Raw genomic sequence first — 55,737 nt, forward strand, 5'->3', positions numbered from 1 at the left:
GCAAGGGGCAGGCCAATGTCGACAGGTGAGATCGCCGAGGCCTTGGGCTTATCGACGCCTCCTGTTCGCCGCGCTCTGCAAGCGATGCGAGGCAAGGGAATCATAGAGTGGCGTGGAAACAGCTCCCGCGATCCGCGCGCAGTGTGGTCGGTATTGGGCCCGCTAGGGTAGCTCGAAAGCTACTCGAAACGTACTCGAAACACGTTGTATCTAGTCTGACCTGCGCAGACTGGCCTACTTGAAACCTACTCGAAACGGTTTCAAGTAGATCGCATCCTGCTTGAGCTGGAGTCTGTTGGGCTATTTCGCCAGATAGAAAGCGTGTTCGACTTTTTCGATTGACGTTGGTTGTCCCGGCGAGCATAATCATCTTCGTGAGTGGAACAAGTGTTCGCAAGGTGGATGTGGAGGCGCTGGCCGGGTTGGCTGCCGCCTCCGGCTCCGCTGCGCCTGCTGGTCCCGCCAGTTCCGCTCGCACCGAGCAGATCGCGCAGCTGCGCGCCCGCATGGCGCAGATCGGCGGGGAGGTTCCGGACCAGCTCGGCGGGCCTCATGCTGGCCACATTGCAAGGGCTGATGTCCTGGAACTCGGTACGCAATTCGAGAATATTCTGCCCGGCGGCGGCCTGCCGCGCCACGCGGTGACGCACATGAGTGACACCCCGGCACTGGTGGTGGAGATGCTGCTGCAGATCACCGAAGTGGGCGGGTATGTCGGCGTGGTCGGCTGGCCGGAGCTGTCGTACGCGGCGCTTCCGCCAGAGTGTTTGAATCGTGTCATTGCGGTCCCGGACCCCGGGGTGGACCCGTTGGGGATCACCGGGGTGCTGGTGGAGGGGCTGGATCTGGTGGTCTTCCGCACCCGCGCGCGCGTCGAGCTATCCCCGGTGCGGGCGCGTCCGCTGCTGGGCAAGCTGCGCAAAGGCCGGGCCGCGCTCATGCTCGTCGGCGCGACGGTGCCGTCACCGGCGCTCACTGTCACTGGTGACGTGCAGGAGTTCCGGGGGATCGGCCGGGGCACAGGGCGCATCACGGGGCTGGATATCCGGGTGCGGGCGCAGCCGAAAAGCGCGCATCCGGCATCGGGCACGGTCACCGTCGGTCAGGCTCGGCAGGCGGCGGCAGTGCCGCCTGCTCCGGCGCTCAAGGTGGTGAAGTAGATGCGCGTCGCCGCCGTATGGTTCCCTGACTGGCCGGTGCAGGCCGCGTGCCTCGAGGACGACCTTGCGGAGCCGCTCGCCGTTGCCCGCCAGCACCGCATCAAGGTCGTCTCGCACGCCGCCCGCAAGCTGGGCATTCGCCGCGGTATGAAGGTGCGCCACGCGCAGTCGGTGTGTCCGGGGCTCACTGTCGTCGACGACAATCCGGACCGTGACGGCCGCATGTTCGCCGCGCTCGCCGCCAGTTTCGACGATGTGGCTTCATCGGTCGAGGTGCTGCGACCCGGGCTTGTCGTGGTGGACATCGCGGCCGCGGGAAAGTTCCACGGCAGCGAGGCCCGCGCCGCCGAGATGCTTATCGACGTTGCATCCCGCCCCGGCATCAACCCCCTTATCGGCATCGCGGACGAGATCGCCACCGCTGTCATCGCCGCACGCACTTGCGCGGTGGTCCCGCCGGGTGGGTCGGTGGACTTCCTTGCCGGTCAGTCGTTGCGCGTGCTTGCAGCGGAGACGGCGCTCGGCGCAGATGGGGAGACGGTGAAGTCGCTGGGGCAGCTGGGAATGAGCACGCTGGGGGATCTCGCCGCGGTGCCCGCCACCGCGATTTCGACGCGCTTCGGGCAGGCCGGGCTGCACTGCCACCGGATTGCGCAAGGTGCGCCGGACCGCCGCGTCGCTCCGGAACTGCCCACGTCTGATCTCGCGGTGTCCGTGACACCCGAGGATCCGATTGACCGCGTCGACGCCGCTGCTTTCGCCGCCCGCGCGCTGGCCGCCAGCTTGCACGAGCGGCTTGCTGACGCTGGGCAGAACTGTGTGCGGCTCAAAGTGAAGGCGGAGTTAAGTGACGGCACATCCCTCGAGCGCATTTGGCGCACCCGCGACGCCCTGACAGAGGAGGCCACTGCCGACCGCGTGCGGTGGCAGCTCGACGGGTGGCTCACCGGCGGGGGAGCGGGTGCGATCGCTTCGCTCATTCTGGAGCCGCTGGAGGTCGCCGCGCCGGGACCGGCCGGTCAGCTCTGGGGCGGTGCTGCGGCGGGGTCGGATGAGGCGGCCCGGGAGGCCCGTCGCGTCGCGGAGCGTATCCAGTCCTCGCTGGGCATTGATGCCGTTGTGCAGCCCCGCCCCGCCGGGGGCCGCGGTGTTGCTGAGCGCATCGCCCTCGTCCCCTTCGGCGAGCAGGACAGCGACACCGCCGGCGCCGCGGCAGCCGCATCGTGGCCGGGCGCGATCCCGGCCCCGCTGCCTGCCCGGATCGGCGGCGGGCTGGACCACCCGGCGTCGCGGGTGAAGCTGATCAGCGCGGATGCGAGGCAGATCGGTGTGACAGCGGAAGCGCTGCTGACGGGGGAGCCGTACGCGCTTGGGTGGGGCGAGCACCGCTACGTGGTCACGGGGTGGGCTGGGCCCTGGCCTGTCGACGACGGTTGGTGGGGCGACAACCCCCAGAAGGTCGCGCGCCTGCAGGTGGTGGGGGAGAAGCCTGCAGGCAACGAGCGTGCGGCGTGGTTGCTGCTGTGGTCGAAGCGGCAGTGGCGGATCGAGGCTTTATATACCTGAGGGATTTACCTGAGAGCGAGATAGGCTACCCTAAGAAGCATGTCCGCTCCCCGCCAGCCAATGTGTTCCGATGTCGAAGTCGAACCGCTGCCCGGCACCGCCAAAACGGCGGGGACCTACGTCCTTTTTGAGCACCCTGGCCCCTGGAGCCATGACGTTCTCGACGGCGGAACCTTAGGCGAGGAGCTCACCGCCAAGCTCAAGGCGCACCTGAAAAAGTTCGACGCGTCGCTGCAGCTGATCCGCCACCCCACGCGGGAAGGCCGCGACATTGACAAGCCGCACGTCTACATCGTCTTCTCCGATGTAGGCATCACGGAAGTGCTGCATGTCGACGGTGTGGAGGACCTGCTGAAGATGAATTTTTCCGCGCCGGGCCTCAACGGCGGGCAAACACGCATCGCGCCGCTGCTGCTCGTGTGCACGCACGCGAAACGCGACCGTTGCTGCGCGGTGAAGGGCCGCCCGCTCGTCCTGGAGTTGGAGCGGCGCTACCCGTTCCGCCGCACCGGCGACATCGTGTGGGAGACCTCGCATGTCAAGGGGCACCGTTTTGCGCCGGCGATGCTGCTTATGCCGTGGGGGTACAGCTTCGGCCGGATGAATCTAGAGGCCACGGAGGCGATGATCGGTGCTGCGATGCGCGCGCAATACTTCGTCCCCGGCAACCGCGGGCGCGGAACGTTGTCGGCGCCGGCGCAGGCTGCCGAGATCGCCGTGGCTGCCCACCTGCAGAACGAGGGCGAGGACGTCGCCTACGACCAGTTCACGCTCGTGGAGGAAACCGTCGGCGACGGCGCGGCCACTGTGGTGTTCGCCGATGACACGCACCGGGGGCCGCGCCAGTTCGTAGTCACCCTCACACAAAACGAAGCCGCAGGAGTGATTTCCTCCTGCGGCGACGAAGCGAAAACGGGTAAGTACTGGGGCGTCGACAAGCTCGAGCTTAGCGGCGCATAACCTTCCTCGACAGCACGTTACCCAGCAGCTGCGCGAGCTGGACGATGACCACAATGGTGATCACAGCCAGCCACGTCACCTGCGGCTCGAACGCGCGGTAGCCGTAGACGATGGCGAAGTCGCCCAGACCGCCGCCGCCGATGTAGCCGGCCATGGCCGACATGTCGATGACAGCGATGAAGATGAAGGTGAAGCCCAGGATCAGCGGTCCGAGGGCCTCCGGGACGATCACGGTGCGGATGATGCGCCACGGGCCGGCGCCCATCGCGCGGGCCGCCTCGATCACACCGGGGTCGATGGCCACGAGGTTCTGCTCCACGATGCGCGCCACGGTGAACGTCGCGGTCACGCACATGACGAAGGTGGCCGCTTCACGCCCGATCGTCGTGCCCACCACCGACAAGGTGACTGAGTAGAGCATCGCGATCATGATGATGAACGGGATGGGGCGGAAGAAGTTCACCAGGATGTTCAGCGTCCAGTAGACAAACCGGTTCTCCAGCACACCGCCAGCGCGGGTGGTGTAGAGGAACATGCCGATGATCAGGCCGAAGAACCCGCCGACGAGCATGGTGATGATCACCATGAACAGCGTGTCCTGGATGGCCTGGAAGTAGGTGGGGCCGAGACGGTCCCAGTCCATTTGGGCGAGGATCTGCTCAGTCATTTACTTCTCCTCCCCAATCTCAGCAGTGGTGTTGCCGGTGATTTCGTGAATGGTGGTGGTCTCCTGCATTCTGCGGTAGAACTCCTCGATGGCGCGGTTGTCGCCGGTCAGGCGCACCGTCATTTTGCCGAAGGACTGTTCCTGCAGGGTGGTCACGCTGCCGTGCACGACATCGAGCCCCACGCCCTGCTCCTGCAGCTTCGCGGCCGCGGAGAAGAACCCGGAGTTCGACGACAAGTCGACGGTGAACAGTCGGCCGTCGCCGCCCAAGAGTTCGCGCTCTTCGCTTTTCGACGGAGTGTTGCGCAACGACGTCGACACAAACCGCTGCGCCACGTGCGTTTTCGGATTAGAAAACACGTCGTAGACAGAGCCGTATTCGACGACCTTGCCGGCCTCCATGACAGCGACCTTGTCCGCGATGGCGCGGATGACGTCCATCTCGTGCGTGATCACGACGATGGTGATTCCGGTGCGCTGGTTGATCACCCGCAACAGTTCCAGGACTTCCTGGGTGGTTTCGGGGTCGAGGGCGGAGGTGGCTTCGTCGGCAAGCAAAAGCGAGGGATCCGTGGCAAGCGCACGGGCAATGCCGACGCGCTGCTTCTGGCCGCCGGACAGCTGCTCCGGGTAGTTCTTGCCACGGTCACCCAGGCCGACAAAGTCGAGCAGCTCCTGCACGCGGGCGGCGCGCTCGGACTTGCTCATGTCCGTCATCTTCAGCGGGTACTCGACATTGCCTGCCGCCGTGAGCGAGGTGAGCAGGTTGAACTGCTGGAAAATCATCCCGATGCTGCGGCGCACGTCGCGCAATTGCTTGCCCGGTATGCCGACAATGTTGGTGCCGTCCAGCAGAATCTCACCGGAAGTCGGGGTGTCCAGCCCGTTGATCATGCGCACGAGGGTGGACTTGCCGGCACCCGAATATCCGATGACGCCCAAGATCTCACCGGGTTCAACGGTGAGGTTGACGTTGTCGAGTGCGACGACATCCGCCCCGCCTTTCTTGGAGCGGAACGTCTTGTGGACGTTCCGGAACTCAATCCGGGTGCCGGTGGGTGCCATTACTTGAAGTCCTCTTCCAGGCGCTTGAGGATCTCGTCGAGCTCCTCCTTGGTCTTCTCCACCTGGACAGCGGTGCCGTTGGAGTCCTCGTTCAGAGCCTCGGTGACCTCGTCGGACTGCCAGATCTCCACGAGCTTGTCGTAGGTCGCGTTGTCGACGTCGTCTGCGCGGACAGCGAAGATGTTGATGTACGGCTCCGCCAGCTCAGAGTTCGGGTCGTCTGCGAAGACGGCCGTGGATGCGTCGATGCCGGCGCGGCCCAACCAGGTGTTGTTGATCACGGCCGGGTCGCCCTGGTTGTAGACGGTCGGGGTCTGGGACGCGTCGACCGGGGTGACCTCAACCTTGGAGGCATCCTTGTCGATGTCGGCCGGGGTCGGGTTCAGCGTGTCAGCACCGTCCTTGACCTTGACCAGGTCAGCCTGGACCAGCACGTTGATGGCGCGGCCCTGGTTGGACGGGTCGTTCGGGATGGCGACTTTCTGGCCCTCGATGTCGTCGAGGCTGTCGTGGTCCTTCCAGAACAGGCCCAGGGTGTTGATTTCGCCGGAGCCGACGATCTTCAGGCCGTCGCCGGAGGAGGCGTTGTACTCAGCCAGGTACAGGATGTGCTGGAACTTGTTGATGTCGATCTGGTCCTGAGCCAGCGCCGGGTTGACCGGCGGGTACTCGGTGAACGGGGTGAGCTCGAGGGTGATGCCCTCCTTCTCAGCCAGCTCCATGAAGACAGACCAAGCCTTCTGGTCGGAGTCGGTGGTGCCGATCCGGACAACCTGATCGTCGCCGCCGTTGTTCTTGCCGGCTGCGTTGTCTGCCGACTCGTCAGAGCATGCGACCAGGCCGGTTGCCGCCAGAACGGAGGCTGCGGCGGTCGCGATGATGCGGTTGAAGCGCATATCTTTTCCTGCACTTTCTTGCTAGGGGTGGTCAAGTATGACTTCGAAAATCTAACACCTAACGGACCGCTTAGTCTAGTTTGGGTTCACACCAACCATTGCTATGCCGGCACTGGATACAGCCCCGTGCCCGTTGCTGATTGGAACAAAGTTTCGACCGCGATTATTCTGGGGGCGTGCGTTTCCATGGCGGCGAGAGAATGTCCTGGTCGCGGCTGGAGAGAATCCTCTCCGGCCGCCCCGGGCCTACTCCTGTGCCCGTCAACCACACGGGCACGCCCGCCGGGGCGGTCTATGCGCCAGAGGGATCCGAAGCAGAAGGCGGCGCCGCGCCGGGGGATGGGTCGGCAGGCACCGCGCCCCGCCGCGCACCTGCCGTCCCGTTCGCCGAGCTGCACGCCGTGTCCACCTACAGTTTCCTCAGTGACACCGGCGGTGCGAGCGAGCCGGAAGAGATCGTGGCCCGGGCGCAAGAACTGGGCCTATCGGCAGTCGGCCTGCTGGACCGGGACGGTTTTTACGGCGCGGTCAAATTCGCTGAGGCAGCGGCAGAAGTGGGCATGCCCACAGTCTTCGGTGCGGAGCTGTCGCTCCCGCGCGACGATGGCGGCCCAGGCGATGACTCGGTGATTCCGCTGTCCGTCATCGCCCGCGGCCCCGAAGGCTACCGCCGCCTGTCGCACCTCATGGCCGCCGCCCACATGGCAACGGGGGAGAAAGACAAAGTCCTCTATCCGCCCCTGCCGGTGATTGCCGATGAGCTTGCCGGGACGTGCACCGTCCTGGCCAGCTGGCAGTGGGCGGACCGTATCGATGATTTGATCGAATACTTCGGCCCCGACCGGGTTGTGCGCGAATTCACTGCCACCATGCTCCCCGAAGACGCCGACCATAACGAGGCGTTGCGTGCATACCCGCACGTCCCCGCGATCATCAGTGCGGCACCCGGGGCGGCTACGCGCCAGGGGGCGCGGTTGGCGGGGGCGAAGAGGTCGCTGGCGCGTCGTCAAGCAATGGGCGTTGCGTACTGCGACCTGCACCCAATGGGCGCGAACTGGCTGCGCAGCGGCGAGCAGCTGCTCGCGATGGCACCGGGGTGCGCGGACATGCTCGCAGCCACCGTCGATCTGGCGGCCGAGTGCGCGTTCACACTCAACCTTGTCGCGCCGCAACTGCCGCTCTTTCCCACGCCCGACGGCCACGACGAAATGAGCTGGCTGCGCCATCTCGTGCGTGTCCGCGGCGAGGAGCGCTACGCCTCGCGTCCCGCTGACGTGCGTGAGCGGGCGTGCACACAGATCGAGCACGAACTGAACGTCATCGAGCAGCTGGGGTTTCCGGGCTACTTTCTCATCGTCAACGACATTGTGGACTTCTGCCGCGAGTCCGACATCCTGTGCCAGGGGCGCGGGTCGGCGGCGAACTCGGCGGTCTGCTTCGCCCTGGGGATCACTAATGTGGAGCCGATTTCGGCGCAGCTGCTGTTCGAGCGGTTCCTCTCGCCGGACCGCAACGGGCCGCCGGACATTGACATTGATATCGAATCCGGTCGCCGCGAGGAAGCAATCCAGTACGTCTACCGCACCTACGGCCGCGACAACGCCGCGCAGGTGGCCAACGTGATCACGTACCGGTCAAAGGGTGCGGTGCGCGACGCCGCCCGTGCGCTCGGATACCCGCAGGGTGCGGCAGATGCCTGGTCAAAGGGGCTCTCAGAACCGCCGAGTCTTGTCTCTTCGCTAGCCGAGCAATTGCGCGGCCAACCCCGCCACCTGGGCATCCACTCCGGCGGCATGGTCATTTGCGACCGCCCGATTGCCGATGTCGTGCCCGTCGAATGGGCCCGCATGGAGGACCGGTCGGTGGTGCAGTGGGACAAGGACGATTGCGCGTCGGCAGGCTTGGTCAAGTTCGACCTGCTCGGCCTGGGCATGCTCGAGGCGCTGCACCACATGATCGACCTCGTGCGCGAGACCACAGGCCGCGAGGTGCGCTTGTGGGAGCTTCCGCTTGACGACGCTTCCGTGTACGACATGCTCGCCCGCGCCGACGCCGTCGGAGTCTTCCAGGTGGAGTCCCGCGCCCAGATGAACACGCTGCCGCGGCTGAAACCGCGCGAGTTCTTCGACCTGGTGGTGGAGGTCGCCCTGATCCGCCCCGGCCCGATTCAGGGCGGATCGGTGCACCCCTACCTGCGCCGCCGCGATGGGTGCGAGCCAATCGAGTTCGACCACCCGGTGCTGGAGAAATCCCTCGGCCGCACGCTGGGCATTCCGCTGTTTCAGGAGCAACTCATGCAAATTGCTGTCGACGCCGCAGGCTTCACCGGTGCCGAAGCCGACTCCCTGCGCCGCGCCATGGGGTCGAAGCGGTCCCCGGCGAAGATGGAGGCGCTGCGGCAGCGCTTTTTCGACGGCTGCCGTGAGACGAATGACATTGACAGTGCCGTCGCCGACAGACTCTGGCAGAAGATCGTCGCGTTCGCCGCCTACGGGTTCCCGGAGTCCCACTCCCAATCGTTCGCGTCGCTGGTGTACTTCTCCGCCTGGTTCAAGCACTACTACCCGGCGCAGTTCTGCGTCGGTCTGCTGCGCGCGCAGCCGATGGGGTTCTACTCGCCGCAGTCGCTCATCCAGGACGCGCGCCGCCACGGCATTGACGTGCTGCCGGTCAGTGTGAACGACTCTGGGTGCGAAGCGCGCTGCGTTGTGGATGCTGTTTCCGGTGCGGATACTGCCATCCGGGTAGGCATGAACCTGATCAAGGGGCTGGGTGACAAGGCCGCTGAGCGGATCGAAGCTGCCCAGCCGTTCACCGGCATTCCTGACCTGTCGCGCCGGGCTGACTTGTCGGTCGAGCGCGTCGAAGCTTTAGCGCGAGCCGGCGCGCTGGACTGTTTCGGGGTGGACCGCAGGCAAGCACTGTGGCAGGCAGGTGTTGCCGCCACCGAGCGAGACGGGATGCTTCCTGGGCTTTCTGCGATCTCGGCACCGGCACTGCCCGGCATGAACGCTTTCGAGCTCATGGCTGCTGACGTTGCCGCGACCGGTGTCACTCCCGGCTTGATGCCGATGGAGATGCTGCGCGGGGCGCTAGGCGCCAACGGGGTCGTCGCCGCCGCGGACCTCATGAGTGTTGAGGACGGCACCCGCGTGCGCATCGCCGGCGTGATCACCCACAGGCAGCGCCCCGTCACCGCCGGTGGGGTGACCTTCATGGGTCTGGAGGACGAAACCGGACTGATGAACGTGGTCATCCCCGTCGGGCTGTGGAACCGCCAGAAAGTGCTTGCCCGCACCGCCAAAGCACTGATCATTCGCGGCATAGTGGAAAACGCCACCGGCGCGGTGAGCATCATCGCCGACAAATTCGAGCCGCTGGAGATGGGTGACTGGCTCGCCCGCGGGGCGCGTGACTTCCACTAGCGGGGGCAGGTGCCAGGTGGGCGCCGGGGGAGGCAGTCAGTCGGGGTAGAGCCAGACCGGAATACTGCTCGATTCTGGGGTGGAATACTGCTCGGCAATATCAACCGAAACGCATGCTTTTGACCTGCACGTTTGCGTGAGCAGTATTCCGGAAAACCGCCAACAGTATTCCAAGGCCGATCCTGCAAGAGGGGAGTGTGAATCTAAAGGCCACCCAGAGCGACTTAAATTCAGAGCACCCCTCGAGGTTGGATAGTCTGATTCTGTAATGACTGGAAACAACATCCCCAAAGCGGGCGACACTCCGAACGCCAACGTTCCTGCAGCGCCTAAACCCCCGGCCGCCCCAAGCGCGCCGGCTGCACCGGCTGCACCGGCTGCACCGGCTGCACCGGCTGCTCCCGCGGCACCCAAACCGCCGGCTGCTGCACCGAAACCGCCCGCTGCGCCTACAACACCTGCAGCTCCGAAACCTCCGGCAGCGGCACCAGCGGCTCCCGCAGCGCCGAAGCCCCCGGCGGTGCCAGCTGCACCAGCGGCACCTGTCGCGCCACAGCCTCCTGCTGCGGCGGTACCACCTGCTGCACCGAAACCGCCCGCTGCGCCTACAACACCCGCAGCACCTGCAGCGCCCAAACCTCCGGCAGCGGCACCAGCTGCTGCTGCACCGAAACCGCCGGCAGCCGCACCGGCTGCAGCCGCACCGGCTGCAGCCAAAACTGCTCCCACCACACCCGCCGGGGAGAAGAGTGGTGGGGGGATGACGGTGGCGCGGGGCGTCGATAAGCGGAGGCGCTGGGTGTGGATCGCTGCGGTGGTCGCACTGGTGTTGCTTGCACTGGGTGTCGGGGGCGCCCGAGCGTTCCTGGATACGGAGACGGGCCAGGAGTTCGTGGAGAAGTACCCCGGTTATGCACCGATGCCGGAGAGCGCGCCGGTGGGCATTCCCGCGTGGCTGAACTGGTCGCACTTTTTCAACATGTTCTTGATGGTGCTGATCATCCGGACGGGCATGCAGATCCGCACCGAGCGCCGCCCTGAAGCGTACTGGCGGCCGAAGAAGGGCGGGCGGAAGATCAGTTTGACGCTGTGGTTCCACCAGGTGCTCGATATCTTGTGGGTGGTCAACGGGCTGGTGTTCGGTGTGCTGCTGTTTGTAACGGGGCAGTGGATGCGGATTGTGCCGACCAGCTGGGGTGTTTTCCCGAATGCGGTCTCGGCCGGGCTGCAGTATCTGTCCTTGAACTGGCCCACGGAAAACGGCTGGGTCCACTACAACGGCCTGCAGCAGCTGGCGTACTTCATCACAGTGTTCGTGGCGGCACCGCTGGCGATCCTGTCGGGTGTGCGCATGAGTAGCTTCTGGCCGGCCGACTCGGCCCGATGGAACAAGGTCTTCCCTGCGCAAGCGGCGCGGGCGATGCACTTCCCGGTGATGATCTACTTCGTGGTGTTCATCGTGATTCACGTCGGGCTGGTCTTGGCTACTGGCGCGCTGCGCAACCTCAACCACATGTACGCGGCGCAAGGCTCGACGGACCCGACGGAGTACGCGGGGAACTGGACGGGCTTGATCATCTTCCTGGTGTCGCTGGCGGTGGTCGCGGCGGCGTGGGTGGCGGCTCGTCCGGCGACGCTCGCACCGCTTGCCCGGCGCTTCGGTGAGGTCACCGCACGCTAGGCTGAACCGCATGCAGGGCGCCCACGAAGCAGAATCGCCGGATCGCCGCCGTTCGCACCTGAACCAGCCAGCACAGATGCCTACTGATGTCAGTGGCATGAATCCGGTGAGCCGAAAGCTCATCACCGCGCGCTATATCTCGCAGACGATCTGGGCTGCGGTCCTAGCTGGCAGCTTCGGCCTTGCCCAGTTTCAGCTTGGCGGCGTGTGGTGGTGGGGTGCTGCCGCCATCGGCCTCTGGTATGTCTTTCAGCTGATCATGATTCCGTTGCGGGTGCGCAATACCGGCTGGTTGGAGACAGACAATGAGCTGCTGATCACCAAAGGCAAGATCACCCAGAATTTCACAGTGGTGCCGTACGGCCGGATCCAGTACGTCGATGTCAGCACCGGCCCATTCACGCGTCCGCTGGGGCTTAAAGAGTTGGCACTGCACACGGCCTCCGCGACCACGGACGCGACCATTCCGGGGCTACCCGCCGAGGAAGCGGATGCGCTGCGTGAGCGTCTCGCGGTCCAAGCACGTGAACGAATGAGCGGGCTGTGAATACTGTCCCGCGGTACCGCCGCGTCCACCGTCTGACTCCGCTGCTGCGTGTGTGGGGTGGCGTCGCGGCGATTGTCACGCTGATCGTGTTCAATTTCTTCACGTTCGTGGCTGATGCGTTGCGTGAGCGGGACCTGACATGGGCCACCGTCGGGCAGGTCGCCGGCGGGGCAGGGGTGGCTCTGTTTCTGGTTTTCCTCGGTTCGCAGGTGTGGTGGTACCGCACGACTTTCCGCCTCGGCACGGATGAGGTGGAGCTAACACGGGGCGTCATCTCCACCAAGGTGCGCGCGGCGCGGTACGACCGTATCCAAGCTGTCGACGTTGTCGAGCCGCTCGCCCCACGCCTTATCGGCCTTGCGGCTGTGCGCGTCGAGGCAGCCGGAGGGTCCAACTCTGCCATCGAGATCGGCTACCTACCCCGCACGGAAGCAGAGAATGTCCGCACGGAACTACTGCGAAAGATCGCGCAGCAGGGCACCGACGAGCAGCTGGACACGCTCACACAAACTGCGGGTGCCTATCTCGTTGAACCGATTCCGGTTGCCCGCTCGCTCGCCGGCGCGGCACTGCGTCTGACCACGGTGTTCACGGTCGCATGGTCGTTCATTCCGATCTTCACGGAGCTCACCCTGGCGGTCATCCTCCCGGTCCTGGCCGGGTTCATCCCGCAGATCTGGCGGCAGATCGACCAGTCATGGCGCTACACCGCGACGCTGGACGGCGACGTTGTGAACTTGAGCTACGGTCTGGCCAACCGCCGCCGCCAAGCAGTGCCGCTGGATCGGATCCACGCGATCGGGTTGTCCCAACCGGTGCTGTGGCGCATCTTCGGGTGGTGGTCGGTCACCGTGAACATCGCCGGGTACGGCCGCGAGTCCAATAAACAGTCCGGCACCTCGCGGCTGCTTCCCGTGGGCTCGTACAAGCAAGCGGTCGCGCTCATCGAAGCGATTAGCCCGCTCACCCGCACGCACATCACAGAACCCGACTGGGATCTCCGCTCACCGAAGCGCGCACGGATCCCATCGCCAATTGACGCGTCCCACCAAGCCGTCTCCCTCGACCTCATGGGCGGCATCCCCATGGCGACCACGAGCCACGGCCTGCTGAGCCGCCGCTACGCATTCATCGAAGTGCCGCACATCCAAGAAATCACGTTCCGCCAGGGCCCGATTCAGCGCCGTCTCAACCTGGCGCACGTGCGCTTCGAGCTAGTCCCCGGCACCGTGAAGATGTGCGCGCGCGACCTCGCTACGCCCGACGCCTGGGCGCTTATCGACGAGCTCCGCACCCGCAAACTTCCCCCTCACACCCCGCCGGGGAACCCCAACTGCCGCCACGCCTCGTAGGAGGCCACAGCAGCCGAGTTGGCCAGGTTCATCGAGCGGCGTCCGGGCAGCATCGGGATGCGCAACTGGTCCGTCACGCGCGGGTGGTGAGAGTGCTGCTCGGGCAGCCCCGTCGGCTCCGTACCGAATAGAAGCGCATCTGTGTCCCGGTACTCCACGTCTGTGTAGTGGCGGGTGGCGTGGGTGGTGAAGGCGAAGATGCGTGCGTCGATAAGCGACGCGAAGCAGGACTCGATGTCCTCATGAATCTGCACGTCGGCGAGGTCATGGTAGTCCAGGCCGGAGCGTTTCAGATGCTTGTCATCCAGCAGGAAGCCCAACGGTTTGACCAGGTGGAGCGTGAACCCGGTGCCCGCGCAGAGGCGGATCGTGTTGCCAGTGTTGCCGGGGATGACGGGGTTGTCGAAGATCACGTGCACGCCGCTTAGTCTAAAGCTCGGTCTAAGATGACGGGTGTGACTGCGATCAAACTGGACGGAAAACTCTACCGCGAAGAAATCTTCGCCGACCTTCAAGCTCGTGTAACTCGCTTGAAGGAGAAGCATGGTGTGACGCCGGGCCTGGCCACGGTGCTTGTCGGTGAGGATCCCGCCAGCCAGAACTACGTGCGCATGAAGCACAAGGACTGCGAGGAGCTGGGCATCGCGTCCATCATGAAGGAGCTGCCGGGGGATTGCACCCAGGAAGAGCTCGACGCGGTCATCGAGGAGCTCAACAACGACGACGCGGTCACCGGCTACATCGTGCAGCTGCCGCTGCCGAAGCACCTCGACGAGAACCGTGTGCTGGGCCTGATCGACCCGGATAAGGACGCTGACGGCCTGCACCCGGTCAACCTTGGCCGCCTCGTGCTCAACGAGCCCGCCCCGCTGCCGTGCACCCCCAACGGGTCGCTGGCTCTTCTGGAGCGTTTCGGCGTTGACCTCAACGGTGCCATCGTGTGCGTTATTGGTCGCGGTGTGACCGTTGGCCGCCCGATCTCGCTCATGCTGACTAAGCGCGACGTCAACGCGACCGCCGTGCTCTGCCACACCGGCACCAAGGATCTCGCCGCGGAGACCCGCCGCGCCGATGTCATTATCGCCGCCGCGGGCAAACCCCACATGATCACCGCCGACATGATCAAAGACGGTGCCGCAGTGCTCGACGTGGGCGTGTCGCGTCTCGACGGCAAAACCACCGGAGACGTCCACCCCGACGTGTGGGACAAAGCCGGCTGGGTGTCGCCCAACCCCGGTGGTGTTGGCCCGATGACGCGCACCTTCCTGGTGCGCAACATCGTGGAGAGGGCAGAGCGGATTGCCCACGCCGAGTAGCTCACGCCCAGCAAGACGCCCCCCAAGGTGCCCTAACGTAGACCCGGCGGGGCGGGCCGCAACCGCGCCAGCGTCAGCGGCCGCTCCAGCGCAGGTGTCTACGGCTCCGCCGCCGAGCTTGGATAATCCGCACGACATTGGCACCCCGCTGTCCCGGCTGCCCGTGCGCGTCCAGCAGATAATGATCGTGCTGTTCGTCCTCGGTTTCGTCGCGGCCTCGCTGTTCTCGGTGACAGAGCACTGGCGCCGGGCGGCATTCACTCTCGGCGTATCTATGCTGTGGCTCACCGTGTGCCGCTTGACGTGCGACTCGCAAGTGATGGGGTTGTTGGCGGTGCGGTCGCGACGTTTCGACGCGCTATTCTCGGCGTCGACAGGCGCACTGCTGCTCTGGTTGGCGCTGTCGGTGGATGCGTTGGGGAGCTAGAGCGCAATGGATATGACGTCTCGCGAAACGCAGGAAGCTTACTCGGACGTGGCGGGCAGGTACATCGATCAATTGGGGAGCATCGATTCTGTCGACGAGGCGGATCGTCTGTTCATCGCGGAAGGTTTCAAAGGCGTCACCAACAGCATTCTCGATGTGGGTTGCGGTCCTGGTCACCTCACGGCGTACCTCAACAGTCTGGGGCATCAAGCTGCTGGAATAGACCTAGTTCCTCAGTTCGTGAATCATGCGCGGAGGGCATATCCAGGCATTGAGTACTCGGTGATCGACATTGAGAGTTTCGAAGGGGACGTCGAGAGCGCGGGTGGGGTGCTGGCGTGGTACTCGCTCATCCACATGACGCCGGAGGACATGCTGACGACCCTCGAAACGCTCTCGAGGATTCTCGTTCCTGAAGGCGTGCTCGTTTATGGCGGGTTCCTTGCCGATTCCCGAAAGCTCTTCGCTCACAAAGTTTTCCCGGCGACGGCGTACTCGGAAGACGACATCACATCCCTTATTGAATACGCAGGCTTTCGGGTTAGCAGAGTGGAAACTCGTCCTGCCACCGCACAGAAGCGTGCACATATTGCTGTGACTGCAGTGCGAGCCTAGCAGTGGGTTCTAGTCATCAACAGGCGTTGGCTGGGGCTGTTGGCGGACGCACTGAGGTCTAACTGGAGGGTTTCAGATATTTCATAATCTGTTCACTGCGAATCCATAGTTTATTTCATTGGCCACCCCTAGTGTAGGACCGTTAGTTCTTAACGCTGGAGCAGGTATGGATAGTTCGCACGTCTCATTGCGCGGAGTGCGCCGCGAGTTCGCTGACGGAACGGGGTTGCACAAAACCTCGCTGGACATCGCGAAAGGTGAATTTGTCTCAATACTCGGCCCGTCTGGATGTGGAAAGTCGACGCTATTGAGGTGCATCGGTGGACTTGAGACACCGGACGACGGAGTTATTGAGTTTGCAGGCAACGAAGTGTTCGGTCCCAACACCAATGTCCCAGTAAACAAACGCAAACTGTCGATGGTGTTCCAAGATCTCGCGCTATGGCCGCATATGACGGTGGCCAAGAACGTGGAATTCCCGCTGACCACTGGAAATCAGAAAGTGGCAAAAGCGGAGCGCGAAGAACGCGTTGCGCGGGCAATGGACATGGTGGGAATCGGCGCCAAAGCCGAGCAACGCCCGAACGAATTGTCCGGTGGTCAACAGCAGCGCGTTGCTATTGCACGTGCATTGGTGTCCGATCCAGAGCTGTTGCTCATGGACGAGCCGCTGTCTGCCTTGGATGCGGCCCTGCGCACACAGATTCGTTCGGAGCTGACCCGCTTGGCGTACGAGCTGAACCTGACCGTCATTTACGTCACGCACGACCAGTCCGAGGCGTTGGCCATGTCGGACCGCGTCGCCGTGATGAATGCTGGCAACGTCCGCCAATTCGCCGACCCGGTCGAGCTGTACGACCACCCGGCAGATGACTTTGTCGCCGGTTTCGTCGGTGTGACCAACACCCACGAAACGCTTCCGACGAACCGCCCCGAGGACCTCGAGGTCACTCCCCTCGATGGAAAGCGACCGGACACGCAACCGGCGAACTCCATCATCGGCGAGGTGGTGGAGAGCCAATACACCGGTGGACGCTACGAGGTCCGCTGTGTGGTGCCCGGTGCCGCCGATCCATGGCTGGCTTACTCGCGGCACCGCCTCGGCCGAGGTGACAAGGTCCTGCTGACGGTCACCTCGCATTCCTAAATTTTCCCGTTTTTCAACAAGGAGTTTGCTTTCATGAAGAAGTTTGCTGCTGCACTCGTCGGCATTGGTACCGCTCTCGGCTTGGTCGCCTGCGGATCTGTTGAATCGAACGATGATGCTGGATCCACCGGCAACGATGACACCGCCTCCACTGCTGAACAGTGGCAGGCACCGGACGGGTTGTCCGGTTCCATCGACTACTACTCGGCAAACCCGCAGGGTCTTACCGATGCTCTGGTGGAAGCGTTCCAGGAACGCACTGACGTGACCGTCAACGTCTTCGCTGGTACGACCGGTGAAGTCACTGCGAAGATCAAGGCAGAAGAGGCTAACCCTCAGGCTGATGTCGTTTACCTCGCTTCCTGGAGCGCAGCGGACAAGCAGTCTGAAGGTGGCGCACTAGAGGAGTACAAGCCGGAGAATATCGACTCCGCGAACGCTGATTGGAACGCATCCGACGACACGTTCCATGGTCGTGACGGCTCTGCCTTGGCTCTAGTTGCCAACACCGATGTAGTCACTGACATGCCCAAGGACTGGGAGGATCTCGCTGACGAGAAGTACAAGGACCAGGTGATCATGCCGGATCCTCGCGAGTCTGGCACCGCGGCTGACCTGATTGCCGCCATGGTGTCCCAGTGGGGCGAAGACAAAACCTGGGAACTCTTTGACAATCTCTTTGACAACGGCATGATCGTTCAAGGCGCCAACGGCCCGGCTCTTGACCAGGTCACCTCTGGTTCCAAGGGCATTGTCCTCGGCGGCGTGGACTACTCGGCTTACTCCGCTAAAGACAAGGGTGAGCCGATTGAGGTCATCATCCCGTCCTCCGGTACCACGGTGACCCCTCGCCCGGTCATGATCATGAAGTCTTCCGACAACATGGACGCAGCAAAGGCGTTTGTCGACTTCATGTTCTCCGAAGAAGCACAGCAGATTTCTGCTTCCAAGAACATGATTCCCGCTAACAAGAACGTGGATCCGAAGAACGGCCCGAAGCTCGACGAGATTGATCAAATCTCCGACGATTGGTCTGCAATTTCCTCTGAATCGAAGGATCTCCGTGACAAATTCGCTGAGCGCTACCTCTCCTAGGCCGCCAGAGAGTAAGGACAAGTTCTAAGGCGATGAGAACGAGAGCTAAAACTAACGCCGGTGTGTACCCGGTGCTGCTGATCTTGCTAGTGCTGGTTGCGGCGCCGCTCGTGTCAGTCCTGGTCACCGCAGTGACGGGCTACCGGGACGAGGATTCTGCACTGCACACCCTCTTCCGTCCCGAAATGCTTCGGGTCATCTGGAACACAGTTTGGCTTTCGTTCCTCGTCGTCATGTTCTCCACCCTCTTCGCTGCTCCGCTAGCCTTCCTTCGCGCTTGGACACCCATGCGGAAGGCAGAATGGGTAGAGGTCATGATCATGATCCCGTTCATGACGCCGCCTTTTGCCGCAGCTCTGGCGTGGATGGACTTCACACGCCTGCGCGGCGTTGCGGACATGCTCCTCGGCCCCGCGCTCGGTGACGCGGTCCGTTCCGCGATCAACTCGGTGTGGGGTATGGGCTTCATCATGGCGGCGGAACTCTTCCCGTTCCTGTATCTCATCCTCAGAAATGCCTTCGCCTCTATTCCGGCTTCGCAGCTGGAAATGGCGCAAGTGGCAGGGGCGAGTCGCTGGCAGCAATTCAGCCGTGTGGTCGCTCCCATTGTGCTCGGGCCGTACTCGCTAGGAGCACTCATTGTCTTCATTAAGGCCGCGGGTGAGTTCGGTACTCCGGTCACGCTCGGTAACGCGATCGGGTACCCGGTTCTCGTTTCCTCTATCTACCAAGATGTGACCATCGATCCGCTGAACTTCTCAAAGGCTGCTGCATCCTCGAGTGTTCTGTTCACACTGGGCGTGCTCGCTTGGGGTACTCAGCAGTGGGTTGCACGTACTGACTTGGTGAGCGGTGGCCGGGTCTCCCGGGCTGTGCACCTGAACCCCTCGCGCCCCGCGATGGTTGTGGCTTGGATCTACGCTGCGGTGGTGTTCATCCTGTGTGTGGTGATTCCCTACATCTCTATCATCCTCGCGTCGATGACGATCCTGCGTTCAAAGCCGCCGACACTCAACAACCTGACTTTCGATTACTTCAAGATTGTCCTCCAGATGCCGTCCGGGCAGGAGGCGCTAACGCGTTCCATTGCGCTTGGTGCAATTGGTGCAACGACAGCGGTTGTGCTTGCTCTTGCAGTAACGATCTTCACATTGCGTAACCGCACGCTGTCTTCCCGCTTGAGCGACTTCCTTGCAGTGGCTCCCGATACTGTTCCCGGAATCGTGCTCGCGATCGGTTTCATCTTGCTGTGGAACTCTCCGCGTTTGCCGTTTACCCCTTACGGCTCGCAAATCATCCTTGTGATGGCATTCACTGTGCTGTTTGTCCCCATGGCGGTGCAAAACATCAAGACTTCAGCGGTGTCCATGTCGCCGACACTCAGCGAGGCATCCGCCGTTTCGGGTGCTACGCGATGGCAAACGTTCACACGCATCACACTCCCCATGCTTGCCCCAGGAATTTTCGCAGGCTGGCTGCTGGCGTTCTTCGTGGGCATCCGCGAGCTGGTCATGTCGTCTCTGATTAGGCCGTCGAACATCAACCTGCTCGCACCCTGGATCATGAACCAGTTCGAGCAGGGACACAGAGCCGAAGCAATGGCGATGACCCTGATCGGTGTGGGTACATCGACTGCGGTCCTGGTGCTCATCCGATGGTGGCAGGGGCGTGCAAGCCACCAAGCCCGCTAGAGGAACCCTACAGTTTTCGGTTACGGTTCATCTTGTGAGTACTGTAGCAGTCCTTGCTGACGTACACCTTGGCCGCAAACAGACCGGAGACAAGAAGACTGGGCCCGGAATTGAATGGGCCCTAGAGACCCTTGATCATGCGGCCGCTGCCGGGGCGAGCCACCTTGTCGTGGTCGGTGACATCATCGACCGCAAGCGCTACACCGAAGCCACGTACTCTGAGGTCGCTGCATTCTTCAGCCGTGGGCTCGAACTGTTCGAAACGGTGGTTTTCACCGCGGGCAACCACGACGTCTACCACGATCTGAGCGCTGTCATTCCGCGGGGAGTCATTGTCTCCGGCACACAGCCACACACCATCGAGGTGGGTGAGTGGGCATTGCATTCCGCTTCTGTTGAGGTAGATAGGGACCCGCGCTCACTCGTGAGCGACTTTCCGCACCCTTTACCTTATGCCGTGAACCTTGGGTTGCTTCACACTTCGGTTACCGGCGAGTACTCCAAACACGATTGCCTTCCATGCACGACAGAGGAACTCCTCGCATGCGGGTACGACGCGTGGATCTTGGGTCATGTCCACTCGCAAATCACATTGAACCCTGAGCCTTTTATCGGCTGGGTAGGTATGGGGCGGGCGTATCTCATTGACGTGAACGACGGAGACGTCCGTGTGCAGAACCTGGTGGTGTGAACACAATTGTCACAACAGGTGGGTTAGGGAATTGGTCGCGTCGATTAGCGCGACGTACCCGAGTTTGAGGCGCACGTATAAGGAGCATCCATCACTGCCTGACATCTACAACCGCAATGACCTCGCGGTGCTGCGGGAGGAACTGCTCCTCCACGATGATCCGGTGCTCATCCCCGCCGCGATGGAGGCCATCGCCCGGAGGGTCAACTCTCCAGCAGAGGACGAAGACCTGTGCACGATTCTCGGTCTCGACCGGTTTCACGCTGAGCTTTCCGTTTCAATGGGAAGATACCGGTAGCCTGGTCCCATGGAAGCAACGCTTGATTCAGGCGGCCGTGTTCTGTTGCCGAAAGCCCTGCGTGAAGCGCTTGGATTGGAACTGGGATCCGCAGTTGACATCTCTGCCTATGGAGGTGGCATAACCATCATTCCCGGGGGCCGCACGGCGGAGATCGTCGAAACGGACGATGGGCGATTGGTTGGCCGTGGGTCGAGCCTGATTAGCAACGATGCTGTTTTAGCCCTTATTGACACACGGCGTAGGTAACCCCTAGATGTCGTAGTTGCCTTGCTCCTTCGCTAAGTCGCTCGCGGACGGGGTTTGGTCCGCCATGGCGATGAAGTTGCGCAGGATGTGGCCCATTTGGCGGGTTTCCACTAGGAAGGCGTCGTGGCCGACGGGGGAGACGATCTTGTTCATCGCCAGCAGGTTGCCGATGTTGCGCGAGATGTGCTCTTGCTGGTGGAACGGGTAGAGGATGTCGGTGTCCACGCCGACGACCATCGTGGGCACGGTGATTTGTGCGAGTGCCCGGTTCAGTCCGCCGCGTCCGCGGCCGATGTCGTGGCGGGAGAGGGACTCGGTGATGGCGACGTAGGAGCCGGCGTCGAAACGCTCCACGAGTCGCTGGCCCTGGTAGTCGAGGTAGCTCTGCACGGCGAAGCGCTGCTGCCTGTCGCGGAAGGCGCCGAGGGGGTTTTCGCCTGGCTGGGCCATGGTGCCAAAACGCTCGTCAATCTCCAGCTCACCGCGGTAGGTCAGGTGCGCCAGCCTGCGTGCGGCGGATAGACCTGCATCGGGGGAGCGGCCGGTGCCGTAGTAGTCGCCGCCCTGCCAGTCCGGGTCGCGTTCGATGGCGGAGATTTGCGCGGACTGGATGCCGATCTGCCAGGCGCTCGCGCGCGCAGACATGGCGATGACGCAGGCGTAGTTCGCCCAGTCCGGGTACATCAGCGTCCACTCGAGGGTGCGTGCGCCGCCCATGGAGCCGCCGATCACGGCGTGCATCGAGGTGATGCCGAGCGCCTCTAAGAAGTGGGCTTCGGTGCGCACATGATCGCGTATCGACGTCGCCGGGAACCGCGAGCCCCACTTACCGCCGTCCGGGTGGTCGCTCGACGGGCCGGTCGTGCCAGAGCAGCCGCCGAGGACGTTCGTGCAGATGACGCAGAAGCGGTCCGTGTCGATCGGCGCGCCGGGGCCGATCAGCCCGTCCCACCACACGACGGCGTTGGAATCGCCGGTCAGGGCATGTTCCACAAGGATGAGGTTGTTGCGGCCATGGGGATCCCCGTGGAACTCACCCCACCGCTGGTAGGCGACAGTCACGTCGCGGATGACGGCACCAGCCTCCGTCTGGAAGTCACCGATCGGTTGGAAGGTCAGTTCGCCTTCGGGCGGAAGCGGGATCATGCGATGGCCGCGAATCCGTGCTCGAGATCGGCGATGATGTCGCGGACATCTTCAATACCGACGGACAGGCGGATCGTCGCCTGCGTGATGCCCGCGCGCGCCAGGCCCGCTTCGTTGGACTGCGAGTGCGTCGTCGACGCCGGGTGCACGACCAGCGAGCGCACATCGCCGACGTTGGCCAGGTTGGAGTGGAGCTTTAGTGCATCGATGAACGCCCAGGCAGACTCGCGGGACGCGTCCGCGATATCAAAGGACAGCACGGACCCGGTGTACTTCAGCCCGAGCTTCTCCTTCGTGGTGTAGTGCGGGGAGCTAGGCAGGCCAGCGAAGTTCACGGTGGCAACTTGCGGATTCGCATCCAGGAATTGTGCGACTTCCAGAGCGTTCGCGTTGTGCTTTTCGACGCGGAGGCCCAACGTATCCATCCCCTGCAGCGCCAACCACGCGTTGAAGGGGGAGATCGCCGCACCTGTGTCACGCAGGATGCCTGCGCGCGCCTTCACGGCATAGGCCGGCGCACCCAGACCCGCGTAGACGAGACCGTGGTACGCCGGGTCGGGGTTGGTGAAATAAGGGAAAACGTCTGCTCCGTCGCGTTGGACGGTCCAGTCGAAAGATCCGCCGTCGATAATCGCTCCGCCGAGCGCCGAGCCGTTGCCGGTGTAGAACTTCGTCGTGGAGACGACAACGATGTCCGCTCCGAGCTCAAGCGGCTTGACCAGCGCGGCTGTGGCCATCGTGTTATCCACGATGAGCGGGACACGGTTAGCGTGGGCGACGTCCGCGATGGCAGGAATGTCCAAGATGTCCGCGATCGGGTTGCCGAAGGTCTCGCCGTAGAAGGCCTTCGTGTTGGGCTTGACCGCAGCCTCCCAAGAGGCCGGGTCATCCGGATTGTCCACGAACGTGAACTCGATGCCGAGGCGGGGGAGGGTGACCTCAAACAGCGTCTCAGTGCCGCCGTAAAGGCGCGGGGAGGTGACAATGTGGTCCCCGGCGCTGGCCAGGTTCGTGATCGCCGCAGTCTCCGCCGCCATGCCGGAGGCGAACGCCACTGCCGCGACACCGCCCTCCAGGGAGGCCAGACGGTTCTCGAACGCGTCCTGCGTCGGGTTGGTGATGCGGGTGTAAATCGGCCCCGGGTCAGCCAGCGCGAACCTCGCCTGCGCGTGCTCCGTATCGTTGAAGACGTAGGAGGTGGTCATGTAGATCGGCTGGTTGCGTGCACCGAAGTCAGAGTCGACATTCTGGCCGGCGTGGACGGCACGGGTATCAAAACCCCACTCGCCTGCAGCGCTGTTGTCGTATTGAGGCATGTCACCAAAGCTACGAGCGTAAGCGCGGAGTGGCAAACAGAGTTTGGCTTTCGGGCGAGAAATCGAGAGCGGCGAATAAAAAAGTCAAACTAAGCTGTCTGTTAGGGCCTGTTCGCGACTGTTAAGAAGTGAATATATTTCCCGTAAAAATATGCATCAAGGTGCGGTGAACGGAAACTAGCGAGTCGGCCTGTTGTGGGTACCTCTAATTAGCAAGTACTGAAGATTATGCTATTCGCATGACTACCCCTAGAAACCCCTACAACGGTTCTGCCTCTATGTCGGATGGCGGATTCGATATCAAATTCTTTGCCCGTGAAGCAGCGGAACGGGTTGCCCATAGGCACGATCACACTACCGAGCCGGGATTGATCTGGAGTGCGGTTGGCAAGCCAGTTTCACGCGTTGGGGCGGGGCGTTATTCCTTGACAGAGGATTTCCTCGTCGTCGAGCGGGGCGTTCTTTCCACCGACCGCCAGCAGATCCGAACGCATGAGATTTTCGATGTCGATGGGCATCAAACAATGACACAGAAAGCTAGAGCGGTAGGTACCGTCACTCTGCGTGCAAAGCGCCCGAGCGGCGAGCTTGACTCTGTTGAGCTGGTCGACATCCCTGAATTCAGACAAGCGGTTCAAGTGATCAATACCACCGCAGAACAGGCTCGCATTCGTATGCAGGAGCGTGCCAACTCACAGACTTTGAGGCACGAAGGGCCACAGCCAAGCAGTTCTGGCGGGGCTGTTGAACGCAGCTTGAATTCTGAATTGCAGAAGCTTGCGGATCTGAAACTGGCTGGTCTACTGACAGACGAGGAGTTTGCAGCGGCAAAACGCAAACTCCTCGGCCTTTAAGCGGGATGATATCCGGGTCCGGGAAGTCGCAGCTCCTGTGAGGCTGCCCCTTTCGTGGTTTAAACCTACGCTCTAGTCGTCTTCGGTTTTGTCGACGATCTTGTTGAAGGTTTCCGACGGACGCATGACTTTCGTGGTCTTTTCGTTGTCCGGCCAGTAGTAGCCGCCGAGGTCGGCGGGCTCGCCTTGGACGTCGAGTAGCTCTTGTAGGATCTGCTCCTCGTTGCCGGCAAGATCCTTCGCGATGGTTTCGAAGCCGGATGCCAGCTCCGTGTCGTCCTCCTGGGAGGCGAGCTCCTCCGCCCAGTAGCGGGCGATCCAGTAGTGCGAGCCGCGGTCGTCGATCTCGTTCACCTTGCGCGACGGGGAGCGGCCCTCGTCGAGGAAGGTCTCAATCGCGCGGTCGAGGGTGTGGCCCAGAATGCCGGCGCGGGCGTTGTCGTTCTTCTCCTCTTCGTGGAAGAAGGATTCGGTCAAAGCGAGGTACTCACCGAGGGAATCCCAGCGCAGGTGGTTTTCCTCCTGGACCTGCTGGACGTGCTTCGGAGCGGAGCCGCCGGCACCGGTCTCGAACAGGCCGCCGCCTGCCATGAGCGGGACGACAGAGAGCATCTTCGCCGACGTACCCAACTCGAGGATGGGGAACAGGTCGGTGTTGTAGTCGCGCAGGACGTTACCAGTGACGGAGATGGTGTCCTCACCGCGGCGGATGCGGTCGACCGTGGTCTGGGTGGCTTCCTCTGGGGACTGGGAGGAAATGTCCACGCCCTCGAGATCGTGCTCTTCGAGGTGCTTGTTCACCAGCGTGCGGATGTTGTTGTCGTGGTCGCGGGCCGGGTCGAGCCAGAAAATGGTCTTCATGCCGGACTTGCGTGCGCGGTCGACGGCCAGCTTGACCCAGTCCTTGATGGCGGGGCCGCGGGTGTGGCAGGCGCGCCAGATGTCGCCCTCTTCCACCTCGTGCTCCATGAGCACGTCGCCGCTCGAGGAGACGACCTGCATGGTGCCGTCGAAAGGCATCTTGAAGGTCTTGTTGTGGGAGCCGTACTCCTCTGCCTTCTGTGCCATGAGGCCGACATTGGGGGAGGTGCCCATGGTGGTCGGGTCGTAGGCGCCGTTGGCGCGGCAGTCGTCGATGACCGCCTGGTAGATGCCGGCGTAGGAGGAGTCCGGGATGACAGCCAGGGTGTCCTGCGGCTTATCGTCGGCGTTCCACATCTGGCCGGAGTTGCGGATCATGGCGGGCATGGAGGCATCCACGATGACATCAGACGGCACGTGCAGGTTGGTGATGCCCTTGTGGGAGTTGACCTGCGCCAGGTCTGGCCCCTCAGCCATGGCCTTGTCGAAGGCCTCGCGGATCTCCGCGCCGTTCTCGAGGTTCTCTAGCCCGGAGTAGATAGCACCCAGGCCGGACTCGCCGTCTAAACCAGCCTCCATGAGCTGCTCACCGTACTGGTCGTAGACGTCCTTGAAGAAGGCGCGTACTACGTGGCCGAACATGATCGGGTCCGAAACCTTCATCATGGTGGCCTTCAGGTGGATGGAGAACAAAACGCCTTCATCCTTTGCGCGCTGAACCGCGTTCAACAGGAAAGCATCCAGTGCCTTGGCGGACATGAACGTCGCGTCCACAACGTCACCGCTATCGACCTTCATGTCGTCGCGGAAGACCTCTTCGCGCCCGTCTGCACCCACGAGCTTCATGGTCAGGGTGTCGTCGTTATTTAGGATGACGGACTTCTCGTTGTGGCGGAAGTCGTTGTCCTCCATCGTGGCCACGTTGGTCTTGGAATCGGAGGACCACTCACCCATGGAGTGGGGGTTCTTGCGCGCGAAGTTCTTCACCGAGCGCGGCGCACGACGGTCGGAGTTGCCCTGGCGGAGAACCGGGTTCACAGCGGAGCCCTTCACAGCGTCATAGCGGGACTTGATGTCCTTCTCCTCGTCGCTGGACGGGTTAGCTGGGTAATCCGGAATCTTGAATCCGGCGTCCTGCAACTCCTTGATGGCGTTCTTCAGCTGGACCAGGGAAGCAGAGATGTTCGGCAGCTTCACAATGTTGGCTTCCGGCGTCTCCGCCAACTCACCGAGCTTTGCTAAGTCGTCGTTGACGCGCTGGTCCTCGTCGAGGTAATCCGGGAACTGCGCAAGGATGCGGCCTGCCAGCGAAATGTCGCACGTTTCCACGTCCACGCCAGCGTTCGACGCGAAGGCTTCGACAATCGGTTTGAGGGAGTAAGTTGCCAGCAGGGGGGCTTCATCCGTCTGCGTCCAAATGATCTTGGCCATGGTTCACCTCAATTAATAGGAGCTATTCGTTTCGCTCCCACACTACCTATTTGGTCAAACCTGCGCCGAGTACCCTGGCTTCCTATGAGTCTCACTATCGCCTCCGTGAACGTTAACGGCATCCGCGCCGCCACCAAGGTCCGCAACGAGTCCAACCCGGGCATGCTCGCCTGGTTGACCGACACCACCGCCGACGTGGTGCTCATGCAAGAAGTTCGCGCAACTGAGGAGCAAGCCCAGGCAGCACTCGCGCCCGCCATCGAGGAGGGGTGGCACGTCTACACAGCTCCCGCAGCCGCGAAGGGTCGTGCCGGGGTGGCCATCGCCTCGCGCACGCCGCTTATCGACGTCTCCTACGGCATCCCCGGATTCGAAGACTCCGGCCGGTTCATTGCCGGAACGACCGCCGGTGGGGAACGCGTCGCATCCCTGTACCTGCCGTCTGGGTCCACCGGCACCGAGAAGCAGGACGAGAAGTGGCAGTTCCTCGACCAGTTCGAGCCGCTGCTAGCCACCTGGCCCGACGTGTACCCCGACATGGTCATCGGCGGCGACTGGAACATCTGCCACCGACGTGAAGACTTGAAGAACTGGAAGACGAACCAGAAGTCCTCCGGCTTTCTGCCGGGCGAGCGCGCCTTCATGGACTCCGTCTTCGGTTGCTTCCCCGATGACGGGGCCCAGGACCTCGACGTCAAGGATGAGGCCGGTTTCTTCGGTGCTGTCGACTATGTCAGCGATGCGCGCCGTTCCGCCTGCGACGAGCCGCGCTGGTTCGATGTCGCCCGCCGCCTCCACCCGGAAGATGCTCCCTACACGTGGTGGACCTACCGCGGCCAGGCTTTCAACAACGATGCTGGGTGGCGCATTGACTACCACGCCGCCACCGCGAGCATGCTCGAGCGCGCCGAGCGCACCTGGGTGGAAAAGGCGCCGACGGTTGAGCAGCGGTGGTCGGATCACTCACCGCTGCTTGTGGAGTACCGCTAACTAGCGGCGCTGTCCTTTCATCACTGTCCTGTATCTACCGCGAAGTTCTACCAGTCGTCTGGGCTTTACCGTCGCAGGCGCGGGGTGCGGGCGATCATGTATGCCGAAGCGGACAGCATGATTAAACCGGCGATGGATGCGGCGGCGATGGGAACAGACCTTGGTTCGGCCAGCGGAACGATCATGTGCGCGGGATCAACTGGGTCTACCTGCCCGCTGGTGTACGGGAAGGCGAGCACGGTGTAGGTGATGGCGTACGCCACGATCGCGATGACCACGGCCGCCGGGAAGAGTAAACCGCCCCGGCGCTTCATGGTCAGACCGAGCGCGAGGCCCCCGACGCAGCACAGCGCGAAGAAGGTGAACGTGAGCAGGGCCGTCAAGGCGACGGTGAGGATGCTCTGGCCAGCGTTTTCCACCAAATACGGTTCAGGAACGAAGCTGGAATCGGCAAAGGGGCCCGGGGAAGTCGCCCACTCGACCGGTTTGTCGGTGGTGAACAGGAAAAAGTCGTAGCCCTTGTAATAAGGATTGAGCTTTTGGTTGATCACCGAGGAAGCTGCCGTCACAAGTGCGAGCACTCCGGAGCCGGTGATCATCGTGAAAGCGGCGGAGTTCATCCACTTGGTGAAGCTCGCTCCGAGTTGGTCCACGGCCTCCCAGTTCCTCCCTGCAATTGCGAAGAGGGCGAACATGCCCGCACCGCCCAGGAGTGTCCACACGGTGCCGTCCCCGGCGAGGAATCGGCCAAGGGGCACAATCACGCACAACACGGCGAACGGCGCGAGGTATTTAACGGGCTTGTGCGGGCTGAGGAAGAGTTTCATAGTTAGGCCTTTCCTGCTCGTGCCGGGGTGGCGGAGGAATGTTTTGACACGGGACGAGTATTTCTTTGGTTTATAGGTTCACCACTCATGTGGGTAACCATATAACTGGTTGGCTCAGTAGCGCAAGCGGCAGGAGGATGCGAAAGGTTTGCTGCGCGCAGAAAAAGGCCCAGCCTGCGCCGATAGTCGGCGAGGCTGGGCCTTGAGGGGACTAGTGGAGGGGCACTGGAGGGGTGCCAGGCATTAATGGCATCCAGGGATAGCCAAATTAGTAGCGCGCGAAGTTCTGGGTCGCGTAGCGCTTTCCATCGGGGTGATCGGCGACACCGACACCAATGCGGTTGATCTCCGGGTCGAGCATGTTCTTGCGGTGGCCCGGGGACTTGGCCCACTGTTCCACGAGGTCATCAGCGTCAGCATCGGTCATGTTCTGCAGCACGTTCTCTGACGCGTTCTTCCATCCCTCCGGGTAGCTCTCGGCAAAGTCGGGGCGGTGCGAGATGTCGCCCCCGGTGCGGGCGAGCTGCTCAGACCAGTCTTGGGCGAGGTCGTTGAGCTCGGGCATCGGTTCGAGCTCTGGGAGTTCGTTTTGGACGCGGAAGCGGTTGGCCGCATCGATCAGCGCCTCCTGTAGATCGCTCAGCTCCTCATCGGAAACCTGTGCGGCATCGTCTGCAGGGACTTCTGCGGAGTCGTTCGCGGCCGGCACGGGGGCACCGCCCTCGACGAGCGGCTCATCGGCTTCCTCGCTCAGCTTCGCAGGGGCAGCTTGTACTTGCTCTGCGGTGCCGGTGTCGGGCTTGTGGTCCTTAGCCAGTTCACCAAATGGGAGCCCGAAGATGGGCAGGATGGAGGCAATCAGGCTAATGAACGATTGCAAGATGAGGTTCGTCATCGGGTCACTTTCTCAGTAGGCGCTGCTCCGGTAGGAGCGGTGTCTAGGCGGTAAATCGCGCTACCGTCAAACTGACCGTACCGTCTCCAAATTGTTATGAAAACGTGTCTTATTGAATTCGTAAATATTTCTCAGCCAGGATGCTCGGCTGTGGCCGGTTCCAACTCGCCAGGGTGCTTCTTGAACAGTGTTCAATCATTGCTCTAAGCTGGCATTGAATACGGACCGATTGGAGACAGATACATGCACGACATTCTCGCAGTGGCACGGGAGAAAGCTCTCGAGAACGGGGAGGGACTGGGCGAGCAAGAGGTGCTTGCTGTCCTGAACGCTGAAGACGATCACCTTACTGAGCTGCTGGGCATTGCTCACCAGACACGCATCAAGCACTGCGGTGTGGATGTCTCGCTCGAGGGCATCATTTCGCTGAAGACCGGTGGTTGCCCAGAAGACTGTCATTTCTGTTCCCAGTCGGGCTTGTTTGAGTCCCCGGTGCGTGCGGTCACTCTCGACATCGCGGAGTTGGTGGAGGCCGCGAAACAATCGGAGAAAATGGGTGCGTCCGAGTTCTGCATTGTCGCGGCGGTGAAAGGGCCGACGCAGAAACTCTTGGATCAGGTCGCCGAAGCGATCGTGGCTATCACGGACGAGGTGGACATTTCCATATCAGCGTCATTGGGCATCCTCACCCGCGACCAAGCGCGCCAGCTGCGGGAAATGGGCGTGAGCCGCTACAACCACAACCTTGAAACGGCCCGCTCCTTCTTCACCAACGTGGTGACCACCCACACCTGGCAAGAGCGCAAGGACACGCTTGAGCATGTGCGCGCAGAAGGGATGGAGACCTGCTGCGGCGGCATCATCGGCATGGGCGAAACCCTCGAGCAGCGCGCGGAGTTCGCAGTTCAGCTCGCCTCCGTCGAGCCGGAGGAAGTCCCGTTGAACTTCCTCGACCCGCGCCCCGGCACGCCATTTTCAGACCGCCCGCTCGTTCCGCAGGGAGAAGCATTGCGCATGGTCGCAGCAATGCGGCTTGCGATGCCGCGCACACAGTTGCGGTTTGCAGGCGGCACTGAGCTTGCGCTTGGCGACGACGGAACCGAAGCCGGTCTCCTCGGCGGCGCCAACGCCATCATCGGAGGGAACTACCTGACCACCTTCGGCCGCCCGATGGAGCGCGACCGCGATGCCGTCGACCAGGCCATGGAGGCCGGTGCGAAACCTGGAATGAAACCGGGTATGAACATAGGCATCACACCGGTCGGGCAGAAGCGGAACTCCGGCAACGGCGCCTTCTACGACACCCTGACGGCGTTGTAGATGAAAATTCCCGACAACGACGAGCTTGCTAGGGCAGTGCTCTCTGGCGAGGTCGCGCTGCCAGCTGACCCTGCCCGGCCGTACGACGCGCCGCGGATCTGCCCCTTATGCCAACGGCGCATGGTGGTGAAGATCAGCCCGATGGGGTGGGCGGCAGCCTGTTCGCGCCACGGGGAGCTGCGCTCGGAGTGGTTAGAGCGTTGAACGCCGAAAAAGCCCGCCACTGCATGGGAGCGATTCCCTCGTGGCGGGCTTTTCGGTGGGTTAGCGGATGAAGCGCGGCGCGCGAGCAATCGAGAAGGCCGAAGCTGCTGCCGCAATGAGTGTTGCGACCGTGATAGTGAGCAATCCTGTGTAGGTGGGAGGAAGCGACACGAATTCTCCCCCGATCTCCCTCGTGCTGTAGGCCATGATGGCCACGTTGCAGAACACTGCGGCGGCAACGGCGGCTATCGCGGCGACGATTGGAAGCCAGCGGTACTCGGTTTTCGCTGCGAGACCCGCCCCAACGCCAATCAGGCACGTGAAGAAAAGGAATGTGAAGGTGACAGCGAACGTGGCCATGATCGTCCCGGCGTTCTGGGCGGCGGCGTCGAGCAGATATGCCTCCCCGTTCCTGGTTCTCCATTCGACGGGGTCGTTGCTCACCACGAGGAATGCGTCATAGGCCTTGTAGTAGGGGTTCTGGTCCTGGTTGACGACCGATGAAGCGGTGGTGACCACGGCGAGCACTCCGGACGCTGCCGCTGCGGTGGCTGCGGCAGATTTCAGCCACGTGCGGAAGCTCGTGCCCAGTTGGTTCACCGCTGGCCACTGCATTGCCCCGATGGTGAACAGGGCCACTAAGCCGAGTCCGCCGAAGATGGTCCACACAGTCCCGTCGCCCGCGTAGAAGCGTCCGAGGGGTACTGCAGCGACAAGCGCGGCCACAGCGAGGAGATAGGTGTAGCTAGAGAAGGGGCTCAAAAATAGTTTCATGGCTGGGCCTTTCGGGTCGTTGCTTCGGAGGTTGCGGCGGGAGCGGGAGTCGTCGCCAGGATGTCGAGGAGCTGTGCATCGTCGGGATACTCGACGCTTAGCCCTGGCATGGAGTCCAGGTCTAAGGGTGCTTCCGCGAGCGTGACCCGCGCGGTGGGGCCGAGGGTCGACCGTGTCAGTTCACCGTAGCGTTCAGCGAGCGCGTTCACGTCCTTGATGGGGCCGGTGACGGTGGGGAAGGAGGTGCGGAGATCGTCGATAAGCATTGGCTCGCTGATCTCATGCTCGAACGCTTGAATGACGTGCGTGGCCAGGCCAGCGAAGTCTTCAGTGCGGTGAGAGGCCATGATGATCGTGCGGTCGGTGTTCTCTGCGAGGTAGGCGATGAGGTTCTCCCGGGCGGTGCGGCGCGAGGTGACGTCGAGGCCGTCGAAAGGTTCGTCAAGAAGCAGAAGTGGCGCGTCGACGGCGAACGCGAGATTGATCGTGAGCAGGCGGCGTTGGCCGACGGAAAGGTCGCTGAAGCGGGAGGACTCCTGTACCTTGTCCGGGAGCGATACCGAACTCAGCTTCCTGATCGTGGTGGCGGCGCGAAGATGATCCGCCACGGTGCGGCCAGCGAAGTGGATGTCTGAACCGGCGGGAACGAACGCCGCATCCGGGCCAATGAGGCTGTGGAGGAAGTGGGTCTTGCCCGCGGCGTTGGGGCCCACGAGGGCGTAGAAGCCGGGGGAGAGGGGAAGTGTCGGTGTCATGATCGGCGCTCCTTAGCAATCAAATCAGTCAGCTCATCAGCGGAAATGCCTAGTTGGTCCGCTTCCCGCAGGAGCGGGTGGATGAAGGTAGCGGCAAAGGCGTCGCGCCGGGTGCGCAAGACCTGGTCACGCGCAGAATCCTTGACGAACATGCCAAGACCCCTGCGTTTTTCCACCAAGCCGTCGTTGAACAGCTCGGTTAGGGCTTTTGCGGAGGTGGTCGGGTTGACGGAATAGAACTGCGATAGCTCGTTGGTGGATGGGACTCTTTCGCCCGGCCGATAGGTTCGGGATGCTATGTGATCACGGAGTTCGTCCGCGATCTCTTGGTATAAGGGTTTGCCACTCATGTGGGTAACCATATAACCCAGGGGCCTAAAGGTCAAGGAAAAATCCCCACCAGCCGCATGGGCGTGAGGTGGGGAGTGCGGAACGAGCAGGTCAGCCTGGAGGTGACTACCTCTTCGGGGCGAGGAAACCGATGTGGCGGTAAACGCTGTCAAGCAGCGGCGCTGCGACCTCGCGTGCGCGCTGTGCGCCCTGAGCCAAGATCTCCTCGAGCTGAGCGCGGTCGGCCATGAGCTCGTCGTAACGCGCGCGCAGCGGGGTGGTGAACGCTTCGAGCACGTCGGCGGTGTCGACCTTGAGAGCGCCGTAACCCTGGCCGTCGTACTTGGCCACGAGCGTGTCGATCGACTCACCCGTTAGGGCAGACTGAATGGCCAGCAGGTTGGACACGCCCGGCTTCGTCTCCCGGTCGAAGGCGATAACGCCGTCGTCATCGGTGACCGCGGAACGAATGCGCTTGGCGGAGGTCTTCGGCGCATCCAGCAGGTTGATGATGCCCTTCGGGTTCGAGCCCGACTTGCTCATCTTCGCCGTCGGTTCCTGCAGGTCGTAGATCTTCGCCGAGCCTTCCGGAATGAAGCCCTCCGGGACAACGAAAGTCTCTCCGAAGCGGGAGTTGAAGCGCTCCGCTAGCGTGCGGGTGAGCTCGAGGTGCTGGCGCTGGTCCTCGCCGACGGGCACGAGGTGCGGGGAGTAGAGCAAAATGTCTGCCGCCATGAGCATCGGGTAGGTGAACAAGCCGACGGACGTGCGGTCCTGGCCCTGCTTTGCCGACTTGTCCTTGAACTGCGTCATGCGGCTTGCCTCACCGAAACCGGTCAAGCACTGCAGCACCCACGTCAGCTCCGCGTGCTCCGGCACATGCGACTGCACAAACAGCGTGGACTTCTCCGGGTCAATGCCCAGCGCAATGAGCTGCGCACAGCCAGCGATGGTGCGGGTGCGCAGCTCCTCAGGGTTCTGGTCCACCGTAATGGCGTGCAGGTCCGGAATGAAATAGAACGCGTCGTAGGAGTCCTGCAGGTCGATCCACTGCTTGAGCGCACCAAGGTAGTTGCCCAAGTGGTAGGAGTCCGCAGTGGGTTGAATGCCGGACAGGACGCGCTGCTTTTCATCGTGAGTGCTGGAGCCAGTCATGTGGCCTAATCCTACTCAGCGCATGAAAACCGGGTGATCTCGCGTGCGCCGGAATACCCTATGGGAGACATTTGCACGCTACTGTGGGAGACCGATGTCATCACACCCTGTCGTGTACCCCTGAAAGGAACAATGACGCATGGCCACCTCCACTTCGCCCCGCACGGGCTTCACGGATGAGCAAGGGATCGAGCGCGCCCACCCGACCCAGCAGGACGAAGGGTTGATGGGGGATGTCAAAGATAAAGCCCCCGTCGTCGCCCACGCGATGCGGATGAACGAGCGGTTCGCGGCCAATGGCGGCAACCAATTCGCTGCGGGCATCACCTACTTCTCTGTTCTGTCCCTTTTCCCGCTCGCCATGCTGCTCTTCGCCGGTCTTGGTTTCTTCCTGGCAGCGCGCCCCGACCTGATGGCGCAGATCACCGAGCAGATCACCAACTCAGTCGAGGGTGAGACTGGCGAGATGATCAACAGTGTCGTTGAGTCAGCCATCGATCAGCGCGGAGCTGTCGCCGGCATTGGTTTGCTGACCACCCTGTGGTCCGGCCTGGGCTGGATGAACCACCTGCGTTCGGGCATCAGCGCGATGTGGAACCTCGATGCCAACGAGGGCGGCAACTTCGTGATGAAGAAGTTCTGGGACCTGATCGCCCTGATCGGGCTGCTCGTGCTGTTCATTGTTGCGTTTGCGGTCACCGCCATCGGTGCGTCCAGCTTCACGTCCACGCTCATGGAGCGCCTGGGCATCGGCGACTTCCCGGGTGCACGCTTCCTGGTCTGGCTGGTCGGTTTGGCCGTCGGTGTCCTGGCGAACTTCCTGGTGTTCTGGTGGATGATCGTGTTCATGCCGCGCACCAAGGTGCCGATGCGCGCGGGCCTGAAGGGCGCGCTAATCGGCGCGATCATTTTCGAGCTGCTCAAGCAGTTCTCCACCGTGGTCATCGGTTCCGCCACCGGCAACCCGGCCGGCGCCATTTTCGGCCCGATCATCTCGCTCATGGTCGTGCTGTACCTGGTCTGGCGCATCGTCTTGTACGTCTCCGCCTGGACGGCCACGTACCAGGAATCCCTGGCGCTTGAGGAGCCGAACGTTCCGGAACCCGCCGTGATCAACATCCGCGCCGGCGTCAGCGACGAGGACAACACTGGGCGCAACATCGGCATCGGTGCCGCGATCGGTGCGATTGGTGTGGCAGCGGTTTCACTGCTCACGCGCTAGCTGCTTATCGACGGCGCGACCGTACCGACAACCACGTCCCCACGGCCGCCAGTACGAGCCCTCCGACGAACACAGCCGCGGCCTGCCACGGAATTCCAGTAGCGGCGAAGCGCCCAGTACGTGAGTCGGTGCCGGTTTCGTCTGTGATGGGGGTGCCGGTTTCTGTGGGGTTGGCGGTGGCGTCGTCAAGCGATGCGACAGCCTCGGACGAGGTGAACCTGTAGCTTTCGTGCAGCAGCCGCTGTGCCTGCTCCCACGCGCGCGCCTCGTCCGCGGTGGTGTCTAGGACGACCGCCATGAGCCTGCGCCCGTCGCGGTCAAGTGCGCCGACGAAGGTGTGGTGTGCGTCATCGGTGTAGCCGGTCTTGCCGCCGATGCCGTCCGGGTCGTTCAAGTAGAGATGGTTGTCGTTGTAGACGTCGAACGGTTCGAAGACGGTGCCGTCTGCTGCGGTGTAGCCGGGGAAGGGGTACATCTCCGTTTTGATGATGTTCGCGAACGTGTCGTTCTCGTACGCGACCCGGTACGCCAGACCCATGTCCCACGCGGAAGTGGACATGCCGGGCGCGTCGAGGCCCGAATAACTCGCGGCGTAGGTGTCCTTCAGATTGAGCTCGCGGGCCTTCGCGTTGATCTTCTCCAAGGTGGCTTGATCCCCGCCGAGCTCTTGGGCGAGGGCGTGGGAGGCATCGTTGCCGGACACCATGAGCAGGCCGTGCAGCAGGTCATTGATAGTGTACGCGCCGCCGGCGCCGATGCCGACGGCGGAGCCCTCCTGACCGGCGGATTCTTCGCTGACCGTGACCTTCTTGTCCAAGGGAAGCTCGTCGATAGCAACGAGCGCAAGCAGCACCTTGATGATGGAGGCCGGCCGGTAGCGGCCATGCGGGTCCTTCATCGCAATGACATCGCCCGTATCGACGTCCGCCACCATCCACGCCGCGGACACCACCGCTTCATCGACCGTGAAGCCGTCCGGCGTGATGTACCCGCACGGGCCGTCGTAGGTCACCGGCAGCGGCGTCGGCGACGCACTGCCCGGCGCCACGCGTTCCGACGTGCTCACAGGCTCCGGCGGCACCGTCGCCTGGGGGCAGTTGTCCGTGTCCGGGGCTTTCTCGCGCGAGGGAGGGGTGTACTCGGTTTCCGTGACCGTTTCGGTGACGGTGGCGTCGTTCACGGCCTGCCCGTCGTAGCCGAACAGCCCGTCCTGAGCGGCGGCGAACGGGACTGTCAGGGGTGCTGCCGCAATGGACGCTGCGGCAAGAGCAGCTGCTGTGCGGGGTGCGGCATGTGAGTGCGTCTTCATCGTCAGCCAAGTGTAGGCCGTGAGCTGATGGTCCTGGCGGTCGCCCGCACCGAAGCCGAGCCTTACCTCAAAAATGCTGCCTGACCTGCAGTTAGTTAGTGCTTACTTGCTTGCGCCCCAAGTTGGCAGCGGGGTAGACCTTGAAGCATGAAGACAACCGAAAGCACGAACGCCGATCACTCCGCGGACGAATTCCCGGAAGTCGAGGTGAAAACCCACGGCATGGGCGAGAAACTGAACCGCCTGCGCGCAGCCGTCCTGGGCGCCAACGACGGCATTGTCTCCGTCGCAGCCGTGGTCGTCGGCGTTGCCGGAGCGACGTCGAGCATCCGTGAGATCTCCACTGCCGGTATTGCGGCGCTCGTCGGTGGCGCGATCTCCATGGCGCTAGGGGAGTACGTCTCCGTCTCCTCCCAGCGCGACGCCGAAAGGGCCGCGATTGAGACCGAGCGGAAACTGCAAGAAGCTGACCCGGATGCAGAACTCACCCATCTGGTGCAGGCCTACAAGAATTCCGGCCTGTCCGAGGAAACAGCTATCGCAGTGGCACGGGAGCGTACCGCCCTCAACCCGCTGGCCGCCCACTTGGAGATCCACTACGGCATCGACGAGGAAGACATTGTCAGCCCTTGGTCGGCCGCGATCGCATCGTTCTTGGCGTTCTTCGTCGGCGCGGTTGTGCCGCTCATCGCCATCGTGCTCGCGCCGGCATCAGTGCGCGTTGCGGTCTGTGTGGCCGTGACCTTGGTGGCTCTGGCGATTACGGGTGCGATCTCCGCGAAGCTCGGTGGCGCAAAGGCCAGCCGGGCAGTGGTCAGGCTCGTCGTCGGCGGCGGGTTGGCACTGGCTGCGACCTTCTTGGTGGGCATGCTCTTTGGCACCACGGTTGGCTAAGCGCAGACCCGTTGGGTTCGGGGCGCAGACCCGCGTTAGAACGCCTTAGAACTTGGAGAACCTCTTGACCAGCATCTCCTCGAGCTCCTTCCACGCTTCCGCCTTGTCGGTGAACGGGGCGGATGGCACGTAGCCGGCGGCCTCGGTGGAGCCCATCATGTAGGCGAGGTAGTCCTGCATGCGCGGGTTGGACAGCAGGAAGGAGTTCAGGGAGTCGTCCTTAGCCCAGTCGGCAGCGTCAGCCATGAGCTCGTAGGCCTTGGTCATCTGCTGGGTGTCCACAGCATCGACACCCTTTTCAATGTCGGTGGCGATGCCGTTGAGGGAGTAGGAGTTGTCGGCGTGGACATCGACCTCGAGTTCGCCAGCGTTGGCAAGCGTCATGATGTCTTCCCAGGTGGACACGCCTGCCAGGTCGTGGTCGTCATTGTCGACGATCCAGCGCAGCAGGTGCTTAGCAGTGGGGAAGGTGAAGATCTCCCCGTACTTGCCCAGGAAGACCGGCGCGCCACCCACGTACGTGCGCAGCGTGTACACGCCCTTGCCCTGGACGGTCATCTTCACTGGGTCGATACCGGCATCGGCCCAGGGAGAAACGTCGTACGGGTCGGCGGCGGCGCGGGCTTCCTCGGCTTCCTTTTCCGCCTTGGCGCGTGCTTCTTCACGGGCGGCGGTGGCGGCGGCGATGCTCTCGCCCGCCTTCTCCACGCGTGTGGAGTCCAGTTCCTCGTCCTCCACCACGCGCACAGCGCCGTCGAGGGATTCGACGACGTCTTTCCAGTTGGTCAGCACTGCACGGCCAACGCCGGTCCACTCGTCCATGCCGTTGGGGCCCGAGTAGTGCTCGTGCCCGCGGTGAATGTTGTTCAGGATCGAGTGGGACGCGAAGAAGATGGATGCGGTCTCTGCGCCCGCGACGTCGGCAAGCGAACGCGAAATCTGGAACACGCGCGAGGCGGCGGAGACGTTTTCGTGGCTGGGGCGGCCGGCCAGGAAGTGGGGCAGGCCGATGATGTCGTACTCGTTCTTCTCCGCGGGCACGACGCGGTCGTCGCCGCGCGCCTGGAATGCGTCCCACTGTGGGTGGTCTGCCAGGTCGTGCTCGGCGTGGTCCTCGAGGTACACCAGCAGCGCTTCGGGGCTGGTGAACGCCAGAATGTCATCCTTGTCGCCGAAGAAGGCCTGCCACTCGGAGCCACCCTGGCGCCATGTGGGAGCCCAGAGGGTGTAGAAGTCGCCGTCGGTCAAGGAGATTTTCACCGGCAGAATTGCACGCGTCGTCATGGGCAATCACTTTACCTAGGGTCATGCCGTCGGTCGCCAGAACCCCTTGAACGGCATGCCGATGTTTTCTGTGCGGACCGGGTTCATTTGTACCGGATCGCCAGCTTCAACCATCATGCCGTCGCCGGCGTACATAGCCACATGCCCGGACCACACCACGAGGTCGCCGGGTTGCAGCTCCTCATAACTGACTTGTTGTCCCACCGCCTGGTTTTCCGCGGTGCGCGGGATCTCAACCCCGGCCTGCTTGTACGCCCACGACGTCAATCCCGAGCAGTCGAATCCGCCCGGTTGCGATCCGCCCCACACGTAGGGCGTTCCCATCTGCGATTTCGCTGCCTCCACGGCTGCGCGCCCGGCGGCGCTACCTCCTTCGCTCTCCCCATCGGGAGGTGCCGTGTCGCCAGCCGGAGGTGGAGGAACTTCGGCGGATGCTGCGGCCGGCGCAGTCTCCGGGGCGTCTGCGAGTTCGCGGAGTTCCTGTTCCGCCGCCTGCGCTTCCGGCGGTGCGACAAGCGGCGGGCGTTCCAACGCGCGCGCCACCACCGTGTTCAGGCTCTCAGTGAGCGGAGCGAGGTCTTGCTCGAGTTGCTCCAGACGCTTGACGACGTCCACCAGCGCCCCTCCCACCAACCCCGCCATCCGCCCTATCGCCATAGGGGCGGTGAGCGGAAACATGGCTCCGAGCGCGAACGGGGCGGCGTCAGTGAGCAAGCGTTGCCCGATCATGACGATGTCCGTGGAGGCCGTAGCGACATGCGGTACTGCCTCGCGCACAGCGGCGTCGATTGTTTCACGGTCGGCGGTGAGCGCTGTCGCGGCGTTGTTGATCGTGCTCGGGTCCGCCCCGACAATCTCCGCCAGTGGTGTTACCGAGGTGAAGTCGGGTGTTGCGGGAAACGACATATGCGGCAGCGGCTCTGGAACGGCCTGCATGATCGCGTGGATGCCCTGTTCAATCTGCGAGGCCCAGGGTGCCGTGCGCGTCGGGGACAGAAGTTCGTTCAAAAGTTGCGTCATTGCTGGATTCTCCCGAACGCGTCGCCGGTGGCCCAGTCGGTTCGCTCAGCTGCCGTGACCAGCGTATCCATAGTGCCTGCGGTGCGGCGGGCTTCGGCGGCGAGGAGTTCGGCCTGATGGTTCGCGGCATCAACGGCGGCAGATAAGGCCGCCGCGAATCCGGCGACGGGGCCGGTCGTGGGTAACGGCGGGAGGGTGGTGGGGGTGGTCGAAGAAGCGTCGTTAAGCAAGCGCTCGATGTGGCTGCGTGCGGTGGGCGGATCCAAGATGAAAGTGTGCATGCCATGTTGGACTGCTTTTGACCCGCTTTCGGTTCCCTGCGGCGCGAAATTTCTGGTTAGCATGTCGAATATGCAGATCACAGTGATCGATCACCCGCTGGCCACCGCGCGTTTGACTAAGCTGCGCGACGCGCGCACCAACAACTCCGGTTTCCGCGCCGCGTTGTCGGACTTGGGCGCAATGCTCATCTACGAGGCGTCCCGCGCGCTGGAGGCCGAGACCTTCGACTGCGTCACCCCTGTTGGCACCGCCGTAGGTACGCGGTTGAAGAACCCGCCGATCATCGTTCCCGTCATCCGCGCCGGGCTGGGGTTGGTGGATCCGGCGCTGTCGATGATCCCGGACGCGCAAGTCGGCTTCATCGGGCTGGCGCGCAACGAAGAAACGCATGAGCCCGTGCCGTACCTCGAAGCGCTTCCCGACGACGTAGCGGGCCAACCCGTCTTCCTCGTCGACCCCATGCTGGCCACCGGCGGATCGCTCGTGCACGCGATCAACCTGCTCACCGACCGCGGCGCCGACGACATCACCGTGATCACTGTCGTTTCCGCGCAGCCCGGCGTGGACCGCATTGCGGAGCTGGACGCCCCGATTCGACTGGTCACCACAGCGATCGACCCGGGGTTGAACGAGGACGCGTACATCGTGCCGGGCCTGGGCGACGCCGGTGATCGGTTGTACGGCCCGCGCAACATCGATCTGTAGTAGTCTCAGAGCGGAAACAATCGATGGGGGATCGGTAAAGGGGGGGCACCACCGTGAGCGATGCCAGCGCAGCTAGCGGGGCCAGCGAGAACAGCGAAATCTTGCCGGACGCCAAATGGGCGAGCTACGGGTACAGCCTGTCCGCGCGGCTGAAGTCGGTGCGCACCATGCGCGGCGTGAGCCAACAGCGCCTGGCTGACCTGTCCGGACTTTCGCGCAGCCAGGTGTCCAACTTAGAGCGCAACCACAACAACAGCCGCCGGTCCAACGACCCGAACTTGAGCACGATCTACCGCCTGGCGTACGCGCTGCGCGTGCCGCCCGTGCTGCTTCTGCCAGGCGCTGGGGAAGAAGTGGGGGAGATCTGCTGGGACAGTTTCGGCCCGCAGGATGTCAGCGCGCTCAACCTGGAAATTCTCTGGCCAGCCCGCCCCGAGGACACCCGGCCGTTCGCGCTGTAGAAGCCGGCCAACCCCAACTGTCTGTACAGCTTGGTCTAGTACTACACTTCCACAGGTACCTGTCGCACTGTCGTGCATTGTTCGGGAGGGTTGTTCCGTGGAAAAAGTGGGGTTGTCGGCCCAGATTGACTCGTGGTTTGTCGCGCACCGCGACGAAGTCATTCAGTGGCGCAGGCACCTGCACTCCCACCCGGAGGTCTCCCACCATGAGATTGACACCACCCAGTTCATCGCTGAGCGTCTCCGCGAGCGCGGGCTCGAGCCGCACCTGTTCCCGGAGACCGGACTGTACGTCGATATCGGGCCGCAGAGCGACGAAAAGCTCGCCTTCCGCGCCGACATTGATGCCCTGCGCGTTGAGGAAACCACAGGCTTGCCGTTCGCGTCGCGTACCCCGGGGGCCTCCCACTCGTGCGGCCACGACGTGCACACTGCGATCTCCCTGGCACTGGCGTGCGCGCTGGCGGAGATTGACGTGCCCTTTGGCGTGCGCGTCATCTTCCAGCCGGCGGAGGAAGTCATGGACGGCGGCGCGCCCGACGTGATCAAGTGGGGTGGTCTCGATGGCGTGGCCTGCATTTATGCCGTCCACGCGGAGCCGAAGCTGCGCGTCGGCCAAATCGGCGTGCGCACCGGTGCGATCACCTCGGCCGCCGACGTGCTGCGCATCAACGTCACCGGCCCCGGCGGCCACAGCTCGCGCCCGCACCTGACTAACGACATCGTCTACGCCCTGGGCAGCCTGGTCACCCAACTGCCGGCGCTGCTGACCCGCCGGATCGACCCGCGCACCGGCACCGTGCTGGTCTTCGGGCAGATCGAAGCCGGTTTTGCCCCCAACGCCGTGCCGAAAACAGGTCGCGTGTCCGGCACGATCCGCACCCAGGACATTGCGACGTGGCGCACGCTTGAGCCGCTCATGAGCGAGCTTATCGACGCGATCATCGCCCCGACCGGCTGCTCCCACGAGCTCGCCTACACCCGCGGTGTGCCGCCCGTGATGAACGACGACGTGGCTACTGCCGCTCTCGTCGAAGCGGTGCGCAGCGTCGACCCCCATGCCATCGTCCAGGCCCCGCAGTCCAGCGGCGGCGAAGACTTCTCCTGGTATCTCGAGCAGGTGCCCGGCTCCATGGCGAGGTTGGGGTGCTGGCGCGGCACCGGTAAGAAGTACGACCTGCACCAGGGCGACATCGACATCGACGAACGCTGCATTGACGTGGGCGTGCGCCTGTTCGGCACCATCGTGGAACGCTTCGCGGATTCGGACCGGGGGCCCACCGGCGCGTGATGGCCTTCGTGGCTACAGTGGTCTAGCGAGAATCTGACCGTTCGCAATTCGCTTTTCGCAATTCGCTTTTCGCAACAGGAGTTTTCGCATGTCCAAAAAGATCGTGATCATCGGCGGCGGCCCCGGCGGCTACGAGGCTGCGTTGACTGCGAGCCAGTACGGCGCGGACATTACCCTGATTGAGGCGCTCGGCATGGGTGGTTCGGGCATTCTGCGCGATGTGGTGCCGTCGAAAGGCTTCATCGCCGGCACGAACATCAAGACGGACCTGCGCCGCGCAGACGCCATGGGTCTGCGCCACGGCTTGGGTCAGGTCGATCTGTCCATTCCTGCGCTGAACAACCGCGTTGTCGCGCTCGCCTCTGAACAGTCCCGCGACATCCGCGCCCAGCTCGAGCGTTCCGGCGTGCGCATGGTCACCGGCCGTGCCCGCTTCGCTTCCGAGCAGGCGGGCCACACCACCCACCGCGTCAAGGCGGAGCTTGCCGACGGCACAGAGGAGACCTTCGACTGCGACATCGTCCTCATCTCTACCGGCGCTTCCCCGCGCGTGCTGCCGAAGGCGAAGCCCGACGGCAAACGCATTCTCAACTGGCAGCAGATGTACGACCTCATCGAAACCCCGGAGCACCTCGTCGTGGTCGGTTCGGGCGTGACGGGTGCGGAGTTCGTCTCCGCCTACGCTGAGCTGGGCGTCAAGGTGACCATGGTGGGCTCGTCCGACCGCATCCTGCCGCATGACGACGCTGACGCGGCCGACGTCCTCGAATCCGTCCTATCCAACCGTGACGTCACCCTGGTCAAGGATGCCCGCGTGGAGAGCGTGGAGAACACCGGCCAGGGCGTCATCGTGCGCACCAGCGACGGCCGCGAGATCGAAGGCTCCCACTGTCTGATGTCCATTGGTTCGGTGCCGAACACTAAGGACCTCATGCTCGAGTCCCAGGGTGTGGACGTCACCCCGTCTGGCCACATCCACGTCGACCGCGTCTCCCGCACCAACATCTCGGGCATCTACGCCGCCGGCGACTGCTGTGACCTCATGCCGCTGGCATCGGTAGCTGCAATGCAGGGCCGCATCGCGATGTATCACGCGCTGGGGGAGGGCGTGGCACCGCTGCGCGTGCGCACCGTCGGCTCGGCCGTGTTCACCCGTCCCGAGATCGCCGCTGTCGGTATCACCGAGGCGGAGATCCGCAACGGCGACTATGACGCCGACATTATCAAGCTGGACCTGCCCACCAACCCGCGCGCCAAGATGCGCTCGTTGAAGACTGGTTTTGTGAAGATCTTCTCCCGCAAGGGTTCCGGCCAGGTGCTCGGCGGCGTCATTGTCGCCCCGACCGCGTCCGAGTTGATCCTCTCGCTCACCATCGCGGTGACCAACAATCTGACCGTTGCGGACTTGGCCAACTCGATGGCGGTCTACCCCTCCTTGTCGGGTTCGATCACGGAGGCGGCGCGCCGGTTGGTGCACAAGACCGACCTCAACTAGCGGCCGTTCGCCTTTCACGGTTCGCCTTTCACGCCGACCTGCGGGTTTGTCCGTCGGCGAACCGCGATAGGCGAACCATGAAAATCGAACCCGGCCCGGCCAAGAAAACCCGGCCATTCCTCTGCGCGAAATTATTAGTTCACGCATACTAAGCGCACGAACTCCCGGCTGTCCGGCGTTGTCGGCGCAGCCACACCCGAAGCGCTTGAGGAGGCCCGCCCACCATGATTAACCACGAGGTGCGCACGCACCGATCCGCCGAAAACTTCCCGTACGAGGAACACCTGGCCTACAAGGTCGCCCAGGTCGCCGCAGTTGGTCATGGGCTTCGGTCACCGCGTGTACAAGAAGGGCGACTCGCGTGTGCCCACCATGGAAGCGGCCTTCAAGAAACTCGCCTCCGAACACCCGGAGAAGAACGCCGATAAGTGGGTCGAGATGTACGACATCATGGCCAAGACCATGTATGACAACACCTCGATCAAGATCATGCCGAACTTGGACTTCCCCGCGGGACCGGCCTACTACATTCTGGGCTTCGACATCGAGTTCTTCACGCCGCTGTTCGTCATGGCGCGAATCACCGGCTGGACCGCGCACATCATCGAGCAGTTTGAGAACAACTCCATCATCCGCCCGCTGGCCGCCTACAACGGCCCGGATGAGCGCCACGTGCCAGGCGTGTAGCTTGCTTATCGACGCCCCCTCCCACCCCGGCTCACCATTGCCGCAGGGGAGGGGGCGAAACTCTAAGGAGTATAAAAACGCTTGGCGCGGGGTAGTATAAGGAGTATAAAAGGCTGGTAGGCCTGGTAGGTGGCGTGTGAGAGGAGATCACCATGGCTAACCCGTTCATTCCGACATTCGGTGTCTCACCGATGGTCTTTGCCGGCCGCGCGAGCGTCGTGTCGTCCTTCGGCCGCGGGCTCGACGGCGGGGTCGGCGACCCGCGCCGGGTGCTGTTGCTGAGTGGCCCGCGTGGCATCGGCAAGACCGTCACCCTCAACGAGCTTGAAGACGAAGCGAAACGCCGCGGCTGGGTCGTGCTCCGGGCCCACCCCAACGCGGTGGTGCATCCCCTGGTGGACACCGTCATCCCGCAAACGCTGGCCACGCTCCGTGAGCGGCCGACCGTCAAACGGCGCATCACCGGGATCAGGGCCAGCGGGTGGGGCATTGAGACGGAAGTGGACACCAGCCGCAAACCGTCTGCGTCGCTCATCTCCTCGCTCAACGAGCTCTCGCGTGAACTCGGCCCGGACAGCGGCATCCTCATCACCGTCGATGAGGTGCAATCGGCTGACCCGGAGCAGTTGTGGGAGCTCACGGCGGCGATCCAAGACCTCATGCGCGACAACCACAACGTCGCCTTCGCCGCGGCGGGGCTGCCGGAAGGAATCGGTGCGCTGCTGCAGCACCCGGGCACGACGTTCCTGCGGCGCGCGCAGCACGCGAACCTCGGGCCCATGACCCCGCAGGACGCCGCCGACGTGCTGGTCCAAACCGCCGCAGAAGGCGGGGTGAGGTTCAATCAAGGCGCGCTCGACGAGGCAGTGCAGCTCACCCGCGGCTATCCGTACCTGGTGCAGCTCGTCGGCTTCCACCTCTTTGAGCGGGCGGCAGCAGGTGGCAGTGTGGTCGAGTCGAACGACACGCTCGCTGTGACCCCGGACGTGCTGGAAACACTCGGGCAGCTCGTGCATGAGCCGGCGCTACGCGGTGTCCCGCCGAAGCAGCATGAATTCCTTGTGGCTATGGCTCAGGTGCAGCACGGCAACGAGGCTGTCTCCGTCAGTGACATCGCCGATGAACTGGGTGGAACCTTGCAATCGCAGTCGATGGCGCGCAAGGCGCTGCTCGACCGGGAGCTGATCTACAGCCCGCGGCGCGGGTTTCTCAATTTCACCATCCCGCATATGGGGTACCACCTGGGCAATGCCGGCATCAAGGACACCGGTTGGGACTAGGATCGGGAAGACAGTCCATCCTTTACCGATCCAGGGAGACGAAACCCCACCATGACCACCCCGCAGACGACGAGCCTCCCCGATCCGACAGATCTTCCCACCTTCTCCAAGGTGCTCGTGGCTAACCGCGGCGAGATCGCCGTGCGCGCCTTCCGCGCCGCCGTGGAGACCGGCGCGAAAACCGTCGCCGTGTACCCGCGCGAAGACCGCCACTCCTTCCACCGCCCGTTTGCGGACGAGGCAGTGCTGATCGGCACGGAAGGCCAGCCGGTCAAGGCATACCTCGACATCGAGAGCATTATCGACGCCGCGAAGCAGACCGGCGCCGACGCGATCTACCCCGGCTACGGCTTCCTGTCGGAGCGCGCAGAGCTGGCGCGCCGCTGCCGCGAAGAGGGCATCAAGTTCATTGGCCCGTCCGCGGAAACGCTCGACCTGACCGGCGACAAGGCCGCTGCAGTCCAGGCCGCCGAGCGTGCCGGCCTGCCCACGCTGAAGGACTCCGAGCCATCCTCTGACCCTGCTGAGCTGGAAAAGTTCGCTGAGGACTTCGAGTTCCCCGTGTTCGTCAAAGCGGTTGCGGGTGGCGGGGGACGCGGGATGCGTTTCGTCGAAAAGCGCGAGGACCTGGCTGCACTGGCAGCAGAAGCCAGCCGCGAAGCTGAAGCCGCATTCGGCGACCCGGATGTCTACATCGAGCGCGCCGTGATCAACCCGCAGCACATCGAGGTGCAGATCATGGCTGACGCGCACGGCAACGTGGTGCACCTCTTCGAGCGCGATTGCTCTGTGCAGCGCCGCCACCAGAAGGTCGTCGAGATCGCGCCCGCGCAGCACATCACCGAGGAGCAGCGCCAGCGCATCTGCCAGGACGCGGTCAACTTCAGCAAGGAGATCAACTACGAAGGTGCGGGCACCGTCGAGTTTCTTGTCGACGAAGCCGGCAACCACGTCTTCATCGAGATGAACCCGCGCGTGCAGGTCGAGCACACGGTGACGGAGGAAGTCACCGGCATCGACATCGTGAAGAACCAGATGTACATTGCCGCCGGCGCCACCTTGGACGCACTGCACCTGCGCCAGGAAGAGATCTCCGTCCAAGGTGCTGCGCTGCAGTGCCGCATCACCACCGAAGACCCGAAGAACGGCTTCCGTCCCGACGCAGGCACCATCACTGGCTACCGTTCGCCGGGCGGTGCGGGCGTGCGTCTCGACGGCTCCGTCGCCGTCGGCACCGAAATCACCCCCAACTTCGACTCGTTGCTAGTGAAGATGACCTGCCGCGGCCGCACCTTCCAGGTCGCCGTCGACCGCGCGCTGCGGGCGCTCAAAGAGTTCGCAGTCGACGGCGTGTCCACCAACATCGGCTTCCTGCGCGCGCTGCTGAGCGAGCCGGACTTCCGCTACCAGCGCATCAACACCGGCTTCATCGCCGACCACCCGCTGCTTCTCGACGCCCCATCCGCCGCCGACGACGCCGAGAAGATCCTCAACTACCTGGCCACCGTCACGGTGAACCAGCCGAACGGGCCGTGCCCGTCGACGCTGCAGCCGTCGAAGAAGTTGCCGCCGCTGGACTATGGTGAGCTGCCGCGCGGTTCCCGCGACGACCTGCTCGAACTCGGCCCCGCGAAGTGGGCGGAGAAGCTGCGTAACCAGACCGCGCTGGGTATCACCGAGACGACGTTTCGCGATGCGCACCAGTCGCTGCTGGCCACGCGCGTGCGCACGAACACGCTCGTCGCCGCGGCAAAGCACGTCGGCCACCTCACCCCGGATCTGGTGTCGGTGGAGGCGTGGGGCGGGGCGACCTTCGACGTCGCCATGCGCTTCTTGCACGAGTCGCCGTGGATGCGTCTCGACGAGCTGCGCGAGGCGATGCCCAACGTGAACATCCAGATGCTGCTGCGCGGGCGCAACACCGTCGGCTACATCCCGTACCCGGAGTCCGTCACGCGCGCGTTCGTGAGCGAGGCCGCCTCCAGCGGCATCGACATCTTCCGCATCTTCGACGCGCTTAACGACGTCTCCCAGATGCGCCCGGCCATCGACGCCGTCCTGGAAACGAACACGACGGTCGCCGAGGTCGCGATGGCTTACTCCGGTAACCTGCTCGACCCTGCGGAGGACATCTACACCCTCGACTACTACCTGCGACTGGCCGAGGAGATCGTTGAGACCGGCGCCCACGTCCTGGCGATCAAGGACATGGCTGGCCTGTTGCGCCCGGCGGCTGCCGCCAAGCTGGTCACTGCGCTGCGGGAGCGTTTCGACCTGCCCGTTCACGTGCACACCCACGACACCGCAGGCGGCCAACTGGCCACCTACCTGGCGGCGGCGAACGCTGGTGCCGACGCTGTGGACGTCGCCTCCGCGCCGCTGGCGGGCACGACCTCGCAGCCGTCCATGTCGGCGCTCGTCGCAGCCTTTGCCAACACTGAGCGCGACACCGGCATCCCGCTGCAAGCTGTCTCCGACATGGAGCCGTACTGGGAGGCAGTGCGCGCCGTCTACGCGCCGTTCGAATCCGGCATTCCCGGCCCGACCGGTCGGGTGTACAAGCACGAAATCCCCGGCGGCCAGCTGTCCAACCTGCGCACTCAAGCCAGGGCCCTGGGCCTGGCCGACCGCTTCGAGCTTGTCGAGGACTACTACGCCGGCGTCAACGAGATCCTCGGCCGCCCCACGAAGGTGACGCCGTCGTCGAAGGTCGTCGGCGACCTGGCCCTCTACCTCGTCGGCGCGGGGGTGACCCCGGAAGAGTTCGCGGAGAACCCGCGCAAGTACGACATTCCCGAGTCCGTCATCGGCTTCCTGCAGGGTGAGCTGGGCACCCCGCCCGGCGGCTGGCCGCTGCTGCGCGAGAAGGCGCTGGCCGACCGCGCGCCGGTGGACCGCACGGTGCAGGTGCCCGACGACCTCGCAGCCGAACTCGCCGCAACGGACGGCTCGGACAACTCAGCTGACGCTGCGGATGCCGGCGAGGCGCAGAAGCGCCGCCGCGTCGCCCTGGACAAGCTGCTCTTCCCGAAGGAGTACGAGTCCTACCTGGAGCACCGTCGCCTTTACGGCATCACCGACCAGCTCGGCGACAAGGCCTTCTTCTACGGCCTGGAAGAGGGAAAGGAAGTGATGATCTACTACGGCGAGATCGACTCGAAGCAGACACCGTTGGTCGTGCGCCTGGACGCGATGAGTGAGCCGGACGAGAAGGGCATGCGCCAGGTCATTCTCACCGTCAACGGCCAGGTCCGCCCGATGACGATCCGCGACGAGAACGCCGAGTCCACCGTCGCCGACGCCGAGAAGGCTGATCCGGGCAACCCGAACCACGTCGCCGTCCCGTTCGCCGGGGTGGTCACCATCACCGCGAAGGTGGGCGACACGGTCAAGGCGGGCGACCCGATCGCCACGATCGAGGCGATGAAGATGGAGGCTGCGATCTCCGCGCCGCACGACGGCACCGTCGAGCGCCTTGCGTTCACCCAGTCGACGAAGGTCGAAGGCGGCGACCTGGTGGCTGTGGTCACCGCGGGCAGCTAGATGATTCTGCGCTCCCGCGCCTTATCGACGGCCGCCGTGCGGTTATCCACGCCCAACTTCGCATAGATGTGGATCAGGTGAGTCTTCACCGTCGCTTGCGAGATGAATAACGCCTCGGCGATGTCACGGTTCGACATGCCGGTCTGCAGCGCTTTGAGCAGTTCGATCTCGCGGCCGGATAGCGCCTCGTCCGGCTTGAGTACCCGCTCGGCGAGCGTGTTGGCGACCTGCGGGGACAGGGTGCGTTCGCGCTGTGCGGCGGCAACGACGGCGTCGTGCAGCTCGTCCTCCGGCGCGTCTTTGAGCAGGTAACCCATCGCGCCGGCTTCGACGGCCGCAACGACGTCCGCCTGGGTGTCATACGTGGTCAGGATGAGCACGGGTGGCCCGCCCTCAGCCACGAGCCGGCGGGTCAGTTCGATCCCGTCGGCGCCGGGCATCTGGATGTCGCTGACCACCACATCGACGTCCGCCGGGACCTCGGCCGTGCCGTCGGAAGCCTCGGCGACGACGTCAATGTCGCCGAATGAGTTGAGGACGGCGCGCAGGCCGGCGCGGACGATGGGGTGGTCGTCGATAAGCATGACGCGCATTAGGCTCCTTCCAGCGGCAGCGATGCTGCGAGCACGTTGCCTTCGACGGTGAGATCGCCGCCGGCTTCTTCCACACGCGCACGCAGCCCTTTCAGCCCGTAGCCTTCCGGCCCGGTGATGCCGCGGCCGTTGTCGTAAATGTCGACGGTCGCGTGCGCCCCCAGCTTATCCACCGTCACCACCGTCAGCGTCGCCCCCGCATGCTTGACGACGTTACTCAGCCCCTCCCGGACCACCCGCTCCACCACCGACGCAACCGGCTCCGGCAGGTCGACCGCGTTCACGCGGACCTGAAGCGGAGTGCCGAGAGCTTTCTGGCGGGCTTCAGCGGAGCGGGCGAGGCGCTCGATACGCGCGGTCAGCGGCTCCTTCGCGCCAGAGCCAGTCCTGGCTCCAACTTCAGGCCCAGCTCCAGCTCCAGTGCTGCCCCCTGAGTTGCTGGTGACGAACCGGCGGGCCTCCGCCAAATTGTCGGCTGCTGTGTCGTGGATGATGGCGAGGGTGTCGCGGGAGGGGGCGTCGCTAAGCTGCTTGTCCAGCGAGCGGGCGAGCAGCACGATCGAACTGAGCCCCTGCGCCATGGTGTCGTGGACCTCGCGGGCTAGGCGCGCGCGCTCCTCCGCACGTCCTGCCTCGTGCTCGGCGGCGGCGAGCTCCAACTGCGCGGCGCGAAGATCCGCGGCGACCTGGCGGTAATGCTCCGCCTCCGCCCGCAGCGCGCGGTACGCGTGCACGATGCCGACCGCCAACACCGTGCCGATCGTCGGGCCGATCAACCCGCCCACCCCGTTCGCCGGGACCGTCACCGACAGCGTGAACGCCAACAACCCCGCCGTCACCGCGATGCCCCACCACGTCGGCAGCACAAAGCACGCCACCATCACCAGTGGGAACTCCAGCCACACGAACGACGGCGACAGCAACGCCAGCGCCACCCACACCGCAATGACCACCGCCAGCCACACCGCCGCTTGCGCCTGCGTGTACGCGCCACCGCGGTTCTGGTGCACTGTGCCGAACAAATACACAGCCGCGAATGTGCCCGCGGCAGCGACAGTGAGCCAGTCCCGCGTGCCTACGAGACCGACAACCAACAGCACAGCCACCAACACGTGCAAGCTCACGCGCAGAGTGGCCAGAATCCGGTGCGACGTCATGCGCGCAACCCTATCCGCTTGCTGGCGCATGCTTGATCAACCGATCGGTTGATCGCGATTTCAACCACCCGCCCGATGTGTAAGAGTGCAGGTCAGCGCCACAATTGAGGCATGTTCGTGGGAACCAGAGAAATCAGGAAAGCAAAGGGGCGCTTCGGGCTCATCGTGGGCACCGTCGCGCTGATCACCCTGCTCGTCGCCGTGCTCACCGGGCTGACGTCGGGCCTGGGCAAGCAGAACACGTCCGCGCTCGAGGCGCTCGCACCGCAGTCCGTTGTTTTCGAGGATCCGTCGGAGCCGTCGTTCACCACCTCGCGCGTTGGGGCGGAGGCAGGCACGGAACCGCTCGGCACGGGTCAGACCCTCATGCAGGTCGACGGCGGCGACGAAGAATCCGTCGCCGTGCTCTCCCTGCCGCGCGGCACCACGTTGCCCGGGGGAGAGGTCCTGGGCGACGGTGCGGTCGCCTCGGAGTCGCTCGGCCTTTCGCGTGACGACGCCCTGCGCCTCGGCCCCGCCACCACCACCGTCGACGCCGTGACCGCGGACCTCCACTTCTCCCACACCCCGGTGCTGTGGGTGCCCACCGAGACCTGGCAGGAGGCCTTCCATACCGACGCCGACGGCACCGTGCTGCTGTCCAACGACCCTGACCGCGCCGACGGCGTCTCCCTTACCGAGTCCTTCCAGGGTCTGGCGGCGTACTCCTCCGAGCAGGGCTCGCTGAAGATGATCCAGGGCTTCCTCTACGCCATCGCTGCGCTGGTGATCATCGCCTTCCTCACCGTGTGGACGATGCAGCGCACCCGCGACCTGGCCATCTTGAAGGCCATCGGCGCCTCCAACACGTACCTGCTCAAAGACGCGCTCGGCCAGTCGGCTGTGCTGCTGCTCGTCGGCGTGCTCATCGGCGGGCTGGCAGCTTTCGGCATCGGCCTGGCCATGGTCGGCACCGCGCCGTTCACTCTGTCGGCGTCCGTGATCGGTGTGCCCCCGGTCGCCGTGTGGCTCCTAGGCATGGCCGGCGCCCTGGTGGCCACCCGCTCGATCACCAAAGTCAACCCGCAAAGCGCACTCGGAGGTGTCGCATAATGCTCGAACTCACCGATGTCACCGTGTCCTTCCAGGATGGCGAGGAGCGCCGCACCGTCCTCGATGCCATCAACTTCACCGCGCAGCCGGGCCAGCTCACCTTCATCGTCGGTGAATCGGGCTCCGGCAAGTCCACTCTGCTGTCCATCGCCGCCGGCCTTATCACCCCGGACTCCGGCACCGCCACCCTGAACGGCCGTGAGGTCAACGACGCTGTGCGACGCGACCACATGGGCATGATCTTCCAGCAGGCCAACCTGATTAGCGCCCTCAACGTCCGCGACCAGCTGCTGGTCACTGATCACATCCGCGGCATCAAACCCCGTAAAGACCGCGCGGATGAGCTGCTGGCCACCGTCGGTCTCGACGGCCTCGGCGACCGCGACATGCAGGCGCTCTCGGGTGGCCAGCGCCAGCGCGTCGGCATCGCGCGGGCCTTGATGGGCTCCCCGGAGCTCATCCTGGCCGACGAGCCGACTGCCGCCCTCGATTCCGACCGCTCCCATGAGATCGTCGCCCTGCTTCGCCGGCTTGTCGACGAGCATGGCGTCGCCTGCGGGTTTGTCACCCATGACCGCTCGCTCATCTCCACCACCGACGAGGTCTTCGAGATGGACGAGCACACCCCAGCCTTCGCCTAACTCTGCTGTCAGGCACGCCAGCTAGCCCGTCTGCCGCATACGCGGGACGGGTTTCGGTGTTTTCGGCAGCAGAGCGTTCGCGTGATACGGCAAGTGTCAAGTGTTGCGGGCGGCGGCCGCGTTTCTTTGCCGGGCTAACTGGTGGCAGTCGCGGGCCGCTTCCTCCAGCGCCCGAAGAGCGTGTGCATCGCGCCGAACGGGTGGCGAGTGTTGGTCCGCGGGTAACCGGTGGGGGAGACCCAGACGTGGCGGCCGCCTCGAATTTCGATGCGGCCGCGTTTGCGGATGTGGTCATCGTCGTCGTTAACGCGGTTGTGGTACTCGCACAGGACCGTCAGGTTGTCCATGTTGGTCAGACCGCCGTTCTTCCAGGCTTGCGCGTGGTGAATTTCGCAGTGGTCGGCGGGCCGGCGGCAGTCGGGGCTAGCACAGATCGGTTGGGTGGCCTTGGCCAGGGTGCGCTGCTTTTCGCTGGCGAAGCGTTTGTCGCGGTAGTGGTTCAGCGGCCCCTCGGTGGGGTGGAACAGTGCGGCCTCAATGCCGTAGGCGGGGCCAGCGAGGAACCGGTTCACAAAGTCTGCACCGCTCATCGTGGTGCCGTCGCTCAAGCCCAGGACAACATCATCACCGTCGCCGGCGATAACGCGCGCGAGCTCCGGCGCCGGGACGAGGACGAGCGGCCGGGGAGCAGCGGCAGGCACCCCAGCCCCGGAGCGCATCAGGTCTTCGAAGGCGGCGGCCATCTGCGGCGCGGCAGGCTTGTCACGGTTGATGCCGCCGCGTAGCGACGCCTCCAGGTCGGCCATGACGTGCTCGTCAGCAGTGATGATCGCCGTGCGCAGGCCATTGCGCGACAGGCCGAAGTGCGCCCCCTTGACCGGCTTTGCCTCCTTGGCGGGGACGATAGTCTTGGCGTAACGCGCGAGGGAGGCGCAGGTGGTGGCTGTGGTGGCGGCGGCGTCGATAAGCGCCAGGCGATAACGCGCGCGGGCGCTGTCGGAGGCTATGTGGCGGATGCAGCGCTCAATCTGGGCGAGCATATCGATACACACACCAGATTCGACCGCGGCCGTGACCGTCTCGGGCGTGGCGGTGGTGCCGTAGTACGCGGAGTGGACGAGGTGCAGCTCCGTCACCCTGGCAGGCGACAGGCCGGCGTCGAGGAACGCGGCGCGGTTGAAGCTGGAGAGGTCCTCGAGGCCGATGCCGGTGAGGAGCTCAAGAAGCGGGCTGGATTGGCTCATGCCTCGGACGCTAACCCAGCTCCACCGGGAAGGAAAGGCCTAGCGCCAAGCTGTGGAAAGCGCGCAACGCGGCAAATAAAAGTGCCAGGACCAGCGCAAAGTTATCCACATCCGGCGAACTTTTTTCGCCCGCAGGGAACCGAAACCGCCCCGCGGAAGTCTAATAAGGGTTTGGGGGGTTTAGAGCGCCTCTAGAGCTGCTTGACCATCACTTCCGGGTGGTGGTCGGACTGCACGAAACCAAAATCTTCGTAGACGTGGCGGGCGCGGTCGTTGCCGGGTTCGACGTGCAGCGCAATGGTGCGGGCGCGGTGCTCGGTGGCGAGGTCGCACGCGGCTTGCAGCAGGATGCGGCCCAGCCGGTGGCCGTGGGAGCGGTTCTCCACGGCGATGGCTAGCTCAGGAATGTCGGGGCCCAGGTTGGCTGTGGAGTAGTCCTCGCCGGGCTTCCAATAGCGCAGCCACACGCCGCCGGCGGGGACGAGTTCGTCGTCGTAGGCGATGAAGCCGCCGTCGTGCTCGGGGGACCACTTGCCCACGTACTCTTCGGCGCTTTGGACGCTTCCGTGGCGGCGGCGCGACTCGTCGCCGAAGACGTCGGCAAGGTAGTCGAGCCGGCGCAAGTACGTGCGGTCGGACTCGGTGGCGGGAACAAGCGTGAATTTCATGGTTACCTCCGTTGACGTTGTTGGCCGTGGATTTCTTCTCTCCTGTCTACCCCTTGACACCGCCGGCGGTCAGCCCGGAGATAATGCGCCGCTGGAAAATGAGCACCATGACGATCAGTGGCACGGTGACCAGCGAACCCGCCGCCATGATCGAGGCATACGGGTACTCGAATGCGCTCGGGCCAGCGAAACGGGCGATGGCCACAGTCACCGGTTCGGTGGCCTCGGTGGACAGCTGGCGTGACAGCATGAACTCGTTCCACGTCGCAATGAACGCGATGATCGCGGTGGTGAAAATCCCGGGCGCCGCCAAGGGCAAGAGCACGAGGCGGAACGCCTGGGCGCGCGTTGCCCCATCGACGCGGGCGGCTTCTTCCAGCTCCCACGGCAACTGCCGGAAGAACGCGATGAGCGTGTACACCGTCAACGGCAACGCGAAGGAAATATTCGGAATGATCATTGCCCGGTAGGTGCCAATCCAGCCGATGTCACTGAAAAGCTGGAAAAGCGGGGTGACAAGCGCGATTCCAGGGAACATCGACGCGGCCAGAATGATACCGGTGACAATGCCTTTGCCGGGAAAGTTCAGCCGAGCTAGGGCGTAGCCGGTGAAAACACCCACAGCGACAGCAAGTGCTGTCGTCGTGAGCGAAATGATCAGCGAGTTGCCGATTGCGCCAAGAAAATCGTTGCCTTTGTCCGTGACCAGCGCATCCCGGAAGTTGTCCAACGTGACGTGCGTGGGCCACGGAGTGGTGTCGAAGGTGAAATTCTTGTCTCGTAGCGCGGTGACCAGCATCCAGTAGAACGGTGCTAACCCCCACAGCAGAATGAAGGCCACGCCAATGTAGTGTCCGATTTTCTTCATCGTGCTGGCTCCTGTTCCACTGCGTTGTGTGCGTCGGCGGTTGCTCCGGTCGAGTCTTTCTTGCTGCCTCCGCGTGCCCGGCGCTGACGGCGGGCGCGTTGCTTGTCGGTCTTGCTGCCACCCTCAGCGTCCCCACCCACATCTGCACCGAGGAAGCGGATCATGATGAACGCCACCGTGAAGATGAGCAGGAAGATCAACGTAGACAGTGCGGCGGCTGAATTGAAGTTGCCCTGGCGCATGTCTTCGACGACGAGCTGGGAGATCGTGGCAGTGGGGGAGTTGGACGAGTCAG

Annotated in this window: 55 protein-coding genes and 1 pseudogene (2 of these 56 running past the window's edge); 32 read left to right on the top strand and 24 right to left on the bottom strand. The window is 63.7% G+C overall.

The annotated features are described in order from the left end of the window. The 4 genes from KBX17_RS01485 to KBX17_RS01500 form a co-directional block, all read left to right on the top strand. Positions 1-171 carry the 3' end of an ATP-binding protein gene (locus KBX17_RS01485; protein WP_256018181.1) on the top strand. 1,221 nt of this gene lie to the left of the window's left edge, so 171 of the gene's 1,392 nt are visible here — the last part of the coding sequence; the start codon falls outside the window, past its left edge; its stop codon occupies positions 169-171. Between the two features lie 203 nt (positions 172-374). Beyond that, positions 375-1,160 (top strand): hypothetical protein, encoded by a 786-nt coding sequence (locus KBX17_RS01490; protein WP_256018182.1) that lies wholly within the window; start codon positions 375-377, stop codon positions 1,158-1,160. Beyond that, positions 1,161-2,726: a DNA polymerase Y family protein gene (locus tag KBX17_RS01495; protein ID WP_256018184.1), complete on the top strand. Its 1,566-nt coding sequence runs from the start codon at positions 1,161-1,163 to the stop codon at positions 2,724-2,726. A 39-nt stretch (positions 2,727-2,765) separates the two neighbouring features. Next, complete coding sequence (locus KBX17_RS01500; RefSeq protein WP_256018185.1) at positions 2,766-3,686, top strand: sucrase ferredoxin; 921 nt, start codon at positions 2,766-2,768, stop codon at positions 3,684-3,686. Here KBX17_RS01500 and KBX17_RS01505 read toward each other — a convergent pair. From KBX17_RS01505 to KBX17_RS01515, 3 genes are read right to left on the bottom strand one after another with little or no spacing between them, the layout of a single operon-like run. Beyond that, positions 3,673-4,353 carry a methionine ABC transporter permease gene (locus tag KBX17_RS01505; protein WP_256018187.1) on the bottom strand — a complete coding sequence of 227 codons (681 nt, stop codon included), beginning with the start codon at positions 4,351-4,353 and terminating at the stop codon, positions 3,673-3,675. The genes KBX17_RS01500 and KBX17_RS01505 overlap by 14 nt on opposite strands. Continuing rightward, entirely contained in the window at positions 4,354-5,418 is a 1,065-nt protein-coding gene (locus KBX17_RS01510) for a methionine ABC transporter ATP-binding protein (protein ID WP_256018188.1), read from the bottom strand. Further along, positions 5,418-6,314 (bottom strand): MetQ/NlpA family ABC transporter substrate-binding protein, encoded by an 897-nt coding sequence (locus KBX17_RS01515; RefSeq protein ID WP_256018190.1) that lies wholly within the window; start codon positions 6,312-6,314, stop codon positions 5,418-5,420. Before KBX17_RS01515 ends, KBX17_RS01510 begins: the two co-directional genes overlap by 1 nt. 200 nt (positions 6,315-6,514) lie before the next feature. On the opposite strand from KBX17_RS01515, the gene KBX17_RS01520 reads away from it, so the two are divergent. Continuing rightward, a complete protein-coding gene (locus tag KBX17_RS01520) occupies positions 6,515-9,739 on the top strand; it encodes an error-prone DNA polymerase (protein ID WP_256018309.1) in 3,225 nt (1,074 codons plus the stop codon). A 449-nt stretch (positions 9,740-10,188) separates the two neighbouring features. On the opposite strand, the gene KBX17_RS01525 is transcribed toward KBX17_RS01520, so the two are convergent. After that, on the bottom strand, positions 10,189-10,326 hold the full coding sequence (locus KBX17_RS01525) for a hypothetical protein (RefSeq protein WP_256018191.1): 138 nt from the start codon (positions 10,324-10,326) through the stop codon (positions 10,189-10,191). A gap of 173 nt (positions 10,327-10,499) precedes the next feature. Between KBX17_RS01525 and KBX17_RS01530 the strand changes: the two genes are divergently transcribed. From KBX17_RS01530 to KBX17_RS01540, 3 genes are all read left to right on the top strand, one after another. After that, positions 10,500-11,420: a cytochrome b/b6 domain-containing protein gene (locus KBX17_RS01530; RefSeq protein ID WP_256018193.1), complete on the top strand. Its 921-nt coding sequence runs from the start codon at positions 10,500-10,502 to the stop codon at positions 11,418-11,420. Positions 11,421-11,517: 97 nt separating this feature from the next. Continuing rightward, entirely contained in the window at positions 11,518-11,967 is a 450-nt protein-coding gene (locus tag KBX17_RS01535; RefSeq protein ID WP_256018311.1) for a PH domain-containing protein, read from the top strand. Further along, the gene (locus KBX17_RS01540; protein ID WP_256018194.1) at positions 11,964-13,319 is read left to right on the top strand and encodes a PH domain-containing protein; all 1,356 of its coding nucleotides are present in this window, start codon (positions 11,964-11,966) and stop codon (positions 13,317-13,319) included. Before KBX17_RS01535 ends, KBX17_RS01540 begins: the two co-directional genes overlap by 4 nt. On the opposite strand, the gene KBX17_RS01545 is transcribed toward KBX17_RS01540, so the two are convergent. After that, entirely contained in the window at positions 13,277-13,738 is a 462-nt protein-coding gene (locus tag KBX17_RS01545) for a tRNA (cytidine(34)-2'-O)-methyltransferase (protein ID WP_256018196.1), read from the bottom strand. The two genes, KBX17_RS01540 and KBX17_RS01545, sit on opposite strands and share 43 nt — an antisense overlap. 36 nt (positions 13,739-13,774) lie before the next feature. On the opposite strand from KBX17_RS01545, the gene KBX17_RS01550 reads away from it, so the two are divergent. The 9 genes from KBX17_RS01550 (at position 13,775) to KBX17_RS01590 (ending at position 20,848) form a co-directional block, all read left to right on the top strand. After that, a complete protein-coding gene (locus tag KBX17_RS01550; RefSeq protein WP_256018197.1) occupies positions 13,775-14,635 on the top strand; it encodes a bifunctional methylenetetrahydrofolate dehydrogenase/methenyltetrahydrofolate cyclohydrolase in 861 nt (286 codons plus the stop codon). A gap of 94 nt (positions 14,636-14,729) precedes the next feature. Continuing rightward, positions 14,730-15,062, top strand: a complete 333-nt coding sequence (locus KBX17_RS01555; RefSeq protein WP_255994465.1) for a DUF3017 domain-containing protein — start codon at positions 14,730-14,732, stop codon at positions 15,060-15,062. Positions 15,063-15,068: 6 nt separating this feature from the next. Then, a complete protein-coding gene (locus KBX17_RS01560; protein WP_005286455.1) occupies positions 15,069-15,677 on the top strand; it encodes a trans-aconitate 2-methyltransferase in 609 nt (202 codons plus the stop codon). 166 nt (positions 15,678-15,843) lie between these two features. Further along, positions 15,844-16,824, top strand: a complete 981-nt coding sequence (locus tag KBX17_RS01565) for an ABC transporter ATP-binding protein (protein ID WP_256018199.1) — start codon at positions 15,844-15,846, stop codon at positions 16,822-16,824. Positions 16,825-16,857: 33 nt separating this feature from the next. Then, a complete protein-coding gene (locus KBX17_RS01570; RefSeq protein ID WP_005286449.1) occupies positions 16,858-17,919 on the top strand; it encodes an ABC transporter substrate-binding protein in 1,062 nt (353 codons plus the stop codon). A 32-nt stretch (positions 17,920-17,951) separates the two neighbouring features. Further along, positions 17,952-19,610, top strand: a complete 1,659-nt coding sequence (locus KBX17_RS01575) for an iron ABC transporter permease (protein ID WP_005286445.1) — start codon at positions 17,952-17,954, stop codon at positions 19,608-19,610. 34 nt (positions 19,611-19,644) lie between these two features. Further along, on the top strand, positions 19,645-20,301 hold the full coding sequence (locus tag KBX17_RS01580) for a metallophosphoesterase (RefSeq protein WP_256018200.1): 657 nt from the start codon (positions 19,645-19,647) through the stop codon (positions 20,299-20,301). Positions 20,302-20,365: 64 nt separating this feature from the next. Further along, entirely contained in the window at positions 20,366-20,599 is a 234-nt protein-coding gene (locus KBX17_RS01585) for a hypothetical protein (protein WP_256018202.1), read from the top strand. A 9-nt stretch (positions 20,600-20,608) separates the two neighbouring features. Next, a complete protein-coding gene (locus KBX17_RS01590; protein WP_256018207.1) occupies positions 20,609-20,848 on the top strand; it encodes an AbrB/MazE/SpoVT family DNA-binding domain-containing protein in 240 nt (79 codons plus the stop codon). Between the two features lie 3 nt (positions 20,849-20,851). On the opposite strand, the gene KBX17_RS01595 is transcribed toward KBX17_RS01590, so the two are convergent. Next, complete coding sequence (locus KBX17_RS01595) at positions 20,852-21,994, bottom strand: homoserine O-acetyltransferase (RefSeq protein WP_255998098.1); 1,143 nt, start codon at positions 21,992-21,994, stop codon at positions 20,852-20,854. Continuing rightward, positions 21,991-23,310, bottom strand: a complete 1,320-nt coding sequence (locus tag KBX17_RS01600; RefSeq protein ID WP_255998100.1) for an O-acetylhomoserine/O-acetylserine sulfhydrylase — start codon at positions 23,308-23,310, stop codon at positions 21,991-21,993. Before KBX17_RS01600 ends, KBX17_RS01595 begins: the two co-directional genes overlap by 4 nt. Positions 23,311-23,549: 239 nt before the next feature. Between KBX17_RS01600 and KBX17_RS01605 the strand changes: the two genes are divergently transcribed. After that, the gene (locus KBX17_RS01605) at positions 23,550-24,164 is read left to right on the top strand and encodes a PH domain-containing protein (protein ID WP_255998102.1); all 615 of its coding nucleotides are present in this window, start codon (positions 23,550-23,552) and stop codon (positions 24,162-24,164) included. 72 nt (positions 24,165-24,236) lie between these two features. On the opposite strand, the gene KBX17_RS01610 is transcribed toward KBX17_RS01605, so the two are convergent. Further along, on the bottom strand, positions 24,237-26,456 hold the full coding sequence (locus KBX17_RS01610) for an NADP-dependent isocitrate dehydrogenase (protein ID WP_256018208.1): 2,220 nt from the start codon (positions 26,454-26,456) through the stop codon (positions 24,237-24,239). Positions 26,457-26,540: 84 nt separating this feature from the next. Here KBX17_RS01610 and KBX17_RS01615 point away from each other — a divergent pair, with 84 nt between their 5' ends. Continuing rightward, complete coding sequence (locus KBX17_RS01615; protein WP_256018210.1) at positions 26,541-27,446, top strand: exodeoxyribonuclease III; 906 nt, start codon at positions 26,541-26,543, stop codon at positions 27,444-27,446. A 65-nt stretch (positions 27,447-27,511) separates the two neighbouring features. Here KBX17_RS01615 and KBX17_RS01620 read toward each other — a convergent pair whose 3' ends face one another. Together KBX17_RS01620 and KBX17_RS01625 are read right to left on the bottom strand one after the other, a co-directional pair. Beyond that, positions 27,512-28,273 (bottom strand): hypothetical protein, encoded by a 762-nt coding sequence (locus KBX17_RS01620; RefSeq protein WP_255994480.1) that lies wholly within the window; start codon positions 28,271-28,273, stop codon positions 27,512-27,514. A 268-nt stretch (positions 28,274-28,541) separates the two neighbouring features. Continuing rightward, positions 28,542-29,168 (bottom strand): CAP domain-containing protein, encoded by a 627-nt coding sequence (locus KBX17_RS01625; protein ID WP_005286405.1) that lies wholly within the window; start codon positions 29,166-29,168, stop codon positions 28,542-28,544. A 243-nt stretch (positions 29,169-29,411) separates the two neighbouring features. On the opposite strand from KBX17_RS01625, the gene bioB reads away from it, so the two are divergent. Both bioB and KBX17_RS01635 read left to right on the top strand, forming a co-directional pair. Beyond that, complete coding sequence (gene bioB / locus KBX17_RS01630) at positions 29,412-30,488, top strand: biotin synthase BioB (protein ID WP_256018212.1); 1,077 nt, start codon at positions 29,412-29,414, stop codon at positions 30,486-30,488. Next, complete coding sequence (locus KBX17_RS01635) at positions 30,489-30,692, top strand: hypothetical protein (RefSeq protein WP_256018213.1); 204 nt, start codon at positions 30,489-30,491, stop codon at positions 30,690-30,692. Positions 30,693-30,752: 60 nt separating this feature from the next. On the opposite strand, the gene KBX17_RS01640 is transcribed toward KBX17_RS01635, so the two are convergent. From KBX17_RS01640 to trpS, 4 genes are all read right to left on the bottom strand, one after another. Then, positions 30,753-31,466: a hypothetical protein gene (locus tag KBX17_RS01640; protein WP_256018215.1), complete on the bottom strand. Its 714-nt coding sequence runs from the start codon at positions 31,464-31,466 to the stop codon at positions 30,753-30,755. Further along, entirely contained in the window at positions 31,463-32,221 is a 759-nt protein-coding gene (locus tag KBX17_RS01645; RefSeq protein ID WP_255998116.1) for an AAA family ATPase, read from the bottom strand. The genes KBX17_RS01640 and KBX17_RS01645 overlap by 4 nt, the downstream gene beginning before the upstream one ends. Next, a complete protein-coding gene (locus tag KBX17_RS01650) occupies positions 32,218-32,571 on the bottom strand; it encodes a GntR family transcriptional regulator (protein WP_256018217.1) in 354 nt (117 codons plus the stop codon). Before KBX17_RS01650 ends, KBX17_RS01645 begins: the two co-directional genes overlap by 4 nt. 106 nt (positions 32,572-32,677) lie before the next feature. Beyond that, complete coding sequence (trpS, locus tag KBX17_RS01655) at positions 32,678-33,706, bottom strand: tryptophan--tRNA ligase (protein ID WP_256018219.1); 1,029 nt, start codon at positions 33,704-33,706, stop codon at positions 32,678-32,680. Positions 33,707-33,845: 139 nt separating this feature from the next. Between trpS and KBX17_RS01660 the strand changes: the two genes are divergently transcribed. Next, positions 33,846-34,928 (top strand): YhjD/YihY/BrkB family envelope integrity protein, encoded by a 1,083-nt coding sequence (locus tag KBX17_RS01660; RefSeq protein ID WP_256018220.1) that lies wholly within the window; start codon positions 33,846-33,848, stop codon positions 34,926-34,928. 4 nt (positions 34,929-34,932) lie between these two features. Here the strand turns inward: KBX17_RS01660 and KBX17_RS01665 are convergent, their stop codons facing one another. Then, complete coding sequence (locus KBX17_RS01665) at positions 34,933-36,237, bottom strand: D-alanyl-D-alanine carboxypeptidase family protein (protein WP_256018222.1); 1,305 nt, start codon at positions 36,235-36,237, stop codon at positions 34,933-34,935. 147 nt (positions 36,238-36,384) lie between these two features. Between KBX17_RS01665 and KBX17_RS01670 the strand changes: the two genes are divergently transcribed. After that, positions 36,385-37,131: a VIT family protein gene (locus KBX17_RS01670; RefSeq protein WP_005286376.1), complete on the top strand. Its 747-nt coding sequence runs from the start codon at positions 36,385-36,387 to the stop codon at positions 37,129-37,131. A gap of 45 nt (positions 37,132-37,176) precedes the next feature. On the opposite strand, the gene KBX17_RS01675 is transcribed toward KBX17_RS01670, so the two are convergent. The 3 genes from KBX17_RS01675 to KBX17_RS01685 are packed head-to-tail and all read right to left on the bottom strand — an operon-like array spanning position 37,177 to position 39,716. Next, entirely contained in the window at positions 37,177-38,415 is a 1,239-nt protein-coding gene (locus KBX17_RS01675) for a hypothetical protein (RefSeq protein WP_256018224.1), read from the bottom strand. A gap of 21 nt (positions 38,416-38,436) precedes the next feature. Continuing rightward, on the bottom strand, positions 38,437-39,435 hold the full coding sequence (locus KBX17_RS01680; RefSeq protein ID WP_256018226.1) for a C40 family peptidase: 999 nt from the start codon (positions 39,433-39,435) through the stop codon (positions 38,437-38,439). After that, complete coding sequence (locus KBX17_RS01685; RefSeq protein WP_040423413.1) at positions 39,432-39,716, bottom strand: hypothetical protein; 285 nt, start codon at positions 39,714-39,716, stop codon at positions 39,432-39,434. Before KBX17_RS01685 ends, KBX17_RS01680 begins: the two co-directional genes overlap by 4 nt. 70 nt (positions 39,717-39,786) lie before the next feature. On the opposite strand from KBX17_RS01685, the gene upp reads away from it, so the two are divergent. The 7 genes and pseudogenes from upp to KBX17_RS01720 all read left to right on the top strand — a co-directional run bounded on the left by upp (position 39,787) and on the right by KBX17_RS01720 (position 49,179). Beyond that, positions 39,787-40,422: a uracil phosphoribosyltransferase gene (gene upp / locus KBX17_RS01690; RefSeq protein ID WP_256018227.1), complete on the top strand. Its 636-nt coding sequence runs from the start codon at positions 39,787-39,789 to the stop codon at positions 40,420-40,422. Between the two features lie 53 nt (positions 40,423-40,475). After that, entirely contained in the window at positions 40,476-40,883 is a 408-nt protein-coding gene (locus KBX17_RS01695; protein WP_005286363.1) for a helix-turn-helix domain-containing protein, read from the top strand. Positions 40,884-40,989: 106 nt separating this feature from the next. Further along, a complete protein-coding gene (locus KBX17_RS01700) occupies positions 40,990-42,174 on the top strand; it encodes an amidohydrolase (RefSeq protein ID WP_256018312.1) in 1,185 nt (394 codons plus the stop codon). 88 nt (positions 42,175-42,262) lie between these two features. Then, the gene (locus KBX17_RS01705) at positions 42,263-43,669 is read left to right on the top strand and encodes an NAD(P)H-quinone dehydrogenase (protein ID WP_256018228.1); all 1,407 of its coding nucleotides are present in this window, start codon (positions 42,263-42,265) and stop codon (positions 43,667-43,669) included. A gap of 312 nt (positions 43,670-43,981) precedes the next feature. Next, a pseudogene (locus KBX17_RS01710) lies at positions 43,982-44,356 on the top strand (citrate/2-methylcitrate synthase); the annotation flags it as partial. A 152-nt stretch (positions 44,357-44,508) separates the two neighbouring features. After that, positions 44,509-45,636 (top strand): ATP-binding protein, encoded by a 1,128-nt coding sequence (locus tag KBX17_RS01715; RefSeq protein WP_256018229.1) that lies wholly within the window; start codon positions 44,509-44,511, stop codon positions 45,634-45,636. Between the two features lie 51 nt (positions 45,637-45,687). Beyond that, entirely contained in the window at positions 45,688-49,179 is a 3,492-nt protein-coding gene (locus KBX17_RS01720) for a pyruvate carboxylase (RefSeq protein ID WP_256018230.1), read from the top strand. On the opposite strand, the gene KBX17_RS01725 is transcribed toward KBX17_RS01720, so the two are convergent. Further along, positions 49,176-49,772: a response regulator transcription factor gene (locus tag KBX17_RS01725; protein ID WP_256002357.1), complete on the bottom strand. Its 597-nt coding sequence runs from the start codon at positions 49,770-49,772 to the stop codon at positions 49,176-49,178. The genes KBX17_RS01720 and KBX17_RS01725 overlap by 4 nt on opposite strands. Beyond that, complete coding sequence (locus tag KBX17_RS01730; RefSeq protein WP_256002358.1) at positions 49,772-50,929, bottom strand: sensor histidine kinase; 1,158 nt, start codon at positions 50,927-50,929, stop codon at positions 49,772-49,774. The genes KBX17_RS01725 and KBX17_RS01730 overlap by 1 nt, the downstream gene beginning before the upstream one ends. A gap of 111 nt (positions 50,930-51,040) precedes the next feature. On the opposite strand from KBX17_RS01730, the gene KBX17_RS01735 reads away from it, so the two are divergent. After that, on the top strand, positions 51,041-52,021 hold the full coding sequence (locus KBX17_RS01735; RefSeq protein WP_256018231.1) for an ABC transporter permease: 981 nt from the start codon (positions 51,041-51,043) through the stop codon (positions 52,019-52,021). Further along, complete coding sequence (locus tag KBX17_RS01740) at positions 52,021-52,662, top strand: ABC transporter ATP-binding protein (protein ID WP_256018232.1); 642 nt, start codon at positions 52,021-52,023, stop codon at positions 52,660-52,662. The genes KBX17_RS01735 and KBX17_RS01740 overlap by 1 nt, the downstream gene beginning before the upstream one ends. 134 nt (positions 52,663-52,796) lie before the next feature. Here KBX17_RS01740 and KBX17_RS01745 read toward each other — a convergent pair whose 3' ends face one another. From KBX17_RS01745 to KBX17_RS01760, 4 genes are all read right to left on the bottom strand, one after another. Next, positions 52,797-53,906 (bottom strand): HNH endonuclease signature motif containing protein, encoded by a 1,110-nt coding sequence (locus tag KBX17_RS01745; RefSeq protein ID WP_256018233.1) that lies wholly within the window; start codon positions 53,904-53,906, stop codon positions 52,797-52,799. Positions 53,907-54,097: 191 nt separating this feature from the next. Then, positions 54,098-54,574 carry a GNAT family N-acetyltransferase gene (locus KBX17_RS01750; RefSeq protein ID WP_256018234.1) on the bottom strand — a complete coding sequence of 159 codons (477 nt, stop codon included), beginning with the start codon at positions 54,572-54,574 and terminating at the stop codon, positions 54,098-54,100. A gap of 46 nt (positions 54,575-54,620) precedes the next feature. After that, positions 54,621-55,442: a carbohydrate ABC transporter permease gene (locus KBX17_RS01755; protein WP_255998144.1), complete on the bottom strand. Its 822-nt coding sequence runs from the start codon at positions 55,440-55,442 to the stop codon at positions 54,621-54,623. Next, positions 55,439-55,737, bottom strand: the end of a protein-coding gene (locus KBX17_RS01760; RefSeq protein ID WP_256018313.1) for a carbohydrate ABC transporter permease. Its footprint extends 709 nt past the window's final position; 299 of the gene's 1,008 nt are visible here — the last part of the coding sequence; the start codon falls outside the window, past its right edge; it ends in the stop codon at positions 55,439-55,441. Before KBX17_RS01760 ends, KBX17_RS01755 begins: the two co-directional genes overlap by 4 nt.

This window comes from Corynebacterium sp. CCUG 65737, assembly GCF_024454115.1.
In the GTDB taxonomy this organism is placed as follows: domain Bacteria; phylum Actinomycetota; class Actinomycetes; order Mycobacteriales; family Mycobacteriaceae; genus Corynebacterium; species Corynebacterium genitalium.

What these genes read in the sequence shown, in the direction of transcription:
- KBX17_RS01495 (WP_256018184.1), top strand. Translation starts at nt 1,161, where the DNA reads ATGCGCGTCGCCGCCGTATGGTTCCCTGACTGGCCGGTGCAGGCCGCG.
- KBX17_RS01500 (WP_256018185.1), top strand. Translation starts at nt 2,766, where the DNA reads ATGTCCGCTCCCCGCCAGCCAATGTGTTCCGATGTCGAAGTCGAACCG.
- KBX17_RS01505 (WP_256018187.1), bottom strand. Translation starts at nt 4,353, where the DNA reads ATGACTGAGCAGATCCTCGCCCAAATGGACTGGGACCGTCTCGGCCCC.
- KBX17_RS01510 (WP_256018188.1), bottom strand. Translation starts at nt 5,418, where the DNA reads ATGGCACCCACCGGCACCCGGATTGAGTTCCGGAACGTCCACAAGACG.
- KBX17_RS01515 (WP_256018190.1), bottom strand. Translation starts at nt 6,314, where the DNA reads ATGCGCTTCAACCGCATCATCGCGACCGCCGCAGCCTCCGTTCTGGCG.
- KBX17_RS01520 (WP_256018309.1), top strand. Translation starts at nt 6,515, where the DNA reads ATGTCCTGGTCGCGGCTGGAGAGAATCCTCTCCGGCCGCCCCGGGCCT.
- KBX17_RS01530 (WP_256018193.1), top strand. Translation starts at nt 10,500, where the DNA reads ATGACGGTGGCGCGGGGCGTCGATAAGCGGAGGCGCTGGGTGTGGATC.
- KBX17_RS01535 (WP_256018311.1), top strand. Translation starts at nt 11,518, where the DNA reads ATGAATCCGGTGAGCCGAAAGCTCATCACCGCGCGCTATATCTCGCAG.
- KBX17_RS01560 (WP_005286455.1), top strand. Translation starts at nt 15,069, where the DNA reads ATGGATATGACGTCTCGCGAAACGCAGGAAGCTTACTCGGACGTGGCG.
- KBX17_RS01565 (WP_256018199.1), top strand. Translation starts at nt 15,844, where the DNA reads ATGGATAGTTCGCACGTCTCATTGCGCGGAGTGCGCCGCGAGTTCGCT.
- KBX17_RS01570 (WP_005286449.1), top strand. Translation starts at nt 16,858, where the DNA reads ATGAAGAAGTTTGCTGCTGCACTCGTCGGCATTGGTACCGCTCTCGGC.
- KBX17_RS01575 (WP_005286445.1), top strand. Translation starts at nt 17,952, where the DNA reads ATGAGAACGAGAGCTAAAACTAACGCCGGTGTGTACCCGGTGCTGCTG.
- KBX17_RS01590 (WP_256018207.1), top strand. Translation starts at nt 20,609, where the DNA reads ATGGAAGCAACGCTTGATTCAGGCGGCCGTGTTCTGTTGCCGAAAGCC.
- KBX17_RS01595 (WP_255998098.1), bottom strand. Translation starts at nt 21,994, where the DNA reads ATGATCCCGCTTCCGCCCGAAGGCGAACTGACCTTCCAACCGATCGGT.
- KBX17_RS01600 (WP_255998100.1), bottom strand. Translation starts at nt 23,310, where the DNA reads ATGCCTCAATACGACAACAGCGCTGCAGGCGAGTGGGGTTTTGATACC.
- KBX17_RS01605 (WP_255998102.1), top strand. Translation starts at nt 23,550, where the DNA reads ATGACTACCCCTAGAAACCCCTACAACGGTTCTGCCTCTATGTCGGAT.
- KBX17_RS01610 (WP_256018208.1), bottom strand. Translation starts at nt 26,456, where the DNA reads ATGGCCAAGATCATTTGGACGCAGACGGATGAAGCCCCCCTGCTGGCA.
- KBX17_RS01615 (WP_256018210.1), top strand. Translation starts at nt 26,541, where the DNA reads ATGAGTCTCACTATCGCCTCCGTGAACGTTAACGGCATCCGCGCCGCC.
- KBX17_RS01620 (WP_255994480.1), bottom strand. Translation starts at nt 28,273, where the DNA reads ATGAAACTCTTCCTCAGCCCGCACAAGCCCGTTAAATACCTCGCGCCG.
- KBX17_RS01625 (WP_005286405.1), bottom strand. Translation starts at nt 29,168, where the DNA reads ATGACGAACCTCATCTTGCAATCGTTCATTAGCCTGATTGCCTCCATC.
- bioB (WP_256018212.1), top strand. Translation starts at nt 29,412, where the DNA reads ATGCACGACATTCTCGCAGTGGCACGGGAGAAAGCTCTCGAGAACGGG.
- KBX17_RS01635 (WP_256018213.1), top strand. Translation starts at nt 30,489, where the DNA reads ATGAAAATTCCCGACAACGACGAGCTTGCTAGGGCAGTGCTCTCTGGC.
- KBX17_RS01640 (WP_256018215.1), bottom strand. Translation starts at nt 31,466, where the DNA reads ATGAAACTATTTTTGAGCCCCTTCTCTAGCTACACCTATCTCCTCGCT.
- KBX17_RS01645 (WP_255998116.1), bottom strand. Translation starts at nt 32,221, where the DNA reads ATGACACCGACACTTCCCCTCTCCCCCGGCTTCTACGCCCTCGTGGGC.
- KBX17_RS01650 (WP_256018217.1), bottom strand. Translation starts at nt 32,571, where the DNA reads ATGAGTGGCAAACCCTTATACCAAGAGATCGCGGACGAACTCCGTGAT.
- trpS (WP_256018219.1), bottom strand. Translation starts at nt 33,706, where the DNA reads ATGACTGGCTCCAGCACTCACGATGAAAAGCAGCGCGTCCTGTCCGGC.
- KBX17_RS01660 (WP_256018220.1), top strand. Translation starts at nt 33,846, where the DNA reads ATGGCCACCTCCACTTCGCCCCGCACGGGCTTCACGGATGAGCAAGGG.
- KBX17_RS01665 (WP_256018222.1), bottom strand. Translation starts at nt 36,237, where the DNA reads ATGAAGACGCACTCACATGCCGCACCCCGCACAGCAGCTGCTCTTGCC.
- KBX17_RS01670 (WP_005286376.1), top strand. Translation starts at nt 36,385, where the DNA reads ATGAAGACAACCGAAAGCACGAACGCCGATCACTCCGCGGACGAATTC.
- KBX17_RS01675 (WP_256018224.1), bottom strand. Translation starts at nt 38,415, where the DNA reads ATGACGACGCGTGCAATTCTGCCGGTGAAAATCTCCTTGACCGACGGC.
- KBX17_RS01680 (WP_256018226.1), bottom strand. Translation starts at nt 39,435, where the DNA reads ATGACGCAACTTTTGAACGAACTTCTGTCCCCGACGCGCACGGCACCC.
- KBX17_RS01685 (WP_040423413.1), bottom strand. Translation starts at nt 39,716, where the DNA reads ATGCACACTTTCATCTTGGATCCGCCCACCGCACGCAGCCACATCGAG.
- upp (WP_256018227.1), top strand. Translation starts at nt 39,787, where the DNA reads ATGCAGATCACAGTGATCGATCACCCGCTGGCCACCGCGCGTTTGACT.
- KBX17_RS01705 (WP_256018228.1), top strand. Translation starts at nt 42,263, where the DNA reads ATGTCCAAAAAGATCGTGATCATCGGCGGCGGCCCCGGCGGCTACGAG.
- KBX17_RS01715 (WP_256018229.1), top strand. Translation starts at nt 44,509, where the DNA reads ATGGCTAACCCGTTCATTCCGACATTCGGTGTCTCACCGATGGTCTTT.
- KBX17_RS01720 (WP_256018230.1), top strand. Translation starts at nt 45,688, where the DNA reads ATGACCACCCCGCAGACGACGAGCCTCCCCGATCCGACAGATCTTCCC.
- KBX17_RS01725 (WP_256002357.1), bottom strand. Translation starts at nt 49,772, where the DNA reads ATGCGCGTCATGCTTATCGACGACCACCCCATCGTCCGCGCCGGCCTG.
- KBX17_RS01730 (WP_256002358.1), bottom strand. Translation starts at nt 50,929, where the DNA reads ATGACGTCGCACCGGATTCTGGCCACTCTGCGCGTGAGCTTGCACGTG.
- KBX17_RS01735 (WP_256018231.1), top strand. Translation starts at nt 51,041, where the DNA reads ATGTTCGTGGGAACCAGAGAAATCAGGAAAGCAAAGGGGCGCTTCGGG.
- KBX17_RS01740 (WP_256018232.1), top strand. Translation starts at nt 52,021, where the DNA reads ATGCTCGAACTCACCGATGTCACCGTGTCCTTCCAGGATGGCGAGGAG.
- KBX17_RS01745 (WP_256018233.1), bottom strand. Translation starts at nt 53,906, where the DNA reads ATGAGCCAATCCAGCCCGCTTCTTGAGCTCCTCACCGGCATCGGCCTC.
- KBX17_RS01750 (WP_256018234.1), bottom strand. Translation starts at nt 54,574, where the DNA reads ATGAAATTCACGCTTGTTCCCGCCACCGAGTCCGACCGCACGTACTTG.
- KBX17_RS01755 (WP_255998144.1), bottom strand. Translation starts at nt 55,442, where the DNA reads ATGAAGAAAATCGGACACTACATTGGCGTGGCCTTCATTCTGCTGTGG.